The sequence below is a fragment of the Amycolatopsis tucumanensis genome (assembly GCF_021654135.1).
In the GTDB taxonomy this organism is placed as follows: domain Bacteria; phylum Actinomycetota; class Actinomycetes; order Mycobacteriales; family Pseudonocardiaceae; genus Amycolatopsis_E; species Amycolatopsis_E tucumanensis.
Map to the genome: position 1 here is coordinate 1 of NZ_JAKGSD010000065.1, position 47,389 is coordinate 47,389.

44 protein-coding genes and 2 pseudogenes are annotated in these 47,389 nt (G+C 72.5%); 22 read left to right on the forward strand and 24 right to left on the reverse strand.

All coding sequences use genetic code 11. The annotated features are described in order from the left end of the window. Nucleotides 1-383, forward strand: a 383-nt coding sequence (locus L2C96_RS38360) for a DUF2188 domain-containing protein (protein ID WP_237339612.1), incomplete at its 5' end; no start/stop codon positions are given. Between the two features lie 490 nt (nt 384-873). Further along, nucleotides 874-1,128 carry a hypothetical protein gene (locus tag L2C96_RS38365; protein ID WP_020422927.1) on the forward strand — a complete coding sequence of 85 codons (255 nt, stop codon included), beginning with the start codon at nt 874-876 and terminating at the stop codon, nt 1,126-1,128. 560 nt (nt 1,129-1,688) lie between these two features. Here the strand turns inward: L2C96_RS38365 and L2C96_RS38370 are convergent. Together L2C96_RS38370 and L2C96_RS38375 are read right to left on the reverse strand one after the other, a co-directional pair. After that, nucleotides 1,689-2,429, reverse strand: a complete 741-nt coding sequence (locus L2C96_RS38370; protein WP_237339613.1) for an ANTAR domain-containing response regulator — start codon at nt 2,427-2,429, stop codon at nt 1,689-1,691. Next, nucleotides 2,426-3,418, reverse strand: a complete 993-nt coding sequence (locus tag L2C96_RS38375; protein WP_237339614.1) for a class I SAM-dependent methyltransferase — start codon at nt 3,416-3,418, stop codon at nt 2,426-2,428. Before L2C96_RS38375 ends, L2C96_RS38370 begins: the two co-directional genes overlap by 4 nt. A 39-nt stretch (nt 3,419-3,457) precedes the next feature. On the opposite strand from L2C96_RS38375, the gene L2C96_RS38380 reads away from it, so the two are divergent. The 3 genes from L2C96_RS38380 to L2C96_RS38390 are packed head-to-tail and all read left to right on the forward strand — an operon-like array spanning nt 3,458 to nt 5,637. Next, entirely contained in the window at nt 3,458-4,048 is a 591-nt protein-coding gene (locus L2C96_RS38380; RefSeq protein ID WP_237339615.1) for a phosphoribosylanthranilate isomerase, read from the forward strand. Nucleotides 4,049-4,102: 54 nt separating this feature from the next. Then, nucleotides 4,103-4,426 carry a YciI family protein gene (locus tag L2C96_RS38385; RefSeq protein WP_237339616.1) on the forward strand — a complete coding sequence of 108 codons (324 nt, stop codon included), beginning with the start codon at nt 4,103-4,105 and terminating at the stop codon, nt 4,424-4,426. Then, entirely contained in the window at nt 4,423-5,637 is a 1,215-nt protein-coding gene (locus L2C96_RS38390) for an RNA polymerase sigma factor (RefSeq protein WP_237339617.1), read from the forward strand. The genes L2C96_RS38385 and L2C96_RS38390 overlap by 4 nt, the downstream gene beginning before the upstream one ends. A gap of 304 nt (nt 5,638-5,941) precedes the next feature. Here the strand turns inward: L2C96_RS38390 and L2C96_RS38395 are convergent, their stop codons facing one another. Then, complete coding sequence (locus tag L2C96_RS38395; RefSeq protein ID WP_237339618.1) at nt 5,942-7,786, reverse strand: hypothetical protein; 1,845 nt, start codon at nt 7,784-7,786, stop codon at nt 5,942-5,944. 119 nt (nt 7,787-7,905) lie between these two features. On the opposite strand from L2C96_RS38395, the gene L2C96_RS38400 reads away from it, so the two are divergent. After that, entirely contained in the window at nt 7,906-8,259 is a 354-nt protein-coding gene (locus tag L2C96_RS38400) for a cupredoxin domain-containing protein (RefSeq protein ID WP_237339619.1), read from the forward strand. Next, nucleotides 8,256-9,485, forward strand: a complete 1,230-nt coding sequence (locus L2C96_RS38405; protein ID WP_237339620.1) for a hypothetical protein — start codon at nt 8,256-8,258, stop codon at nt 9,483-9,485. Before L2C96_RS38400 ends, L2C96_RS38405 begins: the two co-directional genes overlap by 4 nt. Nucleotides 9,486-9,632: 147 nt before the next feature. On the opposite strand, the gene L2C96_RS38410 is transcribed toward L2C96_RS38405, so the two are convergent. The 3 genes from L2C96_RS38410 to L2C96_RS38420 form a co-directional block, all read right to left on the reverse strand. Next, a complete protein-coding gene (locus L2C96_RS38410; RefSeq protein ID WP_193354413.1) occupies nt 9,633-9,923 on the reverse strand; it encodes a hypothetical protein in 291 nt (96 codons plus the stop codon). Nucleotides 9,924-9,974: 51 nt separating this feature from the next. Beyond that, on the reverse strand, nt 9,975-10,172 hold the full coding sequence (locus L2C96_RS38415) for a PspC domain-containing protein (RefSeq protein ID WP_027936553.1): 198 nt from the start codon (nt 10,170-10,172) through the stop codon (nt 9,975-9,977). A 64-nt stretch (nt 10,173-10,236) separates the two neighbouring features. Next, the gene (locus tag L2C96_RS38420) at nt 10,237-11,034 is read right to left on the reverse strand and encodes a Rossmann-fold NAD(P)-binding domain-containing protein (protein WP_237339621.1); all 798 of its coding nucleotides are present in this window, start codon (nt 11,032-11,034) and stop codon (nt 10,237-10,239) included. Nucleotides 11,035-11,114: 80 nt separating this feature from the next. Here L2C96_RS38420 and L2C96_RS38425 point away from each other — a divergent pair. After that, nucleotides 11,115-12,046, forward strand: a pseudogene (locus L2C96_RS38425) (AraC family transcriptional regulator). On the opposite strand, the gene L2C96_RS38430 reads toward L2C96_RS38425, so the two are convergent. The 5 genes from L2C96_RS38430 to L2C96_RS38450 are packed head-to-tail and all read right to left on the reverse strand — an operon-like array spanning nt 11,982 to nt 16,393. After that, nucleotides 11,982-12,794 (reverse strand): MHYT domain-containing protein, encoded by an 813-nt coding sequence (locus tag L2C96_RS38430; RefSeq protein WP_020422584.1) that lies wholly within the window; start codon nt 12,792-12,794, stop codon nt 11,982-11,984. The pseudogene L2C96_RS38425 and the gene L2C96_RS38430 sit on opposite strands and share 65 nt — an antisense overlap. Before the next feature lie 15 nt (nt 12,795-12,809). After that, nucleotides 12,810-13,400, reverse strand: a complete 591-nt coding sequence (locus tag L2C96_RS38435; protein WP_020422583.1) for a GTP-binding protein — start codon at nt 13,398-13,400, stop codon at nt 12,810-12,812. Further along, a complete protein-coding gene (locus tag L2C96_RS38440; RefSeq protein WP_237339622.1) occupies nt 13,381-13,767 on the reverse strand; it encodes a DUF742 domain-containing protein in 387 nt (128 codons plus the stop codon). The genes L2C96_RS38435 and L2C96_RS38440 overlap by 20 nt, the downstream gene beginning before the upstream one ends. Then, nucleotides 13,764-14,171, reverse strand: coding sequence for a roadblock/LC7 domain-containing protein (locus L2C96_RS38445; RefSeq protein WP_017983289.1), 408 nt, complete (start codon nt 14,169-14,171; stop codon nt 13,764-13,766). The genes L2C96_RS38440 and L2C96_RS38445 overlap by 4 nt, the downstream gene beginning before the upstream one ends. Further along, entirely contained in the window at nt 14,168-16,393 is a 2,226-nt protein-coding gene (locus tag L2C96_RS38450; protein ID WP_237339623.1) for an ATP-binding protein, read from the reverse strand. The genes L2C96_RS38445 and L2C96_RS38450 overlap by 4 nt, the downstream gene beginning before the upstream one ends. Nucleotides 16,394-16,878: 485 nt before the next feature. On the opposite strand from L2C96_RS38450, the gene L2C96_RS38455 reads away from it, so the two are divergent. Together L2C96_RS38455 and L2C96_RS38460 are read left to right on the forward strand one after the other, a co-directional pair. Next, nucleotides 16,879-18,369: a carboxylesterase/lipase family protein gene (locus tag L2C96_RS38455; protein ID WP_237339624.1), complete on the forward strand. Its 1,491-nt coding sequence runs from the start codon at nt 16,879-16,881 to the stop codon at nt 18,367-18,369. Between the two features lie 10 nt (nt 18,370-18,379). Further along, the gene (locus L2C96_RS38460; RefSeq protein WP_237339625.1) at nt 18,380-19,378 is read left to right on the forward strand and encodes an LLM class flavin-dependent oxidoreductase; all 999 of its coding nucleotides are present in this window, start codon (nt 18,380-18,382) and stop codon (nt 19,376-19,378) included. A 288-nt stretch (nt 19,379-19,666) separates the two neighbouring features. Here the strand turns inward: L2C96_RS38460 and L2C96_RS38465 are convergent, their stop codons facing one another. Next, nucleotides 19,667-20,944 (reverse strand): DUF6801 domain-containing protein, encoded by a 1,278-nt coding sequence (locus L2C96_RS38465; RefSeq protein WP_237339626.1) that lies wholly within the window; start codon nt 20,942-20,944, stop codon nt 19,667-19,669. A gap of 364 nt (nt 20,945-21,308) precedes the next feature. Here L2C96_RS38465 and L2C96_RS38470 point away from each other — a divergent pair, with 364 nt between their 5' ends. After that, nucleotides 21,309-23,381: an AMP-binding protein gene (locus L2C96_RS38470; RefSeq protein WP_237339627.1), complete on the forward strand. Its 2,073-nt coding sequence runs from the start codon at nt 21,309-21,311 to the stop codon at nt 23,379-23,381. Between the two features lie 41 nt (nt 23,382-23,422). On the opposite strand, the pseudogene L2C96_RS38475 reads toward L2C96_RS38470, so the two are convergent. After that, nucleotides 23,423-23,776: pseudogene (locus L2C96_RS38475) on the reverse strand (GtrA family protein); the annotation flags it as partial. A gap of 217 nt (nt 23,777-23,993) precedes the next feature. Between L2C96_RS38475 and L2C96_RS38480 the strand changes: the two are divergent. The 10 genes from L2C96_RS38480 to L2C96_RS38525 all read left to right on the forward strand — a co-directional run bounded on the left by L2C96_RS38480 (nt 23,994) and on the right by L2C96_RS38525 (nt 34,127). Then, nucleotides 23,994-25,172, forward strand: coding sequence for a DUF6801 domain-containing protein (locus L2C96_RS38480; RefSeq protein ID WP_237339628.1), 1,179 nt, complete (start codon nt 23,994-23,996; stop codon nt 25,170-25,172). A gap of 528 nt (nt 25,173-25,700) precedes the next feature. Next, nucleotides 25,701-26,483, forward strand: coding sequence for an MlaE family ABC transporter permease (locus tag L2C96_RS38485; RefSeq protein WP_020422574.1), 783 nt, complete (start codon nt 25,701-25,703; stop codon nt 26,481-26,483). 37 nt (nt 26,484-26,520) lie between these two features. Continuing rightward, a complete protein-coding gene (locus tag L2C96_RS38490; protein ID WP_051123663.1) occupies nt 26,521-27,315 on the forward strand; it encodes an MlaE family ABC transporter permease in 795 nt (264 codons plus the stop codon). Continuing rightward, entirely contained in the window at nt 27,312-28,493 is a 1,182-nt protein-coding gene (locus L2C96_RS38495) for an MCE family protein (RefSeq protein ID WP_020422572.1), read from the forward strand. The genes L2C96_RS38490 and L2C96_RS38495 overlap by 4 nt, the downstream gene beginning before the upstream one ends. Beyond that, on the forward strand, nt 28,490-29,494 hold the full coding sequence (locus L2C96_RS38500) for an MCE family protein (RefSeq protein WP_020422571.1): 1,005 nt from the start codon (nt 28,490-28,492) through the stop codon (nt 29,492-29,494). Before L2C96_RS38495 ends, L2C96_RS38500 begins: the two co-directional genes overlap by 4 nt. After that, nucleotides 29,482-30,483, forward strand: a complete 1,002-nt coding sequence (locus L2C96_RS38505; protein WP_237339629.1) for an MCE family protein — start codon at nt 29,482-29,484, stop codon at nt 30,481-30,483. Before L2C96_RS38500 ends, L2C96_RS38505 begins: the two co-directional genes overlap by 13 nt. Next, nucleotides 30,483-31,484 (forward strand): MCE family protein, encoded by a 1,002-nt coding sequence (locus L2C96_RS38510; RefSeq protein ID WP_237339630.1) that lies wholly within the window; start codon nt 30,483-30,485, stop codon nt 31,482-31,484. Before L2C96_RS38505 ends, L2C96_RS38510 begins: the two co-directional genes overlap by 1 nt. Continuing rightward, a complete protein-coding gene (locus tag L2C96_RS38515; RefSeq protein ID WP_020422568.1) occupies nt 31,481-32,518 on the forward strand; it encodes an MCE family protein in 1,038 nt (345 codons plus the stop codon). The genes L2C96_RS38510 and L2C96_RS38515 overlap by 4 nt, the downstream gene beginning before the upstream one ends. Further along, on the forward strand, nt 32,519-33,571 hold the full coding sequence (locus L2C96_RS38520) for an MCE family protein (protein ID WP_020422567.1): 1,053 nt from the start codon (nt 32,519-32,521) through the stop codon (nt 33,569-33,571). A 13-nt stretch (nt 33,572-33,584) separates the two neighbouring features. Further along, complete coding sequence (locus L2C96_RS38525; RefSeq protein ID WP_157358813.1) at nt 33,585-34,127, forward strand: hypothetical protein; 543 nt, start codon at nt 33,585-33,587, stop codon at nt 34,125-34,127. Between the two features lie 39 nt (nt 34,128-34,166). On the opposite strand, the gene L2C96_RS38530 is transcribed toward L2C96_RS38525, so the two are convergent. Further along, complete coding sequence (locus L2C96_RS38530; protein WP_020422565.1) at nt 34,167-35,471, reverse strand: PucR family transcriptional regulator; 1,305 nt, start codon at nt 35,469-35,471, stop codon at nt 34,167-34,169. A gap of 235 nt (nt 35,472-35,706) precedes the next feature. Continuing rightward, nucleotides 35,707-36,942, reverse strand: a complete 1,236-nt coding sequence (locus L2C96_RS38535; RefSeq protein ID WP_020422564.1) for a PucR family transcriptional regulator — start codon at nt 36,940-36,942, stop codon at nt 35,707-35,709. A 106-nt stretch (nt 36,943-37,048) separates the two neighbouring features. Here L2C96_RS38535 and L2C96_RS38540 point away from each other — a divergent pair, with 106 nt between their 5' ends. Then, the gene (locus tag L2C96_RS38540; protein WP_020422563.1) at nt 37,049-37,795 is read left to right on the forward strand and encodes an SDR family oxidoreductase; all 747 of its coding nucleotides are present in this window, start codon (nt 37,049-37,051) and stop codon (nt 37,793-37,795) included. A 34-nt stretch (nt 37,796-37,829) separates the two neighbouring features. Here L2C96_RS38540 and L2C96_RS38545 read toward each other — a convergent pair whose 3' ends face one another. The 9 genes from L2C96_RS38545 to L2C96_RS38585 form a co-directional block, all read right to left on the reverse strand. Then, on the reverse strand, nt 37,830-39,659 hold the full coding sequence (locus L2C96_RS38545; RefSeq protein ID WP_237339631.1) for a LamG-like jellyroll fold domain-containing protein: 1,830 nt from the start codon (nt 39,657-39,659) through the stop codon (nt 37,830-37,832). Between the two features lie 244 nt (nt 39,660-39,903). Continuing rightward, nucleotides 39,904-40,104 carry a DUF3072 domain-containing protein gene (locus L2C96_RS38550; RefSeq protein ID WP_020422561.1) on the reverse strand — a complete coding sequence of 67 codons (201 nt, stop codon included), beginning with the start codon at nt 40,102-40,104 and terminating at the stop codon, nt 39,904-39,906. Between the two features lie 55 nt (nt 40,105-40,159). Continuing rightward, entirely contained in the window at nt 40,160-40,837 is a 678-nt protein-coding gene (locus tag L2C96_RS38555) for a GAF and ANTAR domain-containing protein (protein WP_237339632.1), read from the reverse strand. A 36-nt stretch (nt 40,838-40,873) separates the two neighbouring features. Next, the gene (locus L2C96_RS38560) at nt 40,874-42,589 is read right to left on the reverse strand and encodes an aminotransferase class V-fold PLP-dependent enzyme (protein WP_237339633.1); all 1,716 of its coding nucleotides are present in this window, start codon (nt 42,587-42,589) and stop codon (nt 40,874-40,876) included. Continuing rightward, nucleotides 42,589-43,353 carry an amino acid ABC transporter ATP-binding protein gene (locus L2C96_RS38565; RefSeq protein ID WP_020422558.1) on the reverse strand — a complete coding sequence of 255 codons (765 nt, stop codon included), beginning with the start codon at nt 43,351-43,353 and terminating at the stop codon, nt 42,589-42,591. The genes L2C96_RS38560 and L2C96_RS38565 overlap by 1 nt, the downstream gene beginning before the upstream one ends. A 1-nt stretch (nt 43,354) precedes the next feature. Beyond that, nucleotides 43,355-44,266: an amino acid ABC transporter permease gene (locus tag L2C96_RS38570; RefSeq protein ID WP_020422557.1), complete on the reverse strand. Its 912-nt coding sequence runs from the start codon at nt 44,264-44,266 to the stop codon at nt 43,355-43,357. Beyond that, nucleotides 44,253-45,197 carry an ABC transporter substrate-binding protein gene (locus L2C96_RS38575; RefSeq protein WP_039791973.1) on the reverse strand — a complete coding sequence of 315 codons (945 nt, stop codon included), beginning with the start codon at nt 45,195-45,197 and terminating at the stop codon, nt 44,253-44,255. The genes L2C96_RS38570 and L2C96_RS38575 overlap by 14 nt, the downstream gene beginning before the upstream one ends. Nucleotides 45,198-45,282: 85 nt before the next feature. Beyond that, nucleotides 45,283-46,065: a polysaccharide deacetylase family protein gene (locus tag L2C96_RS38580; RefSeq protein ID WP_020422555.1), complete on the reverse strand. Its 783-nt coding sequence runs from the start codon at nt 46,063-46,065 to the stop codon at nt 45,283-45,285. A gap of 91 nt (nt 46,066-46,156) precedes the next feature. Continuing rightward, a complete protein-coding gene (locus tag L2C96_RS38585) occupies nt 46,157-47,386 on the reverse strand; it encodes a glycosyltransferase family 39 protein (protein WP_308191223.1) in 1,230 nt (409 codons plus the stop codon). Nucleotides 47,387-47,389: the final 3 nt, after the last annotated feature.

The following is a 47,389-nucleotide window of genomic DNA, read 5'->3' on the forward strand; positions in this document are numbered from 1 at the left end:
CGCACAACAACACCATCTGGCACCTCTCCGACGGCCCCGACGGCAACAAGGGCGCGTGGGCTGACCGGATCGAGTACTTGATGGAGCCCAAGCCCCTCGGCGGTCCCGGCAGCGCACCGAAACCCGACCCCGCGCTCTACGCCACCTACGCTGCGGACGGCTCGGCGGGCCCGACCGAGCTCGCCGAGGGCGACGTGGAGACCTTCTACGCGGACGGGCGGTGGAAGAACCAGGTGGTCGGCAACAGCCGGGCCTCCAGCACGGGCGACACGAAGGCGGAGGCCCAGGCCGAGGGCCGGGAACTGGCCCGCAAGCGCGGGGTCACTCACGTGGTGCGCCGCAAGGACGGCGAGATCACGGAGCGCCACGACTACGGCCGCTGAGGCGCGGCTTTGTGCCGCGGGTTTCGAGGTTGCGGACTGGCGCCGGCTACGGGTGCTGCGGCGCGGCTTGGCGGGGGTTGTGCCGTGGTGGGGCGGTGAGGTTGCGGACTGGCGCGGCTGCCGGTGCTGCGGCGTGGTTTGGCGGGGGTTGTGCCGTGGTGGGGTGGCGAGGTTGCGGAGTGGCGCGGCTGCGGGTGCTGTGGCGCGGCTTGGCCCGCTTGTCGTCAGGGCGCTGCTTGGGTAGCGAGATCGCGGAGTGGTGCGGCTGCTGCTGCAGACCGGTGCCGCGACAGCGGGCGGGCACCTGCGTGGTGTCGGGCAACGATTTCTGCCGCGGCTCATAGTGATTCCGCAAACCGTGTAGCCACGGTCGAAGGTAATTCGCGTCAGGACCACTCGGACGAGTGGTGGGAAGAGTGCGTTGCGAGCCTTGAATGGCTAGGTTTCTCGTCTCGTTCGAAGAATCATTTTCCGATGAAGGGGAAACTCAGTGTCGCGCACACTTCGTGCTGGTGTCATCGGTCTCGCGGCTGCCTCGGCGGTTCTGGCCGGGGCGGGCGCCGCCTCCGCGGGCGGGGTCTCCGCTCCGCAGCTCAAGGCCGTCGGCATGACGCTCAACGGCCTCGCGGGCAAGGCCGGCACCCCCGGCGTGCTCGAGCCCGTCACGGGCAAGCAGAGCGCCCTGTCCCCGCTCACCGGCGGCAACCCGCTGCGGCAGCTGACCGGCAAGCTGCCCATCGGCTGACCGGACGGCCGGGCGCGTCACGGGAACGCCGTGGCGCGCCCGGCCGCCTCTGTGCCGCCTGCGGGCTGCCGGGCCGCCGCTTCTGCGCTGCCGCCTGGCCGCCTCTGCGCTCCTGGCTCGCCGCCTCTGCGCTGCCAGGCCGGCCGCCTGGGCGCTACTGAGCCGCCGCTTCTGCGCCGCGGGCCGACCGCCTGAGCGCCGCCCAAGAGGTGCCGGGCCGCCGCTGCTGCATTGCTGGGCCCGCCGCATGAGCGCCGCCACTTCTGTGCCACCGGCCTGCCGCGTCTGTGCCACCGCCTCTGCGCCGCTGCCCGCTGCCGGCCCGCCCCCCAGCGCCGCCGGCCGCCGCGTCTGCGCCGCCGGTCGCCGCGTCTGCGCCGCCGGTCGCCGCGTCTGCGCCGCCCCTCAGCACCGCCGACTCGCTGGCTCGGCGCTGTGGCCGCCCCCTCAGCGCCACCGCCTCCGTGCCACCGGCCCGCCGCCGACCCGCCGACTCGGCGCTGTGGCCGCCGCCTCAGCGCGCCGCTTCCGCGCCGCCGGCCGTTCGCCTGCGCGCTACCTCAGCGGCGCAGCGATTCGAGCAGCTTCCTCGCCACCGCGGCCAGCTTCGTGTTCGTCCGCTGGGACTCCTCGACCAGCCGGGCGAACGCCTCGTCCGCGCTGCACCCGTGTATCGCCATCAGCACGCCCTTCGCCTGGTCGATCTCGGCCCGCGAGGTCAGCGCCGTCTCCAGCTGGGCGATCTTGCGTTGCGTCGCGGCCCAGCGGCGGGCGTTCGTGAACGCCTCGCACGCCGCCGTGGTGAACAGGCGCATCACCTGCTCGTCGTAGTCATCGAAGGCCTGGGCCGTGAAGCTGTACAAGTCCAGCCCGCCCACGACCTCGTCCTCGCCACCCGGCTCGCCCGGCAGCAGCACCGGCACCGACAGGTACGTGTTGATGCCGGCCGCCTTCGCCGAGGCGGTGAACTCCGGCCACTCCTGCTCGTGCTCGCCGACGATCGCGCGCACCGGGTGCCGCTGGGTCGCCGCCTCGACGCACGGGCCGCGGCGCGTCTTGTACTGGCACTCGTCGATCCCGACGATTCCCTCGTCCGTGGCCGCCAGGGTGTACAGGTGACCGTCCTCGGCGATCGCGGTGATCGTCGCGGAGTCGGCGTCGGGCAGCGTCGCCACGGCGCTCTCGGCGATGCCCCGCGCGACCTCCTCCAGCGGCTGGGTGGCCGCCTGACCGCGCAGGTCCTCCAGCGCGGCCGCGACGTAGTCGAGGCGGACCAGCGGATCCGCGCGGCTCTCGGTCATGCGTCGCGAGTACCCGGGGCCGTGGAGCCGTAATCGGGCGCCTTCCGCAGCCAGATGTTCCCGCCCGGGTTGCGCGCCATGTCCGGGACGGCCGCCGTCAGCAGCTCGCGGTGCCGCGCCCACAGGTACTGCTGGAACCAGCGGACCTCGAAGCGCGGGTTGTAGGCCAGGAACGCGCGCAGCAGGTAGACCTCCTGCCAGGCGCGGCCCTCGGTCACCCACTCCAGCGGGTACTCGAACGGGAAGAACACGTCGTGCACGTGGATCCACACCCCGTCGGCGAGGCGGGGCAGCACCTCGAAGAAGAGGTGGTTGACGTCGGAGCCCGCCTTGACCACGTGAGTGGAGTCGATGAACAGCACGTCACCGGCCTCCAGGGCGAGGAACGTCTCCAGCGGCACGTCCTGCACCGGCTGCTCACGGACGGTCACCCGCTGTTCGTCGCCCGGGCGCAGCAGCGACCGCAGCAGCTCCGGGTGGGGTTCGACGAATGTCAGCTCGACCGCGCCGTCCAGCCAGTGCTCGACGGTGTCCAGCGTCATCGCCGACGAGTAGCCGGATCCGATCTCGATCAGCCGCCGCGGGCGCAGGTGACGCAGCATGCCGTGCAGGACCAGCGCGTCCGACCAGGAGTACTCCGGGTTGCCGAAGAAGTAGCGGTACTCCGGCGACCGGTGCTCGGGGAACGGGTGCTCCTTCAGCAGCTCGGTGAGGACGGGCAGCAGCGCGAGCTGGTCGTCCTCGCGCAGGTCGAGGCCGGCGGGATCGGCGGCGGTGTCGAACAGCGCGCCTGTGCGGGCGAGGACCTGCGCGGGGTCCGGCTGCGGCGAGTAGAAGTGCCCCGGCGGCACCCAGGTGCGGTAGGTGGCGGCGAGCTGGTCCCGTTCGGCCTCCGCCGCGGCGCACCGGGCGAGGAGGTCCTCGTGTGTCCGCCGCGAGACCGCGTATCGCCTGGCCAGGCTGCGCAACCGCGTACCGATCAAGGACATCGCCGCAGTTTAGACTTCCGCGGCGCCTACCCTGGTGGGGTGTTCGTGAAGATCTGCGGCCTGCGCACCGAGGCCGACGTCGACTGCGCGGTGACCGCCGGGGCCGACGCCGTCGGGTTCGTCCTGACGCCGAGCCCTCGGCAGGTGACCGTGGAGGAGGCCACCCGCCTGGTGGCCGCCGTGCCCCCGGAGGTCCTCAGCGTGGGGGTGTTCCTGGGGATGCCGGTCGCCGACGTCCGGGGCATCGCCGTCAAGACCGGGCTGGGCGCGGTCCAGCTGCACGGCGACGGCTACACGGCCGGCGACTTCGCCGAGCTCGCCGGCCTGGGGGTGCGGCTGGTGCGTGCCACCTCCACCGCTGGTGAGCGGGTTGAGGTCGGCTCGTTCGGCGAGGAGATGCTCATCCTCGACTCGCCCCGGGCCGGGTCGGGGGAGCAGTGGGGCTGGTCGGCGCTGCGCGGCCAGACCGGGCGGTGGCTGCTGGCGGGCGGGCTGCGGCCGGGCAACGTGGCGGAGGCGATCGAGACCGTGCGGCCGTGGGGCGTCGACGTCTCCAGCGGGGTGGAGTCCACCCGCGGCACGAAGGACCATGGGCTGATCCGGGAATTCCTCGCCGCCGCGCGTCCCTGATCGCGGGTCCCGTTCGTCGGTGTGGTGAGAACAGGACCGGCGAGGAGGACTGCGATGCAGTACATGCTGTTGATCTGCGGGGGCCCGGAGGCCGCCGAGCACGCCGAGGACGGCTGCGGCGGCTGGAGCGAGGAGATGGCCGGGCGGGGCGTTCTGCGTGGCGGGGCCGGGCTGCGGCCGCCGCACGAGGCGACCACGGTGCGGGTGCGGTCGGACGAGGTGTTGCTGTCCGACGGTCCGTTCGCCGAGACGCGTGAGCAGGTCGGCGGGTTCTGCCTCATCGAGTGCGCCGACCTGGACGAGGCGGTCGAGATCGCGTCGAAGCACCCGGCCGCCACTTACGGGTCGATCGAGGTCCGCCCGATCTGGCAGCCATGACCGACGTCCACACCGCCCTCGTCCGCGCGTTCCGCGACGAGTGGGGGCAGGTGGTCGCGACCCTGATCCGGCTCACCGGCGACTGGGACCTCGCCGAGGAGTGCGCGCAGGACGCGTTCACCCAGGCAGTCGGGGCGTGGGCCCGGGACGGCGTGCCGCGCCGGCCCGGGGCCTGGCTCACCACCGCCGCCCGCAACCGCGCTCTCGACCGGCTGCGCCGGGACGCGGTGGGGGCGGCCAAGCTGCGGGAGGTCGCGGCGATGCCCGAACCCGAACCGTTCGAAGACGACAGCGGCGTGCCCGACGACCGGTTGCGCCTGATGTTCACCTGCTGCCACCCCGCGCTGTCCTTGGACGCGCAGGTGGCACTGACCCTGCGCACGCTCGCGGGGCTGACGCCGGCCGAGATCGCACGGGCGCTGCTGGTCGCCGAGCCCGCGTTGCGGAAACGGCTGGTGCGGGCGAAGCAGAAGATCCGGCACGCCGGCATCCCGTACCGGGTGCCGCCGGCGCATCTGCTGCCCGAGCGGACGCCTGCGGTGCTGGCGGTCCTGTACCTGCTGTTCAACGAGGGCTACTCGGCGACGGCGGGTGCGGACCTGCTGCGCCGCGAGCTGTCCGCGGAGGCGATCCGGCTGGCGCGCGTGCTGCACGAGCTGATGCCGGACGAGCCGGAGGCCACCGGGCTGCTCGCGCTCCTGCTGCTGCAGGACTCGCGGCGGGACGCGCGGGTGGACGAGCGCGGGGACCTGGTGCTGCTGACCGACCAGGACCGCGACCGGTGGGACCACGCCCAGATCGCCGAGGGCGTGGCGCTGCTGGAGGGCGCCCTGCGGCGCGGGGCGCCCGGGCCGTACCAGGTGCAGGCGGCGATCGCGGCGTGCCACGGCAAGGCGGCGCGGGCCGAGGACACGGACTGGCCGCAGATCGCCGCGCTGTACGGCGAGCTGGCGGCGATGACCCGGTCGCCGGTGGTGGAGCTGAACCGGGCCGTGGCGGTGGGGATGGCCGAGGGACCGGCGGAGGGGTTGCGACTGCTGTCCGATGTGGACCTGCCGGGGTACCACCTGCTGCCGGCCACGCGAGCCGAGTTCCTCCGTCGTCTGGGCCGGCGTGGCGAGGCGGCGGCGGAGTACCGGGAGGCGCTGCGGCTGGTCACGACGGATGCGGAGCGCCGCTTCCTGACGCGGCGCCTGGCGGAGGTGGGGTAGTAGGAGGAGCGGCTGGTGGCTGCAGGCACCCCTCACGAGTGGAGGTGCGGCTCGGTTTGGGTGGCGGTGGCCTTGCGCAGGTGGCGGCTCGTGCTGCTCGAGGAGACGGCCGGTGCGGTGCTGGGTGGAGGTGGGGTAGCTGGATGCTGCCGTGCGATTGGGCAGTGGTGGCGTGGCGGCGGGCGGCTGTGCCCGGTGGTGGGCGGAGGTGCGGCGTGGCTGCGCGCCGTGGCCCCCAGGGGTGTGCGGCCCGGGGAGTGCGAGGCGGCCGGTGCGCCCCCGGAAGGTACCGGCCGCCCCGGGGTCAGCTGCTGACCCGCACCCGCCGCGTGGGGGACGGTGCGCCGCCCGCCGCGGCGGTGTACAGCCACGCGAACAGGATCCACATGCCGCCGAACACCAGGCCCACCACCACGTACGCCACGGTCCACAGCACCAGCGGCGTGTCCGTCTTGCGTTCGCGCTGCAGGAACTCGATCTCCGACATGAAGGGGCGCGGCCCTGACGTCGCGGAGATCTCCCCGGCGTTCGCGGCCGGGTCGGCGGGCGCGTAGATCGGCGCCAGCGCCATCACCCGCGAGCCGTAGTGCACGCGGATTCCGGTCTTCCACTGCCCGAACACCGGCAGCGGCTGCGTCGTGCGGTACGTGCCCTCCGCCGTCCGCTCCAGCGGCGCGCTGTAGAAGTCCCCGCCCTGCCACGAGAAACCGTTGAGCCACACCGGATCCGACACCAGGTCCGCCCGGTTGATCGTCACCGTCGCGGTCACCCACCTCGGCTGCCCGCCGCCGTGCGGGTTCGAGATCGGCAGGCTCTCCGCGGTGTCGGTGAGCTGGATGTTCGCCACCAGGCCCGCGGGCGGATCGGCGGGCGGGATCACCGCCGCCGACAAGCCGACCGCCAGCAGCGCGCCGACGAGCCCGCCCAGGTGCCGCGTCCGGAACCGCACCGCGGGCTCGCCCGACGGTGCCGGGTCCGACGGGCGCCGCGCGGCCACCGCCTCGACCCGCTGGTACTGCCACACCCCGATCAGCGCGCCGGCCACCGACGCCGCCGCGCCCCACAGCACGAAGGTGTCCATGTGGGACAGTGGCCACGGGTCCGGCATCAGCCACTGCGAGAACGCCCACTCGCCGAACATCCCGAACACCCCGCTGGCCAGCCCGGCCACCACGGCGAACGCGTACCCCTGCCGCCCGCGCAGCAGGACGGCCACCACCTCGATCACCACGGCCTCGGCGGCGTACGGCAGCAGCAGTGCCACGTGCAGGTCGTTGACCAGCGGCAGCACCGCGAACACCGCCCTGGTCACCAGCACCACGGCCACCACGAGCAGCGCCCCGCCCGGCCCGCCGGCCAGGCGCCCGTAGACCAGCGTCCAGCTGCCGATCAGCCCGACCAGCACCACCTGGGCGAGCATCGGGAACTGCGGCACCCCGAGGTCGAACTCCATCAGGAACGCCGACGCGCCCATCAGCCAGGCGCCCGCGAGCAGCGGCCCGAGCAGGCGCACCACCGGCCCGGTCGCGCCGACCTGCCGCGCCTCGCCGAGCAGCAGCTGCAGGCCGATCACCACGCCGACCCCGCCGCCGATCATCAGCACGTGCGTCGGCCCCCACTCGGTGACGTCCTGGCCGAACAGCCGGTGCCACACGTCGTCCAGCGGGAACCCGGCGATGCCGACCAGGCCGGTCGCCATCATCTGGATGCTGCCCATCGGCGCGCGCCAGTGCGGCCCGATCGGGAACGTGCGCACCGGCAGCTTCCCCTTCGCCAGCGCGGCGCTGAGCACCCCGCTGGCGAAGATGCCCATCAGTCCGAAGTAGATCGGGTAGTGCGACGGGTTGGCCAGCGGCCCCTCGTCGCGGCCGAGTTCCATGTGGATCGGCACGTCCCAGTACACGCCGATCAACGCGGCCATCCCGGACAGGAACGCGACGAACATCGGCAGGGCCGCCCACCGGGGAAGCCCGCTCAGCCCGGCCGACCAGTCCGCCAGCCTGCCGACCAGCGTGGTGCGCCCGGCGCGCTCCCGGATGACGAACACGGCGAGCGGCAGGAAGATCACGAAGAACATCAGGCCCGCGATGACGATCTGGCCGAGCGCGGCCCCGCCCGCTGGCGGGCTGGACTCCTGGGCGACGAGCACGGTGGACCTTCCTCGATGAAGCCGGGCATGCGTGCTACCCGAAGTAACTGTTACCGTTGGTCACATACTTTACGGGCTCCCGGACGCAACGGGCAAGCCGGGCGGAGGAAGGACGGGGAATGCGCAGGTTCGTCGTGGCGGTGCTGGCGGCGTTGCTGGTGACCACCGGGTGCGGGAGCACGGCGCCGCAGCAGCAGCCGGGCGCGGCGCCGGAGGTCGCGGTGTTCACCGTGACCGGCGGCAAGCGGACGGCCGGGCCGGACCGGGTCGAGGTCGCGGCGGGCCGGACCGTGACCATCCAGGTCACCACCGACGCCCCCGACGAGCTGCACGTGCACGGCTACGACCGCAAGGCGGACGTGGTGGCCGGGCAGCCCGCCTCCGTCACGTTCACCGCGGACATCCCCGGGGTGTTCGAGGTCGAGCTGCACCACAGCGGGGCCGCGCTCACCGAGCTCCGGGTCACGGCGTGATCCTCGCCCACGGTCTCGGCGGGCGCTCCGACCTGCCGGTCCCGCTGTGGCTCGCGCTTTACGCCGGCGCGGCCGCGGTGCTGGTGTCGTTCTTCGCGCTCACCGCGCTGTGGAAGCGGCCGAAGCTGCGTGGCGCGGAAGCCGGGCGCGCGTGGCCGCGGGCGCTCGAGCGGATCGCCGACGCTCGCGCCACGCGGATCGCGCTGCGCCTGCTCGGGCTGGCGCTGTTCGCGGTGTTCCTGGTGTTCGCCTGGACCGGCGCGGACGACTCGGCGAAGAATCCGGCGGGCGCCTGGTTCTACGTGTGGTTCTGGGTCGGGCTCGTGCCGCTTTCCGTGCTGTGCGGACCGGTCTGGCGGCTGGTCAATCCACTGCGGACACTCACCGCGATCTTCCCCGGCCGTCTGCCCTTGCCGCGCTGGGGGTTCGTCCCGGCCATCGCGGGCCTGGTCGCCTTCCTGTGGCTGGAACTGGTGTACCCGCACTCCGATTCCCCGCGGGCGATCGCGGTGTTCGTCACCGCCTACGCGGTGGTGCACGTCGTCGCGGGTGCGGTGTTCGGGCCGCGCTGGTTCGACCGCGGCGACGGGTTCGAGGTCTACTCGGTGCTGATCGCCGCGCTGTCGCCGTGGGGCCGCCGCGCGGACGGCCGCCTGGTGCTGCGCAACCCGCTGGACGGCCTGCGCCCGCTCGAACGCGAGCGCGGCCTGACCCCGTTCGTGCTGGTCGTGCTGGGCTCCACGGCGTTCGACGGGCTGACCCGGCTGCCGGTCTGGGGCGATCTGACCCGCGACGGCGACCGCGTCCTCCTCGGCACCGCCGGGCTCGCGGCGTCGATCGGGCTCACCGCGCTGGCCTACGCCGGCGCGATCCGCCTGACCCGGCCGTACCTGCGGCGCTCGGTCACCGGCCCCTACGACGCCTTCGCGCCGTCGCTGGTGCCGATCATGGCCGGGTACACCGTCGCGCACTACTTCTCGTTCGCCGTGTTCGAGGGGCAGCGCGGGTTCGGCGGCGGCGTGGACTACACGGTGGTCTCCCCGGCGGCGATCGCGTTCACCCAGATCGCCGGGATCGTGGCCGGGCACGTCCTCGCGGTCGCCTCGGCGCACGACCGCGCGCTCGGCGTGCTGCGGGACGGTTATGCGAAGGTGGGGCAGTACCCCATGCTCGCCGTGATGGTCTGCTACACCGCGGTCGGCATCGCACTGGTCTCGGGAGCGTGAATGCGTGAGCGGATGATCCTGGCCCACCAGGGTGGGTGGGACGAGACCCTGATCATCGTCGGGCCCATCGCGATCATCGTGGTGCTCATCGTGGTCGCCCGCCGCCAGGCCCCTCCACCGGAGGAGCCCGACGAGGACGACGCGCCGTCAGCGGAGCAGACGGGCGATGAGGCCGGTGACGACGAGCCAGAAGACCGCCGCCAGACCGTAGTTGACCAGCACGTTGAGCTGCCCGTTCGCGATGGGGAAGAGCCCGGGGAAGAACAGCGCCAGCGGCTGGGCGATCGAATCGATGAAACGGTAGAAGGCGTTCGCCGTGTTGGCGCCCGCCAGGACCAGGACGATGTAGATCGCCTCGACGAGCGCGAACAGCGCCCCGATCCCGGTGACCACTCGCACGGCGGTGCCGCGTCCACGGTAGATTCCCGTTCTGGCCATGCGAAGGAGTAGCCCCCTCCGTGAATTTCAAACCCGATCGGGTGATGCGGGTCAGCGCCTCTCGTTCGGAATGAAGATCCACAGACCCAGGTAGATCAGGAACTGCGGGCCGGGGAGCAGGCAGGACAGCACGAACAGCAGGCGCATCGTGCGGGGTTTCCAGCCGAGGCGGTGGGCCAGGCCGGCGCACACCCCGGCGATCACCCGGTTGTCGCGAGACCTCGTCAGTCGCATCGTTGTCGTCGTCATGCCACCACGATGCCCGTGCCCGCGGCCGCGCGCATCGGTGGAAACCCCCGAATCATCCCGGGGGTCAGCCCCAGTGCGCCGTCCGGGCGAAGTCCGCGAAGTCGCGGGGCGGACGGCCCAGCACTTGCTGCACGCCGTCGGTCACGGATTCGTTGCGGCCGTCCAGCACCTCGGCCAGCAGCTCGCTCAACGGCCCCGCGAACTCCGGCTCCACACCGGCCGCGACGAGGCCGGCCGCGAACTCCGCGGCGCTCACCGGCACGTACCGCACCGCACGGCCGAGCGCCGCCGAGATCTCCGCGGCGGCCTCGGCGAACGTGAGCAGCCGCGGCCCGGTGATTTCGTGCACCAGCCCCGCGTGCCCGTCCTCGGTGAGCGCCTTCGTCGCCACGTCCGCGATGTCGTCGGCGTCGATGAACGGCTCCGACACCTCGCCAGCCGGGAACGCGAACTCGCCGGCCACCACCGACTCGGCGAGGAAGTCCTCGCTGAAGTTCTGCGCGAAGAAGCTCGCCCGCACGACCGTCCACTCCGGACCCGCATCCTGGATCGCCTCCTCGCTGCGCCGCGCGCCGTCCTCGCCGCGGCCGGTCAGCAGCACCAGCCGCCGCACGCCCTGCTCGCCGGCCTGGCGGGCCAGCGCACCGATCTTCGGCGCCGCGTCGGGGAAACCGGCGTCCGGCGCGTAGGTCACGTACGCCGTCGTGACGTCCTTCAGCGCCGGTTCCCACGTGCCCCGCTCGTCCCAGTCGAAGCCGGTGGACCGCGCCGCGATCCGCACCTGCTCGCCGCGCGCCCGCAACCGGTCCGCGACCCGTCGTCCCGTCTTGCCCGTTCCGCCGATCACCAGGAAATTCGTCATGCCCCAAGGAAACCGGCCGGCAGACGGGCGGACCATGCTGAGCGCGCTCGTCCGCATGCGCGTTCGTCTACGCTGGGCCCGTGGACGAGCTGGCAGGCCTCCTGGACGGGCCCCGCGCCCGCGGCGCTTTCCTCCTCCGCGCCCAGCTGGCGCCGCCGTGGTCGATGCGGATCCAGGACGAGGCGCCGCTGACGCTCGTCGCCGTCCTGCGCGGCAGCGCGTGGGTGTGCTTCGACGACGGCTCCACGCGCAAGCTCACCGCCGGTGACGTGGCGGTGCTGCGCGGCCCCGACCCCTACACCTTCTGCGACCACCCGGACACCACGCCACAGGTCGTCGTCGGCCCCGAGCAGGTCTGCACCACCCCGGCCGGGCAGGAGGTCGTGATGACCGGCCTCGGCCTGCGCACCTGGGGCAACGACCCGCACGGCCCGACCACACTGCTCGTCGGCACCTACCAGCTCCGCGGCGAGGTCAGCCGCCGCCTGCTCGGCGCGCTGCCCGTCCTGGTCGTCGTGGCCGTGCCGGACTCACCGGTGATGACCCTGCTCGGCGCCGAGATCTCGCGTGACGAGCCGGGCCAGGAGGCCGTCCTCGACCGGTTGCTCGACCTGCTGCTCATCGACGTGCTGCGGAGTGGTTCGCCGGCCCCGAATCCGGCCCGTGGTACCGCGCCTACGCCGATCCGGTCGTTGGCCGGGCGCTGCGCCTGCTGCAGCACCGCCCGGAACACCCGTGGACGGTCGCCACGCTCGCCGCCGCGACCGGCGTGTCCCGCGCCGCGCTGGCCCGCCGGTTCACCGAACTGGTCGGCGAGCCGCCGATGGCCTACCTCACCGGCTGGCGGCTCGCGCTCGCCGCGGACCTGCTGCGGGACCCGGACACCACCCTCGCTGCCGTCGCCCGCCGCGTCGGCTACTCCAGCCCGTTCGCGCTCAGCGCCGCGTTCAAACGAGCTCACGGGGTGAGCCCGCAGCGGCACCGGCAGGGAGCGGCTGCTCGTCCGGGGTGACGCCCTCCCCGGCAGGCTCCGGCGGCGCCTGCGCCATCAGCACGGCGCAGACCGGCACCGCCAGCGCGATCGCGGCCAGCACGAACACCGGGAACAGGAACGAGAACACCTCGGCGCCGGACGGGTCGGGCGCGCTGACGTCGAGGCGCACCCGGACCGCCGCCATGCCGGTGTAGTGCATGCCGGTGACCGCCGCGCCCATGACGAGACCGGCGAGCAGCCGCCACTGCAGCTTGTCCAGCGCGGCGGTGAACCACAGCGCCGCCGTCGCCGCGACCACCGCGATCACGATCGACAGCGCGACCAGGCCGCCCTGGTAGCCGATGGTGCCCTTGATCTGCACCGCCCACATGCCGGTGTAGTGCATGAGGTTCACCGCGAGCCCGGTGATCAGCCCGGCCGCGAGCAGCCGCCACCACCGGAACCGCTCGCGCACCCCGAACACCAGCAGCCCGGCGAACACCGACACGACGGCGAGCACCGCGGACAGGATCGTGCGCGGGATGTCGTAGCGCACCGGCATCCCGGGCGTGGCGAACCCGAGCATCGCGACGAAGTGCATGACCCAGATGCCGACACCGCCGATCGACACGGCGGCCAGCACCAGCCACGCGATGCGCGCCCGCGGGCTGACCGCGGTGCGGGCCTGCAGCGTGCAGGCCAGGCCGAGCGCGCAGCCCGCCACCGACGTCAAATACGCCAGCACCATCACCCAGGCGCCCATTTCGAAGTGGTGGACGTGATCCATCGCCAAGCTCCTCGTCTACCGGCGGCGCAGCCGGGCCCGCATCTGCGCCATCGCGTGCTCGCTGGTGGTGATCAGGGTCTGCTTCGTCGAGTCGGCGGACCGGGCGTCGCAGGTGATGACCGGGACATCGGGCGCGACGGAAAGCGCTTCCCGCACCGCGTCGACCGAGTGCCGCCGCGCGCCGGGGAACTGGTTGAGCGCCACCACGAACGGCAGGCGGCGGGTCTCGAAGAAGTCGATCGCGGGGAAGCAGTCCGCCAGGCGCCGCGTGTCCACCAGCACCACCGCGCCGATCGCGCCGCGCACCAGGTCGTCCCACATGAACCAGAACCGGTGCTGGCCCGGCGTGCCGAACAGGTACAGCACCAGGTCGTGCGCGAGCGTGATGCGGCCGAAGTCCATGGCCACCGTCGTCGCCGCCTTGCCGGGGATCGCGCCGACCTCGTCGACGCCGACCGACGCCTCGGTCATCGCCGCTTCCGTCCGCAGCGGGATGATCTCCGAGATCGACCCGACGAACGTCGTCTTGCCGACACCGAACCCGCCGGCCACCACGATCTTGGCCGAGGTGATGCGGTTCAGCGTCTCAGAGCGTGCGTAGTCCACTCAGGACCCTTTCCAGGAGGTCGTGGCGTTCGTCCCAGGTGGCGTTGTCGCCGAGGGTGTCCCGCACGGTCACCAGCCCGGCGCCGAGCAGGTCGCTCACGATCACCTTCGCCACACCGAGCGGGATGTTCAGGTGCGCCGCGATCTCGGCGACCGAGCGGGGCCGCAGGCACAGCTGCGTCACCACCGACGGCGCGCTCGCGCGGTTGTAGGGCAGGGTCTGGCCTTCGGTCGTGGTGTGGACCAGCGCTTCGATGGCCAGCTCGACCGCGGGCTGCGTGCGGCCCTCGGTCCAGGCGTACGGGCGAGCCAGGGACGGCGAGCGGGAGTTCGGCCTGCGGTCCCCGAAGCTGTCGGGCTCACTCACGGCCTTGCCCGGTACGCGACTTGGCGCGCCGGCGTCTCGACCATGCGGCCGACGCGGTCGACCAGGAGCGTCATCTCGTACCCGACCAGCCCGATGTCGCAACCCGGGCTCGCGAGCACGACGAGGTTCGACCCGTCCCCGACGCTCATCAGCAGCAGGAACCCGTCCTCCATCTCGATCACCGACTGCACGACGCGGCCCGCGGTGAACAGCTCCGCCGTGCCGACGGCGAGGCTCGCGAGCCCGGACGCGATCGCCGAGAGCTGGTCCGCCCGGTCCTTGGGCAGGCTCTCGTTCGCCGCCACCAGCAGGCCGTCCGCGGACACCAGCGCGGCGTGCGCGACCCCGGCCACCTCCTGGGTGAACGCCGACACGAGCCAGCCCGGGCCGTGCTCTTCGGTCATCGTGGTTCCGCCTTCCCCTGTGGTGCCTGCCCGTTCCCGTTCCCCGTGCGGGCGCGAGCGGCGCGCATTCCGTTGTAGTGCCTGGCCAGGTTGTTCCGGACCGCGTTCGGGTCGCGGAAACCGGCCGGATCGGGTGCCGCGGCCTGCCGCGGCATGGCCGCGCCCGGCGCGAGCTGCGCACCGGGGCGGCGCGTCGGCAGCCCGGCGCTGGTGACCTGAGCCGCGACCGGCTGCTCGGTCGCGATCTCCGCGGCGCGCCAGCTCTCGTCGGCCGGGCTGCTGAAGTCCGGCCCCGGCTGCTCGGCGAACCACCCGGACACCACTCCGTCGAAGATCGGGGTGCGCACGGGCGTGGCGGCGGGGCGGGCCTGCGCGGGCACCGGCTCGCGGCGCACGGGCGCCGGGTCGGGCGCGGCGAGGCCGTCGGCGAGGACCAGTGCGCCCGGGACGTGCACGCTGGCCGTGATGCCGCCGTGGTTCGCGCCCGGGTGCGTCGGCCGCAGGCGCACCGTGACCCCGAGCGGGGCGGCCAGCCGCCCCACCACGAACAGGCCCATCCGCCGGGTGGTCTCCGGGCTGACCGTGTCGCCGGAGGCCAGCCGCTGGTTGGCCGAGGCCAGGTCGTCCGGCTGCATGCCCAGTCCGCTGTCGACCACCTCGACGAGCAGCCCGCCGTCGGCGCCGCGGTCGGCGGTGAGCAGCACCTTGTGCTCGGGCGGGGAGAACCGGATCGCGTTCTCCAGCAGCTCGGCGAGGATGTGCACGACGTCGCTGGCGGCGTGCGAGCGCAGCGCGCCGTTGGGGGCGTTGACGATGGTGACCCGCCGGTAGTCCTTCACCTCGGACGTCGCGGCGCGCAGCAGCTCGGCGGTGGAGACCGGGCCGTGGTCCCGCCGCGCCGGGCTGCCGCCCGCGAGGACCTGGAGGTTTTCGCCGTTGCGGCGCAGCCGCGTCGCCATGTGGTCGAGGCGGAACAGCTCCTCCAGGCGCTGCGGGTTGCGCTCGTCGGCTTCCAGGTCCTCGATGAGGGTGAGCTGCTGCTCGACCAGCGACTGGTTGCGGCGGGCCAGCGTCATGAACATCTCGCTGACCTGGCGGCGCAGCTCGGCCTGGTCGGCGGCCAGGCGCACGGCCTGCCGGTGCATGTCGCCGAAGGCCTGCGCCAGCTGCCCGATCTCCTCGTCGCCGTCCACCGGGACCGGCTCGATCGACTCCCAGGACACCGATTCGCCTGCCCGGACCTTCTCGATCGTCTCCGGCAGCTCGCGGCGCGCGGCGGTCAGCGCGGCCGCGTGCAGGCGGCGCACCGGCGTCACCAGCGAGCGTGCGACGAGCAACGCGATGGCCAGCGCCCCCAGCAGCGCGCCCAGCACGAGCGCGGTGTCACGCAGGGCGCTGGAGCGGGCCTCGTTGGTGCGCTCGCCGACGGTGGCCGCCAGGTCGCGCACCTGTCCCGCCAGCAGGTCGGACAGCGCCGCCGATTCGGTCGACAGCGCGGTGAGCAGGCCGGGCAGCCTGCTCCCGTCGCCGGTCGTGAGCGCGTCCAGCAGGACGGCCTGGCGGTTGCTGTTGCTGCCCGTGATGGACCGGAACCGCCCGATCACCTCCTGCGGCAGGCCGCGCTCGACCTGGCTCGCCAGCACGCCCTCCTCGGCGGCCGCGCGGGCGGCGGCGGCCAGCAGCGTGTCGTTGACCGGGCCGGTGACCGACGCGCGGATCAGCGCCTCCTCGACCGCGCGGGTGGTGCGCAGCTGCATCAGCGCGCCCGCGGTCGCCGCCGTGGTGTCCATCGCGGAGCTGCCCGCGGCGGCGATGGACTCCGGCAGGATCCGGCTCAGGTCCACCGCGACGTCGTGGTAGCCGGCGGTCATCGCCACCGTGGCCGAACCCGTCGCGGCGCCTGCCATCCGCAGCCCGGCCAGCCGCCCGACCGCGGTGTCCAGCGTCCGCGCGGTGTCCGCGGGCAGCTCCGCGAACTCGGCCTGCTTCTGCACGGCGGCGGTCTTCGCGTCGACGGTGGAGATCTGCCTGCCCAGCTCGCTGCTGCCGGGCGAGGCGACGGCCAGCACCATCTCGTCCTCGACGAGCGCGGTGAGGTCCAGGGTCGACTGCAGCGCGGGCAGCTGGTCACGCACCGCGCTGAGCTTGCTCGCCTCGGCGAGCTCGGCCCGCACCCGCGCCCCGGCCAGCGCCAGCGCGACCACGACCGGCAGCAGCAACACGACCGAGATCTTCGTGCGCAGGCTCCAGCCGCGCGGATGCCATGCCCCAGGGCCGGAGCCCGCAGTATCCATTTCTCCCAGCCCGCCCGATTCGTGTCCATGCCCCGTTCCGCGCGGGATCGCGGCGAAAGCGGAACGCGGTGATTGGCTTCCCCAGGTGATCGGTGTCAGGAGAAAACCGCAGCCGGGCGACCTTGTCAACCCTGCGCGTCACACCTGGTGAACGATGTTCGGCCAAATGTCGCAATGGCCCCTCTGTGGTGGTCCGCGGGCTGTTCCCGAACGGTCACCGAGAGTTCTCCGGTTAATGGCGGGTGAATGGTCAATGGGGCACCGTGGGTAAAACGACCGGCATTGCCGGGTGAAAACCGAATTGCGGTATTGGTCGGTGAGACATTTTCCGGCGGCGCCGAATCCACATGCGATCGCCGGTTCCGCACCGTCTAGGCTGCACCGGTGACGACGAAACCGGTGGCCACCCGACCGTGACGCGCCTGCTCCTGCTCCTCGCCGTCGTCCTGGCCGCCTGCGCGGCGCCCGCGCCCGCCCCGCCGGACGTCGTGTCCCTCGCCGCCGGACAGGTCCGCGGCACAGTGACCGACGGACACCGGCTGTTCCAAGGCATCCCGTACGCCACCGCGGCGCGCTGGCAGCCGCCCGCGCCCGGTCCGGTGTGGACGGGCGTGCGGGACGCCACCGCGCCCGGCGCGCGCTGCCCCCAGCCGGGTGAGGCGGGCAGCGAGGACTGCCTGTTCCTGAACGTGACCACCCCCGCGGGTGAGCCCGGCCGGCTGCCGGTGCTGGTCTGGATCCACGGCGGCGCGTTCGTCGGTGGCAACGGCGACTCCTACGACGCGCGGGACCTGGCCGCGCGCGGGCTGGTGGTCGTCACCGTCAACTACCGGCTCGGCGCGCTCGGCTGGCTCGCGCACCCGGCGCTCGCGCACGACGGCGGCACCGGCAACTTCGGCCTGCTCGACCAGCAGGCGGCGCTGCGGTGGGTGCGGGACAACATCGCCGCGTTCGGCGGCGACCCGGCGCGGGTCACCCTCGCCGGCGAGTCCGCGGGGGCGATGTCGGTGTGCGATCACCTGGTCTCGCCGGGCTCGGCCGGGCTCTTCCGCGCCGCGATCGTCCAAAGCGGACCGTGCCAGGCGCATTCCCCGGCCGCGGTGGCGGAAGCGGCGAGCGTCGAGTACGCGGCGAAGCTCGGCTGCAGTGATCCGGCCAGCGCCGCCGCGTGCCTGCGTGCCCTGCCGCCGTCCCGGCTGCTCACCCCGCCGCGCTACTACGACCTCGCCGGTGTCCCGGTCGCGGGCCCGGTGACCGGCGGCGGTGCGCTGCCCGTCAACCCGGTCGACGCGATGCGCGACGGCGACGCGGCCAGGGTGCCGGTGCTCGTCGGCGTGACGCGGGACGAGTTCACCCTGTTCCTGGCGCAGCAGTACGCGGCGACCGGGAAGACGGTCACCGCCGACGGCTACCCGGCCGCGCTGACGCGGGTGTTCGGGGCGGACGCCGCGGCCGTGGCCGCCGAGTACCCGCTCACCGCCCACGGCGGCTCGGCTCCGCGTGCGCTGGCGGCGGCGCTCACCGACGCCGCGTTCGCGTGCCCGGCGCGGGACATGGCGGGAGCGCTGTCCCGCACCGGCCCGGTCTACGCCTACGAGTTCGGTGACTCGCGGGCCCCGGTCCCGGACACCCTGTCGCGCACGCCGTTCCCGCTCGGCGCCGCGCACAGCCTGGAGCTGTCCTACCTGTTCGGCGGCGGCGCGTCGTTCGACGACGGGCAGCGGCGGTTGTCGGCGCGGATGGTCGCCGACTGGGCGTCGTTCGTGCGCACCGGCGCGCCCGGCCCGGACTGGCCGCGCTACGACCCGGCGCACGAGCAGGTGCGCACGCTAGCCCCGGACGGCCCTCACACGACCGGGGACTTCGCCGCGGCGCACCACTGCGGGTTCTGGCGGGACCGCTAGGTTCGCCGTCATGCGGTTCGGGGTTTTCGTCCTCGCCGGGCGGTTTCCGGGACAGGACGACGGGGAGGCGCTCGCGCGGTCGCTGGACGTGGTCGAGCGGGCGGAGGCGGCCGGGTTCGACGACGCGTGGATCGCCGAGCACCACTTCATGTCCTACGGGGTGTGCCCGTCGGCGGTGACGTTCGCCGCGCACGCGCTGGGCCGGACGCGGCGGATCACGGTGGGGACGGCGGTGAGCGTGCTGTCGAGCGCCCACCCCGTCGCGCTGGCCGAGCAGGCCGCGATGCTGGACCGGGTGTCCGGCGGGCGGTTCCGGCTCGGGGTCGGGCGCGGCGGGCCGTGGGTGGACCTCGAAGTCTTCGGCACCGGGCTGGACCGGTACGAGCGGGGGTTCGCCGAGGGCCTGGATCTGCTGGTGCAAGCGCTTTCCTCGGCTGCGGTGGGCGCCGCTGGCGAGTTCTTCGCGTTCCGCGAGGTGCCGGTGGTGCCGCGGCCGGTGTCGCTGCCGCCGGTGACCGTGGCGTGCACGTCGCGGGAGACGGTGGAGCTGGCGGCCGCGCGCGGGCTGCCGATGCTGCTGGGGATGCACATCGGCGACGAGGAGAAGGCCGCGATGGTGGCGCACTACGGGAAGGCGGCGGCCGCGGCCGGACAGGACCCGTCGGCGCCGCACGTCTCGGCGGTGCTGGCGCAGGTGAGCGACTCCCGCGCGGCCGCCGAGGCCGAGCTGCGCGCGTCGATGCCGGACTGGCTGCGGGAGGGGCTGGCCGGGTACGTGCCCGTGGACGGCCGACCGTACCGCCCGCGTGACGCGGCGGAGTACACGGAGCTGCTGTGCCGGCTGCACCCGGTCGGCAGTCCCCGCGCGTGCGCCGACCGGCTGGCCGCGGCGGCGGAGCGGACGGGCATCGCGCACACGATCCTGTTCGTCGAGGGCGCCGGCGCGCGGGAGCGAGTGCTGACCAACGTGACGCGACTCGGCGCGGAGGTCCTGCCGCTGCTCCGCTGAGCCCGCCGGCAACCGTACCGCGGCCGCAGAAGGCCCGTACCGGCCTTGATCCCGGCCGCGCGCGCCCGACGACGTCGTGCGTCGAGTACGACGGCGACGTGGTGTACGTCAAGGATGGATCGGCCGACGGGTACTCGTCGTTCGGCAAGGTCTCGTCCACCTCCGGCACCGCCTACCGGTTCTGCCGCAACCAGCACGGCGCGGGTACCTGTTCGGCTTCACCAACGTGTGAACGCACGGCGGGCGCGTCCCCTCGGGGGAGAGGACGCGCCCGTTTCCGTCAGCGGGTCAGGACTCCTTGGGGGACAGGGTGACGTCGATCGTGTTGCCGGGGCCGGTCGCCAGCGGGCTGATCAGCCCGGTCAGCGGACCGCAGTTCTCCAGCGGCGCGATCGCGTAGGTGCCGCTGAGGTCACCGCCCGCCAGCGGGTCGAACCCGGGGCCGGAGGTGAGGTTGATCTCCGACGGCTCCGAGCTCTGGCACTTCGGCGACTTGCTGATCGGGAAGCCGAAGACCTTCACGCTGGGCAGCTTGATGGTGGTGTGGCTGGTGGAGTTCAGCACACCGCCCGCCAGCGTCCCGGTCGTCTTGCCCTCCTGTTCGAAGGCCACCTTCGCGGTGATCGGGATGAAGTGGAACAGCGTGGCCTTCAGCTTCGACGGCTCCAGCGACAGGTCGGCCGTGAAGTTCCCGGTCGCCAGGTCGAGGTTCGCGTCGATACCGCCGGACAGCGGCACCGTGGCGTTGAGCTTCTTGACCACCGAATCGCCTTCGAGCGCGTAGCTGTAGTCGATCCCGGTCGGCGGGTTGCTGGTGGTGGTCGTCGGCTCGGTCGTGCTGGGCTCGGTGGTCGTGGGCTCGGTCGTGGTCGGTTCGGTGGTCGTGGGCTCTGTCGTTGTGGGCTCGGTGGTGGTGGGTTCCGTGGTGGTCGGTTCCGTCGTCGTCGGCTCGGTGGTGGTCGGCTCGGTCGTCGTGCCGCCGTTGATCGTGATGGTGGCGAGCGTGTTGTTCTGGCCGGCCACCTGCGTGCACTGCGAGTCGAAGACGCCCAGCCCGGTGTCGGTGCCGTCGGCGCGCTTCGGGTGCAGGGTCAGCAGGATGTCGCCGACGGTGATCGTCGCCTGCCCGGCCTGGGTGAAGGTCAGGGACGGCGCGTCACCGGTGGCCACCGTGTCGAACGAGCCCGACGCGGGCACCGGGGTCACCGGGATCGTCGCCGGCACGGTCACCGGGATGGTGGCCTCCGGCGCCGTCACGGTCGAGCTCGCCTGTGCGGAGCCCTCGACCGTGGCCGCCCCGACGAGGGTCAGGCCCTGCGTCGCGGTCGGCGGGACGGTCGCGACGGCGGTGACCGTGAAGGCCGGGGTCGGCTCACCCACGTTCACGGTCGTCGGGATGTCCGCGCTGATCACGATCTGCAGGGTCTGGGTACCGATCAGCGGGAACGGGCAGCTGTAGTTCAGGGTCAGCGAGACCGGATCGGCCGCACTGGTCCCGGCTCCGGCCAGCACGGCCGTGAGCGCCGCGCCGGTCGCGACGGTCGCCGACGCGGCCGCCGCGACCATCCTTCTCATTCTGGTTCTAGTTCGCACACCTATCCTCCGGTGTATCGGCAGTGATACGAAAACCACGCGACAGCAAGGAAAACGGCCGCCGTGGTCATCGGAATTGGTTGCTACCGATGGGTAAACTAGTTTCACGGCGTCGGCATTGGCAATATGTGCGCGAACAAAGTCGTTGCGGGCCAAGGAAGTTGTCACCGGCCGATGTGACGGCGCCGGTCCGACCCGCACGGCGCGGACAATGTTCGGCAGCCGCCGGCGGAAGCGCTCACGGAGATGACAAAAAGCGGCTGTCCGGCCCGCGCGGGAGTGCCAAGGACGTGTGGCCGGCCTTGACCGGGAGGGGGGCCAGGCTTACTTTCCGCGGATGCCCGACTGCGTCACGTTCGACCTGTTCTCCGACCAGCCGCGGGCGGCGCTGTGGCCGCTGATCGGCTCGCCGGAACTGTACCCCCGCTTCTTCCGGGGCGTCGGGTCGGTCGAGCGGACGGGCACCACCGGACGCCACCCGCGCTACCGGATCCGGCTGACGCTGAGCGGGCGGCCGGTCGAGCACGACATGCGGGTGCTGCTGAGCCGCCGCGAGGAACAGCTGGTGCTGGAGACGGTGCCGGACACCGGCGGCTGCCTGTCGGTGCGCCTGTTCGAAGATCCCCGGGGCACCCGGCTCAAGGTCATCTACTTCCGCCCGGGCGTGCCCAGCCCCGGCCGCGCGCCCGCGCCGGCCGACGTGCGGTCCTGGGCGCAGGACGGTCTCGAACGGATCGACCGCCACCTCCGGGGAACCGCGGACCCGTGGCCGCCGGACCGCGCCCCGTCGACCCGGCAGGTCGCCAACACGCTGATCGCGGCGGGAATCCTGGCGCCGGCCCGGCCGGACCGCCTGATCCGGCAGCTGCGTGCGCTGGTCCAGTGGGGCGCCACCCTCGCCGGCGGCTACACCGCGGCCGCCGCCCGCTCACCCCGCGGTGTCGCGGTGATCGACGAGGACGGCGCCCGCACCACGTTCGCCGCGCTCAGCGCCGAAGCGAACCGGCTCGCCGCCGCGCTGCAAGCGGTCGGCGTCGGCCCGCACGGCACCGTGGCGATCATGGCACGCAACCACAGCGCGATGGTGAAGACGTTGCTGGCGTGCGGACGGCTCGGCGCGAGCACCGTGCTGCTCAACACCGGCCTCGCCCGGCCGCAGGTCGCCCACGCGGTGGACCGGCACGACGTGCGCGTGCTGGTGGCCGACGGCGAGTTCGCGCCGCTGGTCGCCGGGCTGCCGCTCACCGCGGTCCTGCTCACCGGAGCCGACGACGGCCCGCCGGGGCAGCCGACGCTGACCGAGGTCATCGCCGACACCCCGGACGCCGAGTTCGCCCCGCCGGAGCGGCCGGCGCCGATCGTCGTCCTCACCTCGGGCACCACCGGCACGCCGAAGGGCGCGCGGCGCCCCACGCCGAAGGGCCTCGGCGCCGCGGTGGCGCTGCTGTCGCGGATCCCGTTGCGGGCGGGGGAGCGGATCCTGATGGCCGCGCCGCTGTTCCACAGCTGGGGCCTGTCCGCGCTGCAGGTCGGCATGCCGCTGCGCGCGACGCTGGTGATGCAGCGCCGGTTCGACCCGGAGGCGTGCCTGCGGGCGATCCAGGAGCACCGGTGCACCGCGATGTTCGCCGTTCCGGTGATGCTGCAGCGCATCATGGCGCTGCCCGAGGAGGTGCGAGCGCGGTACGACACCAGCAGCCTGCGGATCGTGGCCAGCAGCGGGTCGGCACTGCCCGCCTCGCTCGTCACCGCGTTCCAGGACGCCTTCGGCGACGTGCTCTACAACTTCTACGGCTCGACCGAGGTGTCCGCGGCCTCCGTCGCGACGCCGGCCGACCTGCGTGCCGCCCCCGCCACCGCGGGGTACCCGCCGCTCGGCACGCGACTGGCGGTGCTCGGCCCGGCGGGCGAACCGGTGCCGCCCGGCACGGTCGGCGCCATCTTCGTGGGCAACGACCTGCTCTTCGACGGCTACACCGACGGCACCAGCCGGACCACCCGCCGTGAGCTGATGGACACCGGTGACCGCGGCTACCTCGACGCCGACGGCCGGTTGTTCGTCGCGGGCCGGGACGACGACATGATCGTCTCCGGCGGGGAGAACGTGTTCCCGCGGCCGGTGGAGGAGGCACTCACCGAGCTGCCCGGTGTGGCCGACGCGGCCGTGGTCGGCGTGCCCGACGACGAGTTCGGGCAGCGGCTGGTCGCGTTCGTGACCGTGCGGCCGGGCGCCCGGCTCGACGAGGACATCGTGCGCGCGTACCTGCGCCGCCGGGTGGCGCGGTTCGCGATCCCGCGGGAGGTCGTGTTCGTCGACGAGCTGCCGCGCACCCCGACCGGCAAGGTGCTCAAACGGCTGCTGCTGGAGGAGGAGTGGGCGCCGGCCGCCGGGAACACCCACTTCCGGTAGGCCCACCAGCGGAACACCGCGCCCAGCAAGGTGCCGACGACCATGCCGCTGACGAAGTCGGCGGCCTCCTGGGTCACGAGCGGCACCTCCGGCACCCGCAGGTCCAGCGCGTACCGGGAAACCAGCGGTGGCACCAGGTTCAGCCCGACCGCGAGCGCGTTCACGAGGAAGAACAACGCGGCCTCGGCGGATTTGTTGCGGCCGCCGCGCGTGTCGAACGACCATTCCCGGGACAGGACATAGGAAACGGCGGTGGCCACGACCGTCGCGATCGCGAGCGCGGTCACCGGTTTGCCCGTCAGCACGGTCAGTTTCAGCGCGTAGTTGAGCGCGGCGGTCAGGACGAAGGTTGCGGCGCCGACGGTGGCGAACCGGAACAGCTGCCGCCGTCGCATCGCCACCTCCTCGTCGCGGGATGGCGAAACGCTAGTGCACCAACCGGTTTCCGCCCACCCCGAACCGGATTCTGTCGCCGGGGGGTGACAGGCCGCGGAGCGGTATTTCGTAGCCCGGTGACAAGAAAAGCGGCCGGCGCGGAAGATCGAACGGGAAGCGTTGTGGCGCTGGTTGACCCGCCGGTAACGTCCTCGCGGTCCGCTACCGGAGGGTTCGATGACGCAAACCCGGTCACGTCGCGCCGCTGTCGCCGCGCTGGGACTGGCTCTCGTGGCCGCCGCGCTGGCGCCCGCCACGACGGCCGTCGCCACCGCGGCGACCCGCGGCGGCACGAGCACGTGCCAGGCCGGCGGGCCGGTCGAAGTGCCGGTGTCCTTCAGCGCCACGTTCGCCGAAACCGTCGCGCAGGGCGCGAACGTGCCGGTGTCCGACGCCGCCGTGACGCTCGTCGTGCCCGCGGCGGCCGTTGACGCGCTGCGCGACTCGGGCGGCACCTCGGTGGACGCGTCCGCCGCGGTGGAGCTGAGCGTCGCCCAGCAGGCGGGCACCCAGGAACTGACCGTCACCGGACTGTCCACATCGGAGATCCCGCTCCCTGCCGACGGCGAGCTGCGGATCACGCTGCCGGGCCGGGTTCCGCCGATCGCGGCCGGCGCCGGTCCGGTGACGGTCTCCCTCACCTCGCTGGCTCCTCGGCTGGTCGTGCGTGGCGAGACGTTGAACGCCGACCTGGCTTGCACCGCTGATCCGGCGGCCAATGGGGAGTTGGCGCGGGTGGCGGTGACGGCCGCGGAGGTGCCGGTGGTGCCCGAGGTCGCGGCGGCGGTGGCGGAAGCGCCGTTGCTGACGGCGAAGTTCCTCGTCGACGGCACCTCGCACATCGCGAAGATGGGCTCGGACCTGGTGCTGGAGCAGGGCACGTTCGACGCGGGCCTGTTCACCGGCGACGTGCCGAACACGATTCGCATCGAGGGCGACCTGAACCTGCCGAAGTCGAGCAGCTACTTCGTGGCGTTCCGGTTCATGCCGGTGACCAGCGACGTCGAGCTGCCGCAGGAAGGCAAGGCGACGGGCACCGCGGATATCAGCGGCGGCCTGTTCACGCCGACGATCGACATGACGATCCGCGTGAACCTGGTGGTGAGCAACGTGAAGCAGGACGGCGTGCCGATCGCGGTGGGGCCGGGCTGCCGCACGGTGGCGCCGCTGGTGATCCCGATGAAGGGGCAGACGTCGCTGCTGCCCGGCAGCAAGTCGACGATGGAGTCCACTTTCGACATCCCCGCGTTCTCGGGCTGCGGCGTGAGCGAGGACCTGGACCCGCTCCTGACGGGCCTGATCTCCGGCCCGGGCAACAAGATGACCACGACGCTGACCGCGCAGGGGGTGGGCTGAGATGACCGCCCGCCCGAGCCCGGCCCCTGTGGGAGCGTCCGCCCCGGCGACTCCTGGCCCCCGCCGCACGGTGGCTAGCGCAGGGCCGGGTGGCGCGGATACGGGGCGTGCGTTGCGCAAGTGGTGGTCTCTCGCGACCGCCCGCCCGAGCCCGGCCCCTGTGGGAGCGTCCGCCCCGGCGACTCCCGGCGCGGCCCGCAGCGGCCGGCGCACCGCCGACTGGCGCGAACACCGGGCTGCGCGCGCACTGGGCGCGTGTCGGGCAGGAGTGGTCTCCCACGGCCACCGGCACGAGCCTGGCCGCGCCGGCGCCAGCGGCCGCCCCGGTAAGGGTGACTGCTGGCCGCCGGCCCGCAACCGCCGGCGCGCCGCCGCGTGGTGTGAACATCGGGCGCGCATGTCGCGCAGGGGGTGGCCTCTCGTGACTGCCCGCACGTGTCTGGCCCCGCCCGTGCGGGCCGCCGCCCGGCGACTCCCCGGCTCCCGCCGCGCGGCGGCCAGCGCACCTCACGCAGGGGGTGGCCTGAGATGACCGCCCCCGTCACCGCCGCCCGCAATGCCGTCGGCGAGTTCGGCAAGCTCTTCGGCCTCGCGCTGGACATCGTCGTCGCGATGTTCAAGCGACCCTTCCAGGTTCGCGAGTTCGTGCAGCAGTTCTGGTTCGTCGCGAGCGTGTCGATCCTGCCCGCCGCCCTGGTCAGCATCCCGTTCGGCGCCGTCATCACGCTCCAGCTCGGCGGCCTCACCAGCCAGCTCGGCGCCGAGTCGTTCAACGGCGCCGCCAGCGTCCTCGCCGTCATCCAGCAGGCCAGCCCGATCGTCACCACCCTCGTCGTCGCCGGGGCCGGCGGCTCCGCCATCTGCGCGGAGCTCGGCTCCCGCACCATCCGCGAGGAGATCGACGCCATGGAGGTCCTCGGCGTCTCCCCGATCCAGCGGCTCGTCGTCCCCCGGGTGCTCGCCGCGATGGCCGTCGCCGTCCTGTTGAACGGCATGGTCAGCTTCGTCGGCGTCACCGGCGGCTACGTGTTCAACGTGCTGCTGCAGGGCGGCACCCCGGGCGCGTTCCTCGCCAGCTTCTCCGCGCTGGCGCAACTGCCCGACCTGTGGGTGGGCGAGGTGAAGGCGGTGATCTTCGGGTTCCTCGCCGGGCTCGTCGCCTCCTACCGCGGCCTCAACCCGAAGGGCGGCGCTAAGGGCGTCGGCGACGTCGTCAACCAGTCCGTCGTCATCACGTTCCTGCTGCTGTTCTTCGTGAACTTCGTGATCAGCGTGATCTACCTGCGCGTCGTGCCTGCGAAGGGAGCCTGAGCCAGTGACCCACCGGTTGCTGAACCCCGAGCGCCCGATGAACGGCCTGGTGCGCCTCGGCGACCAGCTCGCGTTCTACCTGCGCGCACTCGCCTGGACGCCGCGCACCCTCACCCGCTACGGCCGCGAGGTGGTCCGCCTGCTCGCCGAGGTCGCGTTCGGCAGCGGCGCGCTCGCCGTCATCGGCGGCACCATCGGCGTGATGGTCGGCATGTGCGTGTTCACCGGCACCGTCGTCGGCCTGCAGGGTTTCTCCGCGCTCGACCAGCTGGGCACGTCGGCGTTCGCCGGGTTCCTCTCGGCCTACTTCAACACCCGCGAGATCGCCCCACTGGTCGCCGCGCTCGCGTTGTCCTCCACCGTCGGCTCCGGGTTCACCGCCCAGCTCGGCGCGATGCGCATCTCCGAGGAGATCGACGCGCTCGAGGTGATGGCCGTGCGCAGCATGCCCTACCTGGTGACGACCCGGATCATCGCCGGATTCATCGCGATCATCCCGCTGTACGTGATCGGCCTGCTGACCTCCTACCTGGCGGCCCGCACGATCACCGTCACCGTCTACGGCCAGTCGGGTGGCACCTACGACCACTACTTCAGCCTGTTCCTGCCGCCCGAGGACGTGCTCTGGTCGTTCGCGAAGGTGATGGTGTTCAGCGTCGCGATCATCCTCACCCACTGCTTCTACGGCTACCGCGCAGGCGGCGGCCCGGCCGGGGTCGGCGTCGCGGTGGGACGGTCGGTGCGCACTTCGATCGTCGTGGTCAGCGTGCTCGACTTCTTCCTCAGCCTGGCGATCTGGGGCGCCACCACGACCGTGCGGGTGGCGGGATGAGCGAGCAGCGCAGGCGCCTGGTGTTCGGCGCGCTCGGCCTGGTGTTCATCGCACTGCTCGGCGCCATGGGCTGGTTCGCGGTCGCCGTCTACGGCAAGGCCTTCAGCTCCGCGGTCCCGGTGGTGCTGCGCGCCGAGCGGGCGGGCACCCAGCTGAAGGAGAACGCCGACGTCAAGGTCCGCGGGGTGCTCGTCGGGTCCGTGCGGTCGATCGACGTCAAACCCGGCTGGGTCGACGTGGAGCTGGCGATGGACCCGGACCGGATTGGCGACATCCCGGCGAACGTGTCCGCCCGGCTGCTGCCGAAGACGTTGTTCGGACAGCGGTACGTCAGCCTGGTGATCCCGCCCGCGCCCGCGCCGCGCGCGTTGTCGGCCGGAGCGGTGATCCAGGAGGACCGCAGCAGCCAGGCGGTCGAGGTCGAGCAGGCGCTGCGCGACCTGCTGCCGGTGCTGCAGGCCGTGCAGCCGCAGAAGCTCGCGAGCACCCTCGGCGCGGTGTCGCAGGCGTTGGAGGGCCGCGGCCCCGAACTGGGCACGACCCTGGTGTCCCTCGGCGACTACCTGGGCCGGCTCAACCCGGAGGTGCCGGAGCTGCGCACCGCGATCACCAAGCTCGCCGACACGGTGAACACCTACTCCACCGCCGCGCCGGACCTGGTGGACGCGATGGCCGACCTGCGCACCACCGCGACCACCCTGACCCGGCAGCAGCAGGACCTCGCCGCGTTGTTCACCACCGTGACCGCGGCCGGCGACGACGCGCACGGCTTCCTCGACGCCAACGACGACACACTGGTCGACCTGTCCGCGGACAGCAGGCCGGTGCTCGACCTGCTCGCCGAGTACAGCCCGGAGATCCCGTGCGTGGCCGACGCGGCCGCCCGGTTGAAGCCGGTCGTCGAGCGGGCCCTGGGGGTGGGCACGGCCGAACCCGGCCTGCACGTGGACCTCACGGTGCGGCCGCCGAAACCGGGCGGCGCCCCGCCGCCCGCGGCGGGCGGACCGCGGTGTCCCACGGCCGGGTCGGCCGCGCCGGGGGCGGACACCCCGGCGGCGCAGCGGTTCCTGGCCGAACTGCTCGCCCCCGTGCTGGGGGAGCGGCCGTCCGAGATCCCCGGCTGGAGCGGACTGCTGGTGAACCCGCTGCTGCGTGGCGCGGAGGTGACGCTGAAATGATCCGACCGCTGATCAAGGGCCTGGTCTTCGCGGTCGTCACGGTGCTCGCGACCGGGCTGCTGGCCGTCACGATCGCCAACCGCGGCGACGGCGACACCGTCACCTACCGCGCCTGGTTCAGCGACGTCACCTCGCTCAACTCCGGCGACGACGTCCGCATGTCCGGCGTGCGCATCGGGCAGGTCACCGGCATCGAGATCGTCGACCGCCGCATCGCCGAGGTGTCCTTCGAGGTCGACAAGGACCGCGCGCTCAGCTCGACGGTCACCGCGGCCGTGAAGTACCGCAACCTCATCGGCCAGCGCTACATCACGCTCGACCAGGGCGCGGGCACCGGACGGCTGGACCCGGGCGGGTTGATCCCGCTCGAACGCACCCGGCCCGCGCTGGACCTGACCGCGGTGTTCAACGGGTTCAAGCCGTTGTTCCAGGCGTTGTCCCCGCAGGACGTCAACCAGCTCGCCGGCGAGATCGTGCAGGTGCTGCAGGGCGAGGGCGGCACCGTCGCGGACCTGTTGCGGCACACCGCGTCGCTGACGTCCTCGCTCGCCGACCAGGACCAGGTGATCGGCCAGGTGATCACGAACCTCAACGAGGTCCTCGACCGCGTCAACGCCCGCGACGGCCAGCTCGCGCAGCTGCTCGACGCCACCCAGCAGCTGGTGTCCGGGCTCGCCGCGAACTCCGGGCCGATCGGCGAGGCGATCGACGGCATCGGCGACCTCACCACCGCCACCGCCGGGCTCGTGCGGGACGCTCGGGACCCGCTGCGGGGCGACATCGACGCGCTGGAGGAGCTGGCGAGAACCTTGGGCGACAACACACCGGAGTTCGAGAGGTTCCTGAACAACCTGCCCGTCAAGTACGAGTCGATCGGCCGCATCGCCTCCTACGGCTCGTGGCTGAACTTCTACCTGTGCTCGGTGCACTCCGACGCCGCCCCGGCGCCCGGCGGCGGCCCGGTCGGGGTGCCCGTGACCGAGGCGAGGTGCCGCCGGTGAAGTCGTTCCGGTCACGCAACTCCTTCCGCCTCGGCCTCGCCGGGCTGGCCCTGATGCTCGTGCTCGGCGGGCTCTCCCTGTTCTGGGACCGGCTGCCCGCGCTGGGCGGCACCACCTACACCGCGGAGTTCACCGAGGCCGCCGGCCTCAAGAGCGGGGACGAGGTGCGCGTCGCGGGCGCGAAGGTCGGCGAGGTCACCGGCGTCGCGCTGGACGGCGACCACGTCAAGGTCACCTTCCGGGTCACCGACACGTGGGTCGGCGACGAGAGCACGGTGTCGGTGCGGATCAAGACCTTGCTGGGGGCCAAGAACCTCGCGCTCGACCCGCGCGGCGAGCGCGAACAGGACCCGGACCAGCCGATCCCGCGCAACCGCACGGTGACGCCGTACGACGTCAACGACGCCTTCGCCGACCTCGCCCGCACCACCGGCGAACTCGACACCGACCAGCTGGCGGCGAGCTTCCGCACCCTCGCGCAGACCTTCGACGCCGCCACCCCGCAGGACGTCCGGTCCGCTTTGGACGGTCTGGCCGCGTTGTCGCAGACGATTTCCTCGCGCGACACCCAGCTGAAGCAGTTGCTCAGCGGCACCGCGGAGCTGAGCGGCACGGTCGCCGAGCGCACCGACCAGCTCGCCCGCCTGATCACCGACGGGAACGTGCTGCTGACCGAGTTCGACCAGCGCCGGTCCGCGCTCGACCAGCTGCTGCACGGCACCCGCGACCTCTCGCAGCAGGTGCGCGGCTTGATCGACGAGAACAACGCGCAGCTGCAGCCCGCGCTGGAACAGCTCGACCGCGTGACGGACGTGCTGCAGCGCAACCAGAACACGCTCGACCGCAGCCTGAGCCTGTCCGGCCCGTTCTACCGGCTGCTCGGCGACGCGATCGGCAACGGCAACTGGATCGACACCTACCTCTGCGGGCTGATCGTCCCCGCGGACGGCGGTCCGTGCATGCCACCGAAACCGGGAGGAGGCGGCTGATGACGGTGTCCCGCATCGGCAGGTGGCTGCGCTGGGGCGCGCTCGTCGTGATCATCGCGACGCTGGCCACCGCGATCGTGATCGTCGTGCGCGACAGCGGGCGCGGCAAGCACCTCACCGCGTACTTCACCGCGGCCGTCGGCATCTACCCCGGCTCGGAGGTGCGGATCCTCGGCGTGCCGGTCGGCACGGTCGACACCGTCGAGCCGCAGGGGCAGCAGGTGAAGGTCGGGTTCACGGTGGACCGCGGCATCCAGGTGCCCGCCGACGCGGCCGCCCTGGTCGTGACGCCGAGCCTGGTCAGCGACCGGTACGTGCAGCTCGCACCGGTCTACCGCGGCGGCGCGGAGATCGCCGACGGCGCGGTGATCCCGGTGGCCCGCACCGCGGTGCCGGTCGAGCTGGACCAGCTGTTCGCGAGCCTGGACCGCCTGACCACCGCGCTCGGCCCGCAGGGCGCCAACGGCGACGGCGCGCTGTCGGCCCTGCTCAGCAGCGCGGCGGAGGACCTCACCGGCAACGGCGCGCAGCTCGGCGAGCTGATCCGGCAGCTCGGCCAGGCCGCCACCACCCTGAGCGGTTCGCGGGACGACCTGTTCGCCACCGTCGACAACCTGCAGCGGTTCACCACGATGCTCGCCGACAACGACGACCAGGTGGGCAGGCTGGCCGACCTGCTCGCGCGGGTGTCGGCGTTCCTCGCCTCGGAACGGGACGTCTTCGGCGCGTCGCTGGACGAGCTGGCCGGCGCGCTCGGGCAGATCCAGCAGTTCGTGCGGGACAACCGCGGCCGGATCAAGTCCAATGTGGACAAGCTGATGGGCACGGCCCAGGTGCTGGCGAACCAGCGCGCATCCCTGTCCGAGGCGCTGACCACGGCGCCGGATGCGTTGAACCGGCTGCTCGCCGCCTACGACCCGGCCAACTCGACGATCTACAGCCGGGCCGACCTCAACGAGTTCAGCATGGGCCCGGTCCTGCCGCTGGGAGGCGGCCGATGAAGCGCACCCCACTGGCCGCGGCCCTGCTGGCCGCGCTGGCGCTGCTGACCGGCTGCTCGTTCGGCGGGCTCTACGACACGCCGCTGCCCGGCGGCGCGGACCTCGGCGATCACCCGTACCGGGTCGTCGTCGGCTTCCGGGACGTGCTCGACCTGGTGCCGCAGTCCGCGGTCCAGGTCGACGACGTGCCGGTCGGCCGGGTCGAGCGGATCGACCTGTCCGCCGACGGCCGCACCGCGCAGGTCACGCTCGTGGTGAACGGCTCGGTGCGGCTGCCGGCGAACGCGGAGGCGTGGCTGCGGCAGAGCAGCCTGCTCGGCGAGAAGTTCGTCGAGCTGGGGCCGCCCGCGGCCGGCGAACCGCAGGGCGCCCTCGCCGATGGCGCCCGCATCCCGGTCGAGCGCACCAACCGCAACCCGCAGGTCGAGGAGGTGCTCGGCGCACTGTCGATGCTGCTCAACGGCGGCGGCGTCGGCCAGGTGCAGCAGATCAGCCGCGAGCTGAACGCCGCGCTGGGCGGCAACGAGGCGGAGATCCGCGACCTGCTGACCGAGGTGAACACCTTCGTCGCCGGGCTGGACCAGCACCGCGGCGAGATCACCAGGGCGCTGAACGGGATCGAGCGGCTGTCCGCGTCGCTGTCCGCCCGCAAGGACCAGATCACCGGGGTGCTGGACGACCTCACGCCCGGCATCGACGTGCTGGCCCGGCAGCGCGAGCAGCTGGTCACCATGCTCACCTCGCTGGACCACCTGTCCGGCGTCGCGGTCGACACCGTGAACCGCAGCAAGGACGACCTGATCGCGGACCTGCGGGCGCTGGAGCCGACGCTGCGGCAGCTGACCGTGGCAGGGCAGCAGCTGCCGGAGGCGATGGAGATGCTGCTGACGTTCCCGTTCCCGGACGCCGCGCTCGACGCGATCAAGGGCGACTACCTCAACCTGTTCCTGGACTTCGACGCCCAAACCTCAGGCAACCAGACTTCGGGCACGAGCCCGCAGTCCGCGCCGCTCCCGCTGGGTGGTGGTTCCTAGATGCTGACCCGCAAGGTGCGTGTGCAGGTCATCGTGTTCGCGTTGATCGCGCTGGCCGGGATCACCTACGTCGGCGCCCGCTACGCCGGGCTGGACCGGCTCTTCGGCGGCGGCGGGTACGTGGTGCGCGTCGAGCTGGCCGACTCCGGCGGCATCTTCACCAACGCCGAGGTCACCTACAACGGCGTGCCGATCGGCCGCGTCGGCGAGCTGCGGCTCACCGACTCCGGGCTGGAGGCCGACCTGCGGATCGACGACGGCGCCCCGCCGGTGCCCGCGGACGTCGAGGCGGTGGTGACGAACCGGTCGGCGGTGGGGGAGCAGTACGTCGACCTGCGGCCACGCAGCTCCGGCGGCCCGGTGCTGGCCGAGGGCTCGGTGATCGCGTTGTCCCGCACGCGGTTGCCCTTGCCGAACGAGCAGCTGGTGCTGAACCTGGACCGGCTGGTCGCGTCGGTGCCGCGGGACGCGCTGCGGTCGGTGGTGGACGAGCTGTACGACGCGACGCTGGACACCGGCCCGAGCCTGCAGGCGCTGCTCGACGCGACGTCCGCGTTCACGCAGTCCGCCGCGGAGCACCTGCCGCAGACGATCCAGCTCATCACCGACGCCGACACCGTGCTGACCACGCAGATCGAGAACTCCGGCGCGATCACCGCGTTCGGCGCGGACGCCAAGCGCATCGCCGCGATGCTGCGCGACTCCGACGCGGACCTGTCGACGATCCTGTCCACCGCGCCGCCCGCCGCCGGGCAGATCAGCGGGTTGCTGCGGGAGACCGGCCCGAACCTGACCACCCTGTTGACGAACCTGCTCACGACCTCCCAGGTGCTGCTCGCCCACCGCGACGGGGTCGAGCAGCTGCTGGTGGCCGCGCCGACGGCGATCGAGGCGGGCAGCACGGTCATCGCGGGCGACTCCGCGGGCTTCGGCCTGGCCACGACGTTCTTCGATCCGCTGCCGTGCACCGCCGGGTACGAAGGCACCCGGTACCGCAACGGCCTCGACACCACACCCGCGCCGCTGAACACGGCGGCCGGGTGCCGACGCTGAGGAGATGGTTCTGGTGAGAGCTGTGTTGGTCGCCGGCGCGCTGGCCGGTCTGGCGGTGCTCGCCGGCTGCGGGCAGGACAAGGCCGCGCCGGAGGAGAACGCCGCCGCGATCACCTGGTCCGACCACGTGTGCGCGGTCGTCCGCGACGGCGGCACCAAGCTGTCGCAGCTGCCCGGCGTGGACGCCTCCGACGTGACCAAGGCGCGGGAGGGCCTGGTCACCTACCTGGCGTCGCTGTCGCAGGCGCTGACCGACCTGGGCGACGGCATCACCCGCGAGGGCCCGCCCCCGGTGACCGACGGCCAGGCCACCGTGCAGCGCGCGATGGAAACCCTGAACACGACGAAGGCCTCGGTCGACGAGGCCCGCGCGGCGCTGGCGTCCGCCCCGGTCAGCGACCAGGCGACGTTCGAGCAAGCGGTCCGCGGCGCCAGCGACGCCTTCGCCAAACTGGGCAACACCACCGAAGGCCCGACCAAGGACCTCACCGACAACCCGGAACTGGCCAAGGCCTTCCAGAAGGCGCCGACCTGCCAGGCACTCGAAGGCGCGTGACCCGGCGGCCCCGGGTGTCCGCCGCGACGGGCACCCGGGCTACTTGTCCAGCAACTGGGCGGCCCGCAGGGCGATCTCCAGGTCCGACCGGCTCTCCGGATCGTTGAGTCGCTCCCCGAACAACTCCTCCAGCTGCCGCATCCGGTACCGCACGGTCTGCGGGTGCACACCCAGCCGGTCCGCCATGTCCGGCGCGGTTCCGCTGGACTGCAGCCAGGCGAGCAGCGTCTGGCCCAGCCGGGTCCGCTGCTTGTCGGTCAGCCCGGCCAGCGGCGCGAGGCACCGCCGGATCAGCTCCTTCACCAGGAACTCGTCCGACAGCAGCCACAACGTCGCCAGGTGGTCGGTCGCGCGCGCGAGCGGCGGCGCGTCGATCACGCCGCGGCGCGCCAGGTCCACCGTGCGGCGCGCCCAGCGCAGCGACATCGCCGCGTCGCCCAGCTTCACCTCGGGCCCGATCACCGCGCGCCACCCGGCCAGCGCCGGCTCCAGCGACCCGGCCGTGACCAGCTGCGGGTCGGCCAGCAGGCACGGCTGCGGCCCCTCCAGGTCCATGAGCACCTCGCTGTCCAGCGACGGCGGCTCGCGGTGGTGCTGGTCGGCGCGGGGTTCCAGGGCCACCGCCACCACCCGTTCCGGCAGCCGCCACCCGGCCGTAGCGGCCAGGCGGGCGATCGCCGTCGGCGACGCGGGCGGGTCGGCCAGGATCAGCTCCAGCAACTGCCGCCGCTGCCGCGCCCGGGTGCCCGCGGCCCGCTTCTGCGCGGCCGCGTACCCCTGCAGCGACAGCGCCGAGATCTCGTCGACGTAGGCGAAGATCGCCTCCGCCCCCACGCACAGGAAATCCGTCGACAGGCCCAGCGACTGGCTCACCGACGCGACATACCGCCACGCCACCCGCCCGCCGACGCGGTAGGCGGTCTGCAGCTGGTCCAGCGTCCGGCCCTCGCTGAACTCGACCTTGCCCAGGTGCCGGAACACGCCGATCCACGCCTCCTGCGGCGCGGCCGGGTTGCCCAGGTTGTCCATGCAGTGCCGGACCGCCTGCTGGATGCTGCGCACGATGGTGCGCCCGAACGGGCCTTCCAGCGGCCGCGCGTACTCGGGCACCGCGAGCTGGATCTCCCGCAGGATCTCGGCCGTCATGGCGTCGGCGTGCGGCCGGAACGCCTTCGCCAGCTCACGGGGCAGCGAGGCCCACAGCCTGCTGGCGCGCCCGATGCCGGCGGTGACGTCCGGCGCGTTCTGGCGCTGGCGCGGGGGGAGTCCCGGCGCGCGGGGCGGTCTTCGGGAGGCGTTCTTCCGCACGGTGTTCCCGTGCCGGTAACCGGCATCGGTCGTCATGATTACCTCTGATCGCAACGAAAATTGGCGGCGCTGCCCTCGCAGCCGATCGATTCGGTCGTCCGGGTAACCTCGATTTCACTTGTCGGGAGGAACAACATCGCACCACGCCCGGTGCTTGGCAAGGATCTCTTGCGTGAGCGGAGCAACCGGACCGCGCGATCGGACCAGCGCACCTCGCCCCGGTGAGTGCCCGCCTTCCGGTTTTCCTCACCCACGTGACAAATCCGCACGCTCACGACGGCTCACCCCGCGCGGCGAGCCGTTGCGCGCGCAACGCCAGGTGCATGCTGAACCGGTCCTCGCTGTCGTCCAGCCGGTCGCCGAACAGCTCCCGCAACTGGTGCAGCCGCGCCCGCACGGTCTGCGGGTGCACCTGCAGCCGCTTGGCGATTTCCGGTGCGCCGCCACGGGTTTCCAGCCACGCGAGCAGTGTCTCGCCGAGACGGTCGCGTTGCTTGCCGCCCAGTTCGTCCAGCGGCCGCAACGCCTGCCGCGCCACCTCGGCGGCGAGGAAGTCCTCGCCGAGCAACCACAACGCGGACAGCCGGTCGACGCACCAGGTGATCGGATCGTCGGCCGAGCACGCGGGCAGCAGCGCGAGCGCGCGCCGGGCGGTGCGGTGCGCGGCAGGCGCGTCGGCGAGCGGGACCGTTGGCGAAACCGCCGCGCGCCAGCCGTTCCAACGCCCGGTCAGCGGGAACAGGTGCCGCTTCGGCCGGGTCGTCAGCAGGCACGGCTGCGTGCTCTCCAGGTCCACCAGCACCTCGTCGTCCAGCAGCTCGACGGGGAAGTCGGCGGTGCCCTCGGCGCGTTCCAGCGCGACGATCGCGGCCTTGTCCGGCAGCGCCCAGCCCGCGCCCTTCGACATGTTCGCCAGCGTTTCCGGCCCAGCCGGGCGGCCGGACAGGATCAGCTCCAGCAACTGCCGCCGCCGCCGCTCGATGGTGCCGCCGGAACTGGACTGCGCCTCGTGGAACCCGTCCAGCGCGATGGCCGACAGGTCCTCCACGTAGGCGAAGATGATCTCCGCCGCGTGCGCCAGCACCTGCGGCGACGCGCCCGCCTTGCGCAGCACCGGCGCGACGTACTGCCACGCCACACGCGCGCCGATGCGGGCCGCGGCCTGCAGGGCGTCGAGACTGCGGCCGTCGGCGAACTCCCGCCTGCCCTGCTCGCGGAACAGCTCGATCCAGTCGTGGTGCTTGATCGCCGGGTTGCCGATGCTCTCGATGACGTGCCGGACCGCCTGCTCGACGCCCTCGGTGAACGCCCGGCCGAACGTCCCGGTGAGCGGACGCGCGTAGGCCGGCACCGACCGCCGGACCTCCTGCATGATCGCGGCCGCGATCCGCCCGGCGTGCGGGCGCAGTTCGACGGCGACCCAGCGCGGCCCGGAGGCGAGCAGCTCCGCGTTCCGGTTCTCTACCAGGACGAACGACCCCCTTCGTGACGTCGGGCAGTCGTTCATGTTACGGCCGATCACGGCAAGCGGAAGGAGCCGAACGTCATTCGGTCCGCGCGGCACGATATTTGTCACGCTGCGACGAAGTCCGGCGGCGGATAGGTTTTCCCCCGTGCGAAAGCGGATTCTGATCACCGGCGCCAGCGCCGGCCTCGGCGAGGAGATGGCGCGGCAGTTCGGGGCGCTCGGCCGGGATCTCGCCCTGTGCGCCCGGCGGGTCGAGCGGCTCGAAGCCCTGCGCGGGGAAGTGACGTCGGCGCATCCCGGTGTCACAGTAGCGGTTCGCGGTCTGGACGTCACCGACCACGACGCGGTGTTCCGGGTGTTCCGCGAACTGCGCGACGAACTGGGCGGGCTGGACCGGATCGTGGTCAACGCCGGGCTCGGCAAGGGGCAGCCGCTGGGCACCGGGTACTTCGCCGCGAACCGGCAGACCGCGGAGGTGAACTTCGTCGCCGCGCTCGCCCAGTGCGAGGCCGCGATGGAGATCTTCCGCGAGCAGGGGTCCGGGCACCTGGTGGTGATCTCGTCGATGAGCGCGATGCGCGGGTTGCCACGCAACCTCACCACCTACGCGGCGAGCAAGGCCGGGGTGGCCGCGCTGGCCGAGGGCATCCGCGCCGACACGCTCGGCACCGGTATCCGGGTCACGACGATCTTCCCCGGCTACATCCGGTCCGAGATGAACGCGCGGGTGCGCAAGACGCCGCTGCTGGTCGACACCAAGCCCGGCGTGGCGTCCATGGTGAAGGCGATCGAGCGGGAACGGGCCGAGGCGTACACGCCGGCCTGGCCGTGGGCCCCGCTGCGCTTCGCCATGCGGCACCTGCCGCTGGGCTGGGTCGCGAAGCTGTCCTGAGTGGCCGGGACCCGGAGCGGATCCCGGCCGTTCCTCAGCGCGTCAGGAACTGGTCCGGCCGCAGCGCGCGCGACACGATGCGCGTGTCACCCAGCCAGCCGTAGTAGCCCTGGCCGTACTTCTCGGCGAACTGCGTCCCGCCGATCGCGAACGGCTTGCCCAGCGTGGTGATGCCCTTGGAGTCCTCGGCGGCGTTGCGCGCGATGCGGGAGCCGTCGACGTAGGTCACCGTGCGGCGCCCGTCGTTGACCACCGCGACGTGCGTCCACCGGCCCACCGGCAGCGCGTGGCTCCACGACGTCGGGTCGGCGTCCCGGTCGACCGGGTACACCACGAACTGCAGAAAGCGCTCTCCGGACAGGTTGAGGCTGCAGGTCGGCTCGTCCTGCGACCACCCGCTGGTCTTGCCCGCGTCGCCGCTGCGGCCCTCCCAGCTCAGGATGCCCATGAACGCGTGGTCGCCGACGAACGGGTTGGGCAGCTTGATGAACGTCTCGATGGTGTAGCCGTTCTCGAACCGCGCGCGGGCCAGCGGCGCGCTCGCGCTGGTCCGCAGCACCGCGCCGCGGTCCGGGTTCTGCCCGCCGTCGAAGCGCAGGCTCCCGTGCCCTGGCGCGGCGCGGTGGTGGTCGCCGGAGAAGGTGAGCACGTCGGCGGGCCCGTCGTGCAGGCGGGTGACGGTGAGGTCGTTGCCGTTGCCGGACAGGTCCCGCGCCACGGCGCCGACCGCGACCGGGCTGCCGTCCGCGCCGGTGAGCCCTTCGCGGTCGAAGCGCCAGTACGCGACCGTGCCGGGGATGACGACCTTCGCGGCGGGCCGGGCGGGCAACGGCGCGGGCGGGAACCGGCGGTCGAAGTCGACCTCGACGGTGAACCGGTCGGTGTCGCCGGTCAGCTCGTGGGTCTCGGCTTCGAGTGCGGTCGGGTCGCGCCGCGCCTGCAGCCAGGGGGAGAAGGTGCTGACGTCGATCACGCCGCGGGCCAGGTCGAAGGCGTAGTAGCGCAGCATGCCCGCGCCGCCGTAGTAGCGGTCCTGGTAGTTGGTGATGTGCAGGTCCACGGGGTTGCCGTGGTCGTTGGTCAGCGTCGTGCGGCCGGTGGGCCAGTAGTGCCCGCCCATCGCCAGGAAGATCTGGTCGTAGCGGCGGATGACCTGGTCCCACAGCCGCTGCCCGTGGTCGGACAGGTGCGCGCCGCCACCGTCGGTGGGGTAGACGAGGTCGTGGGTGGTGAGGATCGTCGGCAGGCCCCGGTTCGCGTCGAGAACGCTCTTCGTCCAGGCGATGCCCGCGTCCGAGACGCGCCAGTCCAGCGCGAGCAGCAGCCACTGCCGGCCGGCGGCGCGGAAGATGTGGAAGCTGTTGTACCCGTCGGGCGAGGAACCCCGGTAGGTGGCGGAGCGGGTGAAGCGCCGCGGGCCGAACGTCCGCAGGTAGGGCGTGTCGCCGCGCTGGTCGTCGCCGGAGACGTCGTGGTTGCCGCCGAGGACGGCGTAGGGCATGCGGCCGTCGATCGTGCGGAAGACGTCGTCGGCGAGGCGCATCTCGGTCGTCGTGCCGTGCTCGGTCACGTCGCCGAGGTGCGCGAGGAAGACGATGCCGTCCTCCCGGCGCCGGTCGATGACGTGGCGGAAGGTCGCGCGGACCGGCTCCGGGTCCGAGCCGCCCTCGTCGAAGAGGTACTGGGTGTCGGGCACCACCGCGAGGGTGAACCGCGGGCTCTCGGCGTCGGCCGGGCCGCCCGCGGCCTCCGCGGCCTGAGCGGGCTGCGCGCCGAGCACGGCCGCCGCCGCGACGGGGGTGCCCACCGCGGCCTGCAGCAGGGTCCGGCGAGCGAGACCGGGGGATGGGGATCTGTCGGACATACCGCCTCCTGGGCTGAAAAGTCGCGCCCAGCCTGGTGATCACGTCTGACGTCCCGATGTCCCTTCGTGGAACGATCCCCACCCGCGCGGTGAACCTTCCCGCGCCCGGGCGGGCAATTGCCCGGAAGGCTCGCGCCACCTGCCCGCGAGTCCCACGCTCTCACGCCAGTGAGCCTCTATGCGCGGGCACCTGCCGAGAAGCCTCCGCGGCACCTGCCCCCGAGCCCCGCTCGACTGTTCCCGCTCAGTTGTCCGTGCCGCGGCCGGTCTTCTCCTGAAGCCGGTCGATGAGCTGCGACGCCTCGGCCTTGGTCAGGTCCTCCGGCAGCTCCTCACCGGCCTCGCGGGCCAGTGTCTGCAGGTACGAGCGCTGCGGGCCGGTCATCTGCTCCTCGCCCGTGGTCCACTCCTGCGGGTCCTTCTCCGGGTTCTGCGGTCCGGTCACCCCTGCCTCCGTTCGCCGGTGTGTTCGAAACCGGCTTACCCCGGGCGGGCCCGGCTTATGCCCCCGACGCCTCCTGGATCAGCCACGCCGCCACGTCCCGCAGCTTGACGTTCGCGTGCTGGGAGGCCTCGACGAGCATGCCGAACGCCCGCTCACCGTCGACGTGGTGGCGTTCGATCAGGATGCCCTTCGCCATGCCGATGGTGTCCCGCGTGTCCAGCGCGGTCACGAGCTGGGCCTGCTTGCGCGCCCCGGAGAGGGCGACGGCCGCGTGCGCGGCGAACACCTCCGCCACCGTCTCCGACGCGGCGTCGAACGCTTCCGGCTGCCCGGAGTACATGTTCAGCGCCCCGAGCACCGTCCGCTCGGTGTAGAGCCGCACCGCCAGCATCGAGACCACGCCCAGCTCGGTGGCCGCCACGGTGAACGCGGGCCACCGGTCGTCGCGTTTGAGGTCGCCGCTGCGGTACAGGTCGCCCTCGAACGCGGCGTCCGTGCACGGCCCCTGGCACAACTCGTGCTGGACCTGGTCGAGCTTGGCCACCCGCTCGCTGGTCGGCCCGATCGAGCGCACCTTGTCCCGCTCGAGCAGCGAGACGCCCGCGTCCTCCGCGCCCGGAACCGTCGCGATCGCGGCTTCGACCAGCCTGGACACGGTGCGGTCCAGGTCCGGTTCCGGCTCCAGCCGCCGGGCGACCGCGGCGAAGACGCCGGCGAGATCCTGCGTGGTCATCCCCCCAGCGTCCCCGCCGGTCGCCCGGCCGTCCACTCAACCGCGGATTTCGTTCAGGTAGTTGTAGATGGTGTAGCGGGTGACCTCCAGCTCACCGGCGAGGAAGTCCACCGCGTCCTTGATCAGGAAGAACCCGGCCTCGTCCAGCTCCCGCACCACCGCGGCCTTGTGCTTCTTCTTCATCAGCCCCACCGGGATCCCGGCCTGGGCGACCGCCCGGTCGACCAGGAACCGCTGCAGGCTGTCCACGTCCGGCGGAAAGCTCTCCGACCGCACCTCGCTCGCCGGCCCCTGCGTCACTTCGCTGTTCACGCACAGGCAGCCGATCGCCACGCCGTCCGGATCGCGCAGGAAGATCGTCGACGAGCGGATCGGCCTGCCGTCCGGGCCGTGGGTCTCGTAGTTGGTCAGGTCGTGCGTGGTGCCGCGGCGGACCAGCCCGAGCAGCAGGTCCGTCATCGGCCCGCCGGGTTCGCGGCCGGTGATCCCGCCCGCGATGGCGACGATCGAGTCGGGCAGCTTGGACAGGTCGTGCAGCACGACCTCGTTGCCGGGACCGAGCATCGCGGCCAGCCCGCTCACCGCCGGGACCAGCGCGGACAGCACCGAATCGGTGGCGGTCGCGGACGGCACCCGGCTGGCACGCAGCGGGCGGGACAGGTGCTCCAGCGCGGTGCGGACGGCTTCGACGGCCGACACCGGTGTGGACGCGTGCGGGGACAGCCGCACGTGCTCGGTGCGCACGGTCGCCGCGATGCCCTCCGCGGCCAGCACCGCCCCGACCCGCTCCGCCGGGTGCCCGGGCAGGCTGAACGCGAGGATCCCGGCGCGCCGGTCGGTCGCAGACACGATCTCCGCGCCGAGCGAGCGCAGCATCTCCTCCAGCTCGCCCACCCGCTCGCCGATGCGCGACTCGATGGCCGCGACCCCGGCCTCCTCGACCAGTTCCAGCGCCGCGGCGAACGCGCCGGACGTCACCGGGCTGAGGTTGCTCACCGACCACGACGCCGCGAACTCCGCGGGCGGGTGGATCTCGTCGTCGAACAGGCCGGCGTCGTGCGCGCCGGTCCAGCCCGACAGCACCGGCCGCATCCGCTCCAGCGCCCGGTCCGACAGCACCGCGAACCCGGTGCCCCAGCCCGCGCGCAGCCACTTCTGTCCGCCGACGACCAGCACGTCCGCCGCGTCCCACGGTGCCTCGACCACCCCGAAGCCCTGGATGCCGTCGACCACGAGCAGCCGGTCGCCCACGGTTTCCCGCAGCGCGGCGAGGTCCGCGCGGTAGCCGGTGCGGAAGTCGACGGCGCTGACCGACACCACCGACGTGTCCGGGCCCAGCTCCTTCGCGACCACCTCCGGGGTCACGTGACGGCAGCGCATTCGCCGCAGCGTGATCCGCCCGGCCTCCTCGGCGCGCGCCCATGGGTAGGTGTTGGCCGGGAACTCCGCGGCCGACACCAGAACCTCGCCCGCCGGGGCGTTGAACGCGGCCTGGAACAGGCCCTGGCTGGTGTTGGGCAGCAGGACGACGTGGTCGGTGTCGGTGCCGCACAACCGCGCCACGGCCGCCTTCGCGCGGATCTCCTGCCGCATCAGGTCGTCCACTGTGGACGGCCCGGCCTTGGCCGACGAGTCCAGCAGGCGCGCGGTGGTGTCCACGACCGCGTGCGAGGGCGGGCCGTAGCGGGCGAAGTCCAGGTAACCGGCGGGCTCGTCGAACTGGAGCAGGTAGCTTGGCGAGATCCTGGCCATCAGAGGATGCGCGCCAGGAACTGACGGGTGCGCTCGTGCTCCGGCGCGCCGAGGACCTGCGCGGGCGGCCCGGTCTCCACGACCGCGCCGTCGGCCATGAAGACGACCTCGTCGGCCACCTCCCGCGCGAACCCCATTTCGTGTGTCACGACGACCATTGTCATCCCTTCGGCCGCGAGCGAGGTCATCACCTCCAGGACCTCGCCGACCAGTTCCGGGTCCAGCGCGGAGGTCGGCTCGTCGAACAGCATCAGCTTCGGTTTCATGGCCAGCGCCCGCGCGATCGCGACCCGCTGCTGCTGGCCGCCGGAGAGCTGGTCGGGGTGGGCGTCGGCGCGGTGCGCGAGGCCGACCCGGTCCAGCAGCTCCAGCGCGGTGCGGCGGGCCTCCGCGGGGGACACGCCACGCACGCGGACCGGGCCCTCGGTGACGTTCTGCAGCACGGTGCGGTGCGCGAACAGGTTGAACCGCTGGAACACCATGCCGATGTCCCGCCGCTGCCGGGCGACATCGCGCTCGCGCAGCTCGTGCAGCTTCCCGCCGCGCAGCCGGAACCCGACGGGCTCGCCGTCCACCCACACCTGACCACCGTCGATGGTCTCCAGGTGGTTGACGCAGCGCAGGAACGTGCTCTTGCCAGCGCCGGACGGGCCGAGCAGGCACACCACCTGTCCCTTGTGGACGGACAGGTCGATCCCGCGCAGCACCTCCGTGCCCGCGAAGTGCTTGCGCACGCCGACCGCGCGCAGCAGGGGTTCGGTCATGTCAAGCCCTCCGCAGCGTGGTCAGGGCGCGGCCGACGCGCGACCACGGCCGCGCGGCCCGCTGGTCGCCCGCGAACGCGCGTTCCAGGTAGTGCTGGCCGACGCTGGCGACGGTGACCACGACCATGTACCAGATCGCGGCCGCCAGCAGCGTCTCCATGACCAGCAGGTTGTTGGACGAGATGTTGTTGGCGGCGTGGATCAGCTCGGTCACGCCGATCACCGACGCCATCGAGGTGCCCTTGAGCATGTTGATGAAGTCATTGCCGGTCGGCGGGATGATCACCCGCATAGCCTGCGGCAGCACGATCCGCCGCAGCGTCATCGCCGGGGTCATGCCGATCGACTTCGCCGCCTCGGTCTGCCCGCGGTCGACGCTGTTCAGCCCGGCGCGCACGATCTCGGCCATGTAGGCGCTTTCGTTGAGCGCGAGGCCGAGCAGCGCGGCGACGAACGCGCTGACGATGACGTTCGTCGGCTCGTGCACCAGGTAGCCGCCGCCGAATGGCAGCGGGATCGAGACGAACTCGAACACCAGCGCCAGGTTGAACCAGATCAGGATCTGCAGCAGCACCGGCAGCCCGCGGAACAGCCAGATGTAGACCGCGGCGACGACGCGCGCGACCGGGTTGGCCGACCGGCGCATCAACGCGATCACCACGCCGATGACGATCGCCACCGCCTGTGCGATCACCGCGAGCAGGACGGTGTTGACGAGGCCCACCAGCATCACGTGGTACCACAGGAACTCCGGCACCGTGTCGTACTGGATCTGCGCCTGCGCCAGCACCACACCGAGCCCGGCGAGCAGGGCGACGATGACCACCGCCGAGATCCAGCGGCCCCAGTGCCGCAGGCGCACGATGGGCAGTTCGGCCTGCGGCGCCCGGGTGGTCAGGTCAGCTTCCGGCATTGACGGTCACCTTCGTGATCGCGCCCTGCTTGACCCCCCACGCGTCGAGGATCCGGCCGTACGTGCCGTCGTCGACGAGCGCGGTCAGTGCGCCGGCGACGGCGTCGCGCAGCTGCGGGTTGGCCTTGTTGACGCCGATGCCGTACGGCCCGCCGTTGATCGGCTCGCCCGGCACGACTTCGAAGAACTGGCCGCCGCCCGCGTTCTTGCTGACGTAGGCGGCGGTCGGCAGGTCGTTGAGGATGGCGGCGACGCGGCCGGTGCGCAGCTGGTTCTGGTTCTGCGAGTCGCTGTCGGTGGCGGTGGTGGTGACCTCCGGCTTGCCTGCTTGGACGCACTTGGCGCTCTGCTCGGCGGCGAAGGTCTGGTGGCTGGTGCCCTGCACGACCGCGACGGTCTTGCCGCACAGCGAGTCCGGGCCGGTGATGCCGTCCGGGTTGCCCTTGCGGACCATGATCGTGATGCCGGAGGTGAAGTAGTCCACGAAGTCGATCTGCTGCTGGCGGGCCTGCGTGTCGTTCATTCCGGCCATGGTCAGGTCGAGCCTGCCGGACTGCAGGCTGGTGATCAGCGAGCCGAACGGCATGTCGGTGTGCTGGACGGTCAGGCCCAGCTTGGCCGCGACGGCCTTGGCGATGTCCACCTCGAACCCGACCGGCGTCTTGCCGTCGGCGGAGTAGAAGTTGTTCGGCGCGGACTGCATGTTCGAGCCGATGTTGAGCTTGCCCGCCTGCGTGACCGGAGCCGGCAAGCCCGCCGCCAGCTGCGCGTCCTTCGTGACGCCCTGCAGGATCACCGCGGTGTCGGGCACGTCCGATCCGGTGGCGGGGGCGCTCCCGGCGCCGTCGGAACCGCCACCGCAGGCTGCCGTGAGCAGCAGGCAGCCGACGACCACCGCGCCCCAGCGCGTCACCCGTGACCTCGCAGACATCGCATCTCCTCACCCGATCGAACGATGAGCAGGGACGCTACAACTGCGTGTTGAAGACGTCAACTGTGAGTTGAAATCCGGTTGGTCAGGTGGCCGGGAAGTCGAACTGGTAGCCCTGCGAGACCAGCCAGGGAAGCAGTTCGGCGAGGGCCGCGACGGTCTGCCGCCGCTGTCCGCCGCCGTCGTGGAGCAGGATCACCGCGCCGGGGTGCACGGCCTGCCGCACCGTCGCCACGATCGCGGGCGTCCCCGGGAGCGTCCAATCCCGGGAATCGACCGACCAGCCCAATGACGTCATCCCTTCGCGGGAAGCGATCGCGGTGATCGTTTCCGACCAGTTGCCGCCGGGTGCGCGGAAATAGGGAACCGGAACGTCGCCGTCGGCCGCGAGACGCAGATCCGCGAGCGCTCCGGTGATGTCCGCGGAAATGCGCGCTTCGTTGCGTTTCGCGAGTTCTTCGTCGTGGCTGACGGTGTGATCGCACAGGCGCATTCCGCGGCGCACGACCAGTTCCACCAGTTCCGGGTGGCGGCGCACCTGGGTGCCGACCATGCAGAAGGTGGCGACCGCGCCGTGCTGGGCGAGGAGGTCGAGGATCTGCGGTGTGTAGGCGGGATCGGGGCCGTCGTCGAAGGTCAGCGCGACGAACCGGCCGGGTCTGGCGGTGGTGCGGACGGGGGCGCCGGGCGCGGGTGGTGGGGTGGCGGTGGCGCGGACCGGTTGCCCGGTTTCGGGCCGGGGTGCGGCGGGGGTGCCTTCGGCGCCGGACCAGGACAGCGAAATGATCAGCGAGATCGTCACGAGCACCACGGAGATCAGGACGGCCCAGCGGTAGCAGTACGGCGGGCGCAGCACCTGATAACGCATGGGCACCTCCACGAATCGCGGCGTCGCCCGCGCACAATAGAGTGAAAAGTGCCTCGATCGGGGGAATTCCGGGCGTGTCCGAAAAGGCGGATCAGTAGAAGTGGCGTAGTTGCGGCCACAGCTCCGACCACGGCCGGGTCAGCACGCCGCAGACCGTGACGACGGTGCCCTGTTCGTCGTTGTCGAGGCCGAGCCCGTTGTCGTGTTCCGCGGCGACGCGGCAGTCGTCGACGCCCGCCATGGTGGTCGCGCCGACCAGGACGACCGGCCCGGTGTGGCTGTCCGGCGGTGGGCCCCAGTCGGCGTAGGACATGTGGCCGGAGTAGGGCCGCGGCAGCCCGTGGTCCGGGCCGTAGCGCTCGATGGCGCCGGCCTGGCCGTAGTTGCGCGTCAGGATCACCGCCGTGGCCCGCTGCGGCTCCGGGAGCTGTCGCCAGACCCCGGCGACCGTCGCGGTGAACTCCGGCCAGCCGACCTGCTCGCCCTGTTCCTTGTTCATCGCCAGCACCGGGTTCAGCCCGTCCGGCGGCAGCACCGGCAGCGCCACGACGAGCGACATCGCGGCCCCGAGCACCACGAGGGCGCCGGCGAGGGCCCGCCGGGCCGCGCGGCGTCCGCGGGCGAGCCAGCGCACGGTGGGTTCGGCGCCCGCGGCCATCAGCAGCACCAGCAGCGGGATCGAGTAGTACGGCTTGCCACCGAGGACGAGCAGTTCCACGCACACCACGAAGTAGGCCACGACGAGCGCGCGGGCCCAGCGGAGCCGCGGGTCGCGCCAGAGCCGCACCATGCCGGCGATCCACACCGGCACCAGCACCGGCGACAGGTAGACCAGCTGGAGCGGGACGAACAGGATGCGGTTCTCGGCGCCGTCGTCCTCGCTGATGCCGCCCGCGACGGTGAGCAGGGGCCAGCCGTGGGTGGCCTGCCACCACACGACGGGCGCGGCGAGCGCGGTGGCGATGAGGACGCCCGCGGGCAGCCACGCGGTGCGGAAGACGTGCCGCGGCCCGGTGACGAGCACGGCGAGGCCGAGCGCGGACAGGAGCAGCAGGACCAGCCACTTGTTGGCCAGGCCCACGCCGGCGACCGCGCCGATCGCGAGCCACCACCGGCCGTCGTCGGTGCGCAGCAGTCGTAGCGCCAGCAGCCCGATCGCCACCCACACCAGCAGGTCGAAGGTCGCGGTGCCGAGCATGTGACCCACGACGAGCACGAACGAGGACAGCGCCGCCGCGCCCGCGGCGAGGGTCTGGGCACTGCGCCCGCCACCTAGATGAGTAATTCCGATCTTGGTTAGTGGTCGTAGGCGATCAGGGATCGG

Bases quoted from the DNA above. Each gene is read 5' to 3' on its own strand.
- L2C96_RS38370 (WP_237339613.1), bottom strand. From the start codon at position 2,429: ATGACCGAGAGCCGCGCGGATCCGCTGGTCCGCCTCGACTACGTCGCG.
- L2C96_RS38375 (WP_237339614.1), bottom strand. From the start codon at position 3,418: ATGTCCTTGATCGGTACGCGGTTGCGCAGCCTGGCCAGGCGATACGCG.
- L2C96_RS38385 (WP_237339616.1), top strand. From the start codon at position 4,103: ATGCAGTACATGCTGTTGATCTGCGGGGGCCCGGAGGCCGCCGAGCAC.
- L2C96_RS38390 (WP_237339617.1), top strand. From the start codon at position 4,423: ATGACCGACGTCCACACCGCCCTCGTCCGCGCGTTCCGCGACGAGTGG.
- L2C96_RS38400 (WP_237339619.1), top strand. From the start codon at position 7,906: ATGCGCAGGTTCGTCGTGGCGGTGCTGGCGGCGTTGCTGGTGACCACC.
- L2C96_RS38410 (WP_193354413.1), bottom strand. From the start codon at position 9,923: ATGGCCAGAACGGGAATCTACCGTGGACGCGGCACCGCCGTGCGAGTG.
- L2C96_RS38415 (WP_027936553.1), bottom strand. From the start codon at position 10,172: ATGACGACGACAACGATGCGACTGACGAGGTCTCGCGACAACCGGGTG.
- L2C96_RS38420 (WP_237339621.1), bottom strand. From the start codon at position 11,034: ATGACGAATTTCCTGGTGATCGGCGGAACGGGCAAGACGGGACGACGG.
- L2C96_RS38430 (WP_020422584.1), bottom strand. From the start codon at position 12,794: ATGGATCACGTCCACCACTTCGAAATGGGCGCCTGGGTGATGGTGCTG.
- L2C96_RS38445 (WP_017983289.1), bottom strand. From the start codon at position 14,171: ATGACCGAAGAGCACGGCCCGGGCTGGCTCGTGTCGGCGTTCACCCAG.
- L2C96_RS38460 (WP_237339625.1), top strand. From the start codon at position 18,380: ATGCGGTTCGGGGTTTTCGTCCTCGCCGGGCGGTTTCCGGGACAGGAC.
- L2C96_RS38465 (WP_237339626.1), bottom strand. From the start codon at position 20,944: ATGGTCGCGGCGGCCGCGTCGGCGACCGTCGCGACCGGCGCGGCGCTC.
- L2C96_RS38470 (WP_237339627.1), top strand. From the start codon at position 21,309: ATGCCCGACTGCGTCACGTTCGACCTGTTCTCCGACCAGCCGCGGGCG.
- L2C96_RS38480 (WP_237339628.1), top strand. From the start codon at position 23,994: ATGACGCAAACCCGGTCACGTCGCGCCGCTGTCGCCGCGCTGGGACTG.
- L2C96_RS38485 (WP_020422574.1), top strand. From the start codon at position 25,701: ATGACCGCCCCCGTCACCGCCGCCCGCAATGCCGTCGGCGAGTTCGGC.
- L2C96_RS38490 (WP_051123663.1), top strand. From the start codon at position 26,521: ATGAACGGCCTGGTGCGCCTCGGCGACCAGCTCGCGTTCTACCTGCGC.
- L2C96_RS38495 (WP_020422572.1), top strand. From the start codon at position 27,312: ATGAGCGAGCAGCGCAGGCGCCTGGTGTTCGGCGCGCTCGGCCTGGTG.
- L2C96_RS38500 (WP_020422571.1), top strand. From the start codon at position 28,490: ATGATCCGACCGCTGATCAAGGGCCTGGTCTTCGCGGTCGTCACGGTG.
- L2C96_RS38510 (WP_237339630.1), top strand. From the start codon at position 30,483: ATGACGGTGTCCCGCATCGGCAGGTGGCTGCGCTGGGGCGCGCTCGTC.
- L2C96_RS38515 (WP_020422568.1), top strand. From the start codon at position 31,481: ATGAAGCGCACCCCACTGGCCGCGGCCCTGCTGGCCGCGCTGGCGCTG.
- L2C96_RS38520 (WP_020422567.1), top strand. From the start codon at position 32,519: ATGCTGACCCGCAAGGTGCGTGTGCAGGTCATCGTGTTCGCGTTGATC.
- L2C96_RS38530 (WP_020422565.1), bottom strand. From the start codon at position 35,471: ATGACGACCGATGCCGGTTACCGGCACGGGAACACCGTGCGGAAGAAC.
- L2C96_RS38535 (WP_020422564.1), bottom strand. From the start codon at position 36,942: ATGAACGACTGCCCGACGTCACGAAGGGGGTCGTTCGTCCTGGTAGAG.
- L2C96_RS38545 (WP_237339631.1), bottom strand. From the start codon at position 39,659: ATGTCCGACAGATCCCCATCCCCCGGTCTCGCTCGCCGGACCCTGCTG.
- L2C96_RS38555 (WP_237339632.1), bottom strand. From the start codon at position 40,837: ATGACCACGCAGGATCTCGCCGGCGTCTTCGCCGCGGTCGCCCGGCGG.
- L2C96_RS38560 (WP_237339633.1), bottom strand. From the start codon at position 42,589: ATGGCCAGGATCTCGCCAAGCTACCTGCTCCAGTTCGACGAGCCCGCC.
- L2C96_RS38565 (WP_020422558.1), bottom strand. From the start codon at position 43,353: ATGACCGAACCCCTGCTGCGCGCGGTCGGCGTGCGCAAGCACTTCGCG.
- L2C96_RS38570 (WP_020422557.1), bottom strand. From the start codon at position 44,266: ATGCCGGAAGCTGACCTGACCACCCGGGCGCCGCAGGCCGAACTGCCC.
- L2C96_RS38575 (WP_039791973.1), bottom strand. From the start codon at position 45,197: ATGTCTGCGAGGTCACGGGTGACGCGCTGGGGCGCGGTGGTCGTCGGC.
- L2C96_RS38580 (WP_020422555.1), bottom strand. From the start codon at position 46,065: ATGCGTTATCAGGTGCTGCGCCCGCCGTACTGCTACCGCTGGGCCGTC.